The 57,671-nt window shown below is 70.7% G+C and carries 45 protein-coding genes and 1 pseudogene (1 of these 46 running past the window's edge); 28 read left to right on the top strand and 18 right to left on the bottom strand.

The window, feature by feature from the left end:
• From FE633_RS47360 to FE633_RS21445, 8 genes and pseudogenes are all read left to right on the top strand, one after another.
• Positions 1 to 1,495: pseudogene (locus FE633_RS47360) on the top strand (nitrate- and nitrite sensing domain-containing protein); the annotation flags it as partial.
• Between the two features lie 9 nt (positions 1,496 to 1,504).
• Positions 1,505 to 1,918, top strand: a complete 414-nt coding sequence (locus FE633_RS21415; RefSeq protein ID WP_055520031.1) for a roadblock/LC7 domain-containing protein — start codon at positions 1,505 to 1,507, stop codon at positions 1,916 to 1,918.
• Positions 1,919 to 2,020: 102 nt separating this feature from the next.
• A complete protein-coding gene (locus tag FE633_RS21420) occupies positions 2,021 to 2,419 on the top strand; it encodes a DUF742 domain-containing protein (RefSeq protein WP_119101065.1) in 399 nt (132 codons plus the stop codon).
• Entirely contained in the window at positions 2,400 to 2,975 is a 576-nt protein-coding gene (locus FE633_RS21425; RefSeq protein ID WP_046729249.1) for a GTP-binding protein, read from the top strand. The genes FE633_RS21420 and FE633_RS21425 overlap by 20 nt, the downstream gene beginning before the upstream one ends.
• 349 nt (positions 2,976 to 3,324) lie before the next feature.
• A complete protein-coding gene (locus FE633_RS21430; protein WP_138046776.1) occupies positions 3,325 to 6,579 on the top strand; it encodes a sensor histidine kinase in 3,255 nt (1,084 codons plus the stop codon).
• Between the two features lie 10 nt (positions 6,580 to 6,589).
• Entirely contained in the window at positions 6,590 to 7,003 is a 414-nt protein-coding gene (locus FE633_RS21435; protein WP_004983065.1) for a roadblock/LC7 domain-containing protein, read from the top strand.
• Between the two features lie 94 nt (positions 7,004 to 7,097).
• Entirely contained in the window at positions 7,098 to 7,697 is a 600-nt protein-coding gene (locus tag FE633_RS21440; RefSeq protein ID WP_138046777.1) for a DUF742 domain-containing protein, read from the top strand.
• Positions 7,678 to 8,259, top strand: a complete 582-nt coding sequence (locus FE633_RS21445; protein WP_026248371.1) for a GTP-binding protein — start codon at positions 7,678 to 7,680, stop codon at positions 8,257 to 8,259. The genes FE633_RS21440 and FE633_RS21445 overlap by 20 nt, the downstream gene beginning before the upstream one ends.
• Before the next feature lie 135 nt (positions 8,260 to 8,394).
• On the opposite strand, the gene FE633_RS21450 is transcribed toward FE633_RS21445, so the two are convergent.
• Entirely contained in the window at positions 8,395 to 8,583 is a 189-nt protein-coding gene (locus FE633_RS21450; RefSeq protein ID WP_138046778.1) for an acyl-CoA carboxylase subunit epsilon, read from the bottom strand.
• 57 nt (positions 8,584 to 8,640) lie between these two features.
• On the bottom strand, positions 8,641 to 10,236 hold the full coding sequence (locus tag FE633_RS21455; protein ID WP_138046779.1) for an acyl-CoA carboxylase subunit beta: 1,596 nt from the start codon (positions 10,234 to 10,236) through the stop codon (positions 8,641 to 8,643).
• 439 nt (positions 10,237 to 10,675) lie between these two features.
• Between FE633_RS21455 and FE633_RS21460 the strand changes: the two genes are divergently transcribed.
• The 6 genes from FE633_RS21460 to FE633_RS21490 all read left to right on the top strand — a co-directional run bounded on the left by FE633_RS21460 (position 10,676) and on the right by FE633_RS21490 (position 16,312).
• Positions 10,676 to 11,290 carry a YceI family protein gene (locus FE633_RS21460; RefSeq protein WP_138046780.1) on the top strand — a complete coding sequence of 205 codons (615 nt, stop codon included), beginning with the start codon at positions 10,676 to 10,678 and terminating at the stop codon, positions 11,288 to 11,290.
• Positions 11,291 to 11,485: 195 nt separating this feature from the next.
• Positions 11,486 to 12,181, top strand: coding sequence for a hypothetical protein (locus tag FE633_RS21465; protein WP_246113753.1), 696 nt, complete (start codon positions 11,486 to 11,488; stop codon positions 12,179 to 12,181).
• 130 nt (positions 12,182 to 12,311) lie between these two features.
• Positions 12,312 to 12,854 carry a hypothetical protein gene (locus tag FE633_RS21470; RefSeq protein WP_138046781.1) on the top strand — a complete coding sequence of 181 codons (543 nt, stop codon included), beginning with the start codon at positions 12,312 to 12,314 and terminating at the stop codon, positions 12,852 to 12,854.
• Between the two features lie 277 nt (positions 12,855 to 13,131).
• A complete protein-coding gene (locus FE633_RS21475) occupies positions 13,132 to 14,316 on the top strand; it encodes a Cmx/CmrA family chloramphenicol efflux MFS transporter (RefSeq protein ID WP_138046782.1) in 1,185 nt (394 codons plus the stop codon).
• Between the two features lie 443 nt (positions 14,317 to 14,759).
• The gene (locus FE633_RS21485) at positions 14,760 to 15,254 is read left to right on the top strand and encodes an N-acetyltransferase (RefSeq protein WP_138046783.1); all 495 of its coding nucleotides are present in this window, start codon (positions 14,760 to 14,762) and stop codon (positions 15,252 to 15,254) included.
• 275 nt (positions 15,255 to 15,529) lie between these two features.
• Positions 15,530 to 16,312, top strand: a complete 783-nt coding sequence (locus FE633_RS21490; protein ID WP_138046874.1) for a S1 family peptidase — start codon at positions 15,530 to 15,532, stop codon at positions 16,310 to 16,312.
• A gap of 67 nt (positions 16,313 to 16,379) precedes the next feature.
• On the opposite strand, the gene FE633_RS21495 is transcribed toward FE633_RS21490, so the two are convergent.
• Entirely contained in the window at positions 16,380 to 17,717 is a 1,338-nt protein-coding gene (locus FE633_RS21495) for a hypothetical protein (protein WP_138046784.1), read from the bottom strand.
• A 457-nt stretch (positions 17,718 to 18,174) separates the two neighbouring features.
• On the opposite strand from FE633_RS21495, the gene FE633_RS21500 reads away from it, so the two are divergent.
• The 4 genes from FE633_RS21500 to FE633_RS21515 all read left to right on the top strand — a co-directional run bounded on the left by FE633_RS21500 (position 18,175) and on the right by FE633_RS21515 (position 24,044).
• Positions 18,175 to 19,386 (top strand): hypothetical protein, encoded by a 1,212-nt coding sequence (locus FE633_RS21500; RefSeq protein WP_138046785.1) that lies wholly within the window; start codon positions 18,175 to 18,177, stop codon positions 19,384 to 19,386.
• A gap of 138 nt (positions 19,387 to 19,524) precedes the next feature.
• Entirely contained in the window at positions 19,525 to 20,502 is a 978-nt protein-coding gene (locus FE633_RS21505) for a hypothetical protein (RefSeq protein ID WP_138046786.1), read from the top strand.
• Positions 20,499 to 21,656, top strand: coding sequence for a hypothetical protein (locus tag FE633_RS21510; RefSeq protein ID WP_138046787.1), 1,158 nt, complete (start codon positions 20,499 to 20,501; stop codon positions 21,654 to 21,656). Before FE633_RS21505 ends, FE633_RS21510 begins: the two co-directional genes overlap by 4 nt.
• 108 nt (positions 21,657 to 21,764) lie before the next feature.
• The gene (locus FE633_RS21515; RefSeq protein ID WP_138046788.1) at positions 21,765 to 24,044 is read left to right on the top strand and encodes a hypothetical protein; all 2,280 of its coding nucleotides are present in this window, start codon (positions 21,765 to 21,767) and stop codon (positions 24,042 to 24,044) included.
• On the opposite strand, the gene FE633_RS21520 is transcribed toward FE633_RS21515, so the two are convergent.
• The 3 genes from FE633_RS21520 to fxsA form a co-directional block, all read right to left on the bottom strand.
• Positions 24,022 to 25,038 (bottom strand): hypothetical protein, encoded by a 1,017-nt coding sequence (locus FE633_RS21520; protein WP_138046789.1) that lies wholly within the window; start codon positions 25,036 to 25,038, stop codon positions 24,022 to 24,024. The two genes, FE633_RS21515 and FE633_RS21520, sit on opposite strands and share 23 nt — an antisense overlap.
• A 64-nt stretch (positions 25,039 to 25,102) precedes the next feature.
• Positions 25,103 to 28,795: an FxSxx-COOH system tetratricopeptide repeat protein gene (gene fxsT / locus FE633_RS21525; RefSeq protein WP_138046790.1), complete on the bottom strand. Its 3,693-nt coding sequence runs from the start codon at positions 28,793 to 28,795 to the stop codon at positions 25,103 to 25,105.
• Between the two features lie 166 nt (positions 28,796 to 28,961).
• Positions 28,962 to 29,180, bottom strand: a complete 219-nt coding sequence (gene fxsA / locus FE633_RS21530; protein ID WP_171060060.1) for an FxSxx-COOH cyclophane-containing RiPP peptide — start codon at positions 29,178 to 29,180, stop codon at positions 28,962 to 28,964.
• A 287-nt stretch (positions 29,181 to 29,467) separates the two neighbouring features.
• Between fxsA and FE633_RS21535 the strand changes: the two genes are divergently transcribed.
• Both FE633_RS21535 and FE633_RS21540 read left to right on the top strand, forming a co-directional pair.
• On the top strand, positions 29,468 to 30,736 hold the full coding sequence (locus tag FE633_RS21535; RefSeq protein WP_138046792.1) for an FxsB family cyclophane-forming radical SAM/SPASM peptide maturase: 1,269 nt from the start codon (positions 29,468 to 29,470) through the stop codon (positions 30,734 to 30,736).
• Positions 30,737 to 30,765: 29 nt separating this feature from the next.
• Positions 30,766 to 32,112: an HEXXH motif domain-containing protein gene (locus FE633_RS21540; RefSeq protein WP_246113754.1), complete on the top strand. Its 1,347-nt coding sequence runs from the start codon at positions 30,766 to 30,768 to the stop codon at positions 32,110 to 32,112.
• A 69-nt stretch (positions 32,113 to 32,181) separates the two neighbouring features.
• Here the strand turns inward: FE633_RS21540 and cimA are convergent, their stop codons facing one another.
• The 4 genes from cimA to FE633_RS21560 all read right to left on the bottom strand — a co-directional run bounded on the left by cimA (position 32,182) and on the right by FE633_RS21560 (position 37,961).
• Positions 32,182 to 33,807: a citramalate synthase gene (cimA, locus tag FE633_RS21545; RefSeq protein WP_138046794.1), complete on the bottom strand. Its 1,626-nt coding sequence runs from the start codon at positions 33,805 to 33,807 to the stop codon at positions 32,182 to 32,184.
• Between the two features lie 303 nt (positions 33,808 to 34,110).
• Positions 34,111 to 35,376 (bottom strand): TolB family protein, encoded by a 1,266-nt coding sequence (locus FE633_RS21550; protein WP_138046795.1) that lies wholly within the window; start codon positions 35,374 to 35,376, stop codon positions 34,111 to 34,113.
• Between the two features lie 213 nt (positions 35,377 to 35,589).
• A complete protein-coding gene (locus tag FE633_RS21555) occupies positions 35,590 to 36,678 on the bottom strand; it encodes a branched-chain amino acid aminotransferase (protein WP_138046796.1) in 1,089 nt (362 codons plus the stop codon).
• 242 nt (positions 36,679 to 36,920) lie between these two features.
• On the bottom strand, positions 36,921 to 37,961 hold the full coding sequence (locus FE633_RS21560; RefSeq protein WP_138046797.1) for a 3-isopropylmalate dehydrogenase: 1,041 nt from the start codon (positions 37,959 to 37,961) through the stop codon (positions 36,921 to 36,923).
• A 143-nt stretch (positions 37,962 to 38,104) separates the two neighbouring features.
• On the opposite strand from FE633_RS21560, the gene FE633_RS21565 reads away from it, so the two are divergent.
• On the top strand, positions 38,105 to 39,673 hold the full coding sequence (locus tag FE633_RS21565) for a purple acid phosphatase family protein (protein ID WP_138046798.1): 1,569 nt from the start codon (positions 38,105 to 38,107) through the stop codon (positions 39,671 to 39,673).
• A gap of 51 nt (positions 39,674 to 39,724) precedes the next feature.
• On the opposite strand, the gene FE633_RS49265 is transcribed toward FE633_RS21565, so the two are convergent.
• Positions 39,725 to 39,853, bottom strand: coding sequence for a hypothetical protein (locus FE633_RS49265; protein ID WP_119101091.1), 129 nt, complete (start codon positions 39,851 to 39,853; stop codon positions 39,725 to 39,727).
• Positions 39,854 to 40,110: 257 nt separating this feature from the next.
• Complete coding sequence (locus tag FE633_RS21575) at positions 40,111 to 40,650, bottom strand: GNAT family N-acetyltransferase (protein ID WP_138046799.1); 540 nt, start codon at positions 40,648 to 40,650, stop codon at positions 40,111 to 40,113.
• Between the two features lie 226 nt (positions 40,651 to 40,876).
• On the opposite strand from FE633_RS21575, the gene FE633_RS21580 reads away from it, so the two are divergent.
• Positions 40,877 to 42,790 carry a glycoside hydrolase family 97 catalytic domain-containing protein gene (locus FE633_RS21580; protein WP_138046800.1) on the top strand — a complete coding sequence of 638 codons (1,914 nt, stop codon included), beginning with the start codon at positions 40,877 to 40,879 and terminating at the stop codon, positions 42,788 to 42,790.
• Positions 42,791 to 42,872: 82 nt separating this feature from the next.
• On the opposite strand, the gene pruA is transcribed toward FE633_RS21580, so the two are convergent.
• On the bottom strand, positions 42,873 to 44,504 hold the full coding sequence (gene pruA, locus FE633_RS21585; protein ID WP_138046801.1) for an L-glutamate gamma-semialdehyde dehydrogenase: 1,632 nt from the start codon (positions 44,502 to 44,504) through the stop codon (positions 42,873 to 42,875).
• Between the two features lie 57 nt (positions 44,505 to 44,561).
• A complete protein-coding gene (locus FE633_RS21590) occupies positions 44,562 to 45,488 on the bottom strand; it encodes a proline dehydrogenase family protein (protein ID WP_138046802.1) in 927 nt (308 codons plus the stop codon).
• Positions 45,489 to 45,666: 178 nt separating this feature from the next.
• Here FE633_RS21590 and FE633_RS21595 point away from each other — a divergent pair, with 178 nt between their 5' ends.
• The 5 genes from FE633_RS21595 (at position 45,667) to FE633_RS21615 (ending at position 52,038) form a co-directional block, all read left to right on the top strand.
• A complete protein-coding gene (locus FE633_RS21595) occupies positions 45,667 to 46,863 on the top strand; it encodes a PucR family transcriptional regulator (protein ID WP_138046803.1) in 1,197 nt (398 codons plus the stop codon).
• A 102-nt stretch (positions 46,864 to 46,965) separates the two neighbouring features.
• On the top strand, positions 46,966 to 48,456 hold the full coding sequence (locus FE633_RS21600) for an ABC transporter substrate-binding protein (protein WP_138046804.1): 1,491 nt from the start codon (positions 46,966 to 46,968) through the stop codon (positions 48,454 to 48,456).
• A 5-nt stretch (positions 48,457 to 48,461) separates the two neighbouring features.
• The gene (locus tag FE633_RS21605) at positions 48,462 to 50,264 is read left to right on the top strand and encodes an ABC transporter permease subunit (protein ID WP_425473203.1); all 1,803 of its coding nucleotides are present in this window, start codon (positions 48,462 to 48,464) and stop codon (positions 50,262 to 50,264) included.
• Positions 50,261 to 51,334: an ABC transporter ATP-binding protein gene (locus FE633_RS21610; RefSeq protein WP_138046805.1), complete on the top strand. Its 1,074-nt coding sequence runs from the start codon at positions 50,261 to 50,263 to the stop codon at positions 51,332 to 51,334. Before FE633_RS21605 ends, FE633_RS21610 begins: the two co-directional genes overlap by 4 nt.
• On the top strand, positions 51,331 to 52,038 hold the full coding sequence (locus FE633_RS21615; protein ID WP_171060062.1) for an ATP-binding cassette domain-containing protein: 708 nt from the start codon (positions 51,331 to 51,333) through the stop codon (positions 52,036 to 52,038). Before FE633_RS21610 ends, FE633_RS21615 begins: the two co-directional genes overlap by 4 nt.
• On the opposite strand, the gene FE633_RS21620 is transcribed toward FE633_RS21615, so the two are convergent.
• Entirely contained in the window at positions 51,998 to 52,597 is a 600-nt protein-coding gene (locus FE633_RS21620) for a TetR/AcrR family transcriptional regulator (RefSeq protein ID WP_138046806.1), read from the bottom strand. The two genes, FE633_RS21615 and FE633_RS21620, sit on opposite strands and share 41 nt — an antisense overlap.
• Before the next feature lie 109 nt (positions 52,598 to 52,706).
• On the opposite strand from FE633_RS21620, the gene FE633_RS21625 reads away from it, so the two are divergent.
• Positions 52,707 to 54,257: an MFS transporter gene (locus tag FE633_RS21625; RefSeq protein ID WP_138046807.1), complete on the top strand. Its 1,551-nt coding sequence runs from the start codon at positions 52,707 to 52,709 to the stop codon at positions 54,255 to 54,257.
• 118 nt (positions 54,258 to 54,375) lie between these two features.
• Here the strand turns inward: FE633_RS21625 and serA are convergent, their stop codons facing one another.
• The 3 genes from serA to ilvN all read right to left on the bottom strand — a co-directional run.
• A complete protein-coding gene (gene serA, locus FE633_RS21630; protein WP_138046808.1) occupies positions 54,376 to 55,965 on the bottom strand; it encodes a phosphoglycerate dehydrogenase in 1,590 nt (529 codons plus the stop codon).
• Positions 55,966 to 56,237: 272 nt separating this feature from the next.
• Positions 56,238 to 57,239 carry a ketol-acid reductoisomerase gene (gene ilvC, locus FE633_RS21635; RefSeq protein ID WP_138046809.1) on the bottom strand — a complete coding sequence of 334 codons (1,002 nt, stop codon included), beginning with the start codon at positions 57,237 to 57,239 and terminating at the stop codon, positions 56,238 to 56,240.
• A gap of 118 nt (positions 57,240 to 57,357) precedes the next feature.
• Positions 57,358 to 57,671: the 3' portion of an acetolactate synthase small subunit gene (gene ilvN / locus FE633_RS21640; protein WP_138046810.1), read on the bottom strand. It continues 211 nt past the right edge of the window; the window shows 314 of its 525 coding nt (coding positions 212–525); its start codon lies beyond the right edge, outside the window — the gene reads right to left on this strand; it ends in the stop codon at positions 57,358 to 57,360.

Genomic DNA, 57,671 nt, shown 5'->3' on the forward strand with positions numbered 1-57,671 from the left:
CGCCGGACCGCAGCGCGGTCAGGTCGGTGCGGGCCCGAGTCCTCGCGCCCTGCCCGGGCGTGACTCGGACGGCCGTCCGGCCGGGCCGGGCGGAGCCCGTGGGCCGCAGTCGCCCCAGCAGCCGGCGCAGTCCCCGCAGGGCAGGCCGGCCCCGGCCGGTGCCGCACCGGGTGCCCCGCAGGGCCTCCAGGCCGCGGGTACGGGTGCGCCGCAGGGCTTCGACGACAGCGGCCGTCAGGACATGTTCAGCGGCGGCTTCAACGAGAGCGGCCGTCAGGACACCTTCGGCGGCCGTGGCCCCGTACCGCCGCAGCAGCGCCCCGGCGGCAACGCCGAGCAGGGCCGTCCCCCGCGCAAGCCGCAACTGCCGCCGCCCGGTGGTCCGCGTGCCGAGCTGCCCGGGGGCAACCCGCAGCCGCGTGTCCCCAGTTGGAGCGACGACAACGCGCAGCCGCCGGTGCCGCGCTCCTCGCAGGACGGCCCGCGCGGTCACGAGGAGCCGGAGGTCACCTCCTCGACGTCTCGTATGCCGCGGGGCGACGACCGCCAGGGGCCGGGCTCGACCGAGGAGTTCCCGCGGATCGACGACCGCCAGGGTCCTGCCTCCACCAGCGAGTTCGCCCGGCCGGACTACGACGCTCCGCGTCCCGGGGCGGGCGCCCAGCAGGGCACCGGGCAGTTCGTGCGGCCGGACGTGTTCGGTCCGCCGAATCCTTCCGCCCGGCAGAACCCTTCCAGCGGCCAGTTCGCCATGCCGCCCGGCCCCGACAACCGGCAGGACTCGTCCTCGACCGGCCAGTTCCAGGTACCGGGCTCCGGCTACAACGGTTCCCCCGCCGGCCGCGACGGCCGTCAGGACACCGGTGAGTTCCCGGCGCCGGACCAGGGCGAGCGCCAGGGTGGCAACGACACCGGCCAGTTCGAGCGCCCGGGAGCCAACGGCGCCCGGCCGCCACTGCAGCGTCCGCAGCCGCGTCGGCGTCCCACGCTTCCCCCGCAGCCGCAGCACGAGCCCGAGGCCCTGCCGCCGGCGACGGGTCCCGGCGACGGGCGTACGCCGCTGTACGACACCCTCGAGACCAACTGGTTCCACCACGCTCAGGACAACGACGCCCAGAGCGAGTCCACCGCGCCGCAGGACCCGCCTCCGGCTCCCGCGGCCCCGCCGCGCCCGGCGTCGGCACCGGCCCCCACAGCCACGTCGTCCTGGCGCGCCACTCCCAACGACGAACTCGGCCGCCAGGCCGAGCGGGTACGCCAGCCCAGCGCGGGTGGCGTCACCGTCTCCGGCCTGCCGCGCCGAGTGCCCCGCGCCAACCTGGTCGCGGGCACGGCTCAGCAGCAACAGCACCAAAGCGGTCCGCAGGTCTCGCGTGCGCCCGATGACGTACGCGGCCGGCTGACCAATCTCCGACGGGGCATCCAGCAGGGTCGCCAGGCCGGTACCGGCCAGACCGGCAGCTTCCCCAGCCCCACTCACCAGCAGGAGCGTTAGTTGAGCCAGATGAGCCAAGCGGCACAGAACCTCAACTGGTTGATCACCAACTTCGTTGACAACACCCCCGGGGTGTCCCACACCGTCGTCGTCTCCGCCGACGGTCTCCTTCTGGCGATGTCCGAGGGTTTCCCGCGCGACCGCGCCGACCAGCTGGCGGCAGTCGCCTCCGGACTGACCTCTCTCACGGCCGGTGCCTCCCGGATCTTCGAGGGCGGCACCGTGGCCCAGACGGTGGTCGAGATGGAGCGTGGCTTCCTCTTCCTGATGTCCATCTCGGACGGATCGTCCCTCGCCGTCCTCTCCCACCCGGACTGCGACATCGGCCTCGTCGGCTACGAGATGGCACTGCTCGTCGACCGTGCGGGCGCCGTACTCACACCCGACCTGCGCGCAGAACTGCAGGGCAGCCTGCTGCACTAGATCCCGGCACCACCGAACGCAAGACACCGTCCGGCCGCCACACTCCCCACCGGCCCTCATCAGACGGCACATGACCGACTTGCTGTCCCGCCCGGAGGATTCATGACCCCGCCCACCGCCTCTCACGATCCGTACGCAGAGCCGTACGGGGACGAGGGCGACCAGCCGCTGGTACGTCCGTATGCGATGACCGGCGGCCGGACCCGGCCGCGCTACCAGCTCGCGATCGAGGCGTTGATCAGCACCACGGCCGACCCCACCCAGCTCATGGGGCTGCTCCCCGAGCACCAGCGGATCTGCCACCTCTGCCGTGAGGTGAAGTCGGTCGCCGAGGTGTCGGCACTCCTGTCCATGCCACTGGGCGTGGCTCGCATTCTCGTCGCGGACCTCGCGGAAGCCGGTCTCGTCGCCATCCACCAGCCTGGTGGCGACGAGAGCAACGGCGGCGCTCCGGACGTGACACTGCTCGAAAGGGTGCTCAGTGGACTTCGCAAGCTCTGACGGAGGGCGGGCGACCACCTCCGCGAAGATTGTGGTGGCGGGTGGCTTCGGCGTGGGCAAGACCACGTTCGTCGGGGCCGTCTCGGAGATCAACCCGCTGCGTACCGAGGCCGTGATGACGTCCGCGTCCGCGGGCATCGACGACCTCACCCACACCGGAGACAAGACGACGACCACCGTCGCCATGGACTTCGGCCGCATCACCCTGGACCAGGACCTGATCCTCTACCTGTTCGGCACACCCGGCCAGGACCGCTTCTGGTTCATGTGGGACGACCTGGTACGCGGCGCCATCGGCGCCGTGGTCCTGGTGGACACCCGCCGTCTCGCCGACTGCTTCCCCGCCGTCGACTACTTCGAGAACAGCGGCCTGCCCTTCGTCATCGCCCTCAACGGCTTCGACGGGCACCAGCCCTACACGCCCGAAGAGGTCCGCGAGGCGTTGCAGATCGGCCCGGACGCACCCATCATCACGACGGACGCCCGGCACCGGGCGGATGCCAAGAGCGCGCTGATCACGCTGGTCGAGCACGCGCTCATGGCACGGCTGCGGTAACGCGCAAGTCGGCCATGATATACGGCAGTTGTCGTAGAAGCACCGGAGCCGGCTGTGCGCTTTGACACGGTCGGCCAGGGTGTTCATAACGTTTCGACAGAGATATTCGGTGGTACCGACACGCGTCGCGGTCGTCTGGTGCCGCTGTGCTCACAAAGGCCCCGTCTTTTGACGGGGCTCGCTCTTTATGCCCGTTTTATCTGGGGCTTACACAGCTCGGAATCCTTGGTTCCGAGTGTTTGGACCAGCACAGGCTGACGTGCTGGAATGCCTGAACTGCCCGGTAGTCAAGGGCCGGAAGACACACGCGGCACAACGTAGGTGCCGACGCCGAGAGGTTGTTGGTCGAGTGAGGCGAAGCAAGAACGGTCCCGAGCCGTCGGCGCGGGGCAACTTCACCCCGCCGCCGCGCGGAGCAGCACCCACAAACGTGCCCGGCTCGGAGCCGGCGGCACCACCTGCGTCCAGCGGCGGCCGATTCTCTCCGCGTAACTGGCGCGTACCGACCAGACTGAATGCCATCCTGCTCATACCCGTGCTGGTCGGTCTGGTCATGGGTGGCTTCCAGGTGAAGGGCTCCATCGACACCTGGAACGAGGCGAAGGACGCCGAGAAGATCGCGGGGATCGTGGCCTCCGCCTCGGAGTACGCCGCCGCCCTGCTCAATGAGCGTGACATGTCCGCCCAGCCGCTCCTGGACGGCAAGCAGAACGACGACGACAAGGTTGTCGAGCGGGTCCGCGCCACGACCGACGAGAAGGCCGCCGCCTTCCACGCGTCCGTCGAGGGCATGCCCTCCGGCTACGGCCTGGAGCGCCGGCTCGCCCTCGTGGAGAAGGCCGAGCCGCAGCTCACGAACCTGCGCAAGGCGGCGTACACCACGGCGATGGACCCGGTGAAGACCGAAGAGGGCTACGTCGCCGTCGAGCACTATCTGCTGGAGTTCTCCAACGAGCTCGGCCTGGGCACCGGCAACATCACCAGCTACGGCCGCACCGTGTACGCCGTCGCCCTGGCCAAGGGCGCCGCCTCGCTGCAGCGGTCGATCGGTATGCACCTGCTCGTCAAGCCCAGCGACAACGAGACGATCTACAACCAGCAGCGCGTCGCGTTCACCTCGTACGCCTACCTGGAGAACATCGCCATCCAGGAGTACGTCTCCGGCGGTACCCAGCAGGACTCCGACCGGCTCAAGGCCGTCATGGCGCAGAAGACCAAGGAAGGCGAGCAGCGGGTCGCCGAGGCCAAGCGCCAGGCCGAGGCGGCGGGCAAGGACTTCGTGGCCCCGCCCTCCATGAAGAAGATGGTCCAGGGCGTCGCCGCCGAGCAGCCCGCGGCGCTGGCCGAGAAGGGCATCACCCCGGCGACCTGGATGGCCGCGTCCACCGCCAAGTTCGACGGCTACGACGAAATCGAGTCCGACCTCATCGGCCGGGCCGTCGCCGACGCGGGCCAGATCGCCTCCGACGCCCAGCGGGACGCCATCGTCAACGGCGCCATCGTCATCGTCGCCCTGCTCGCCGCGTTCATCATCGCCAGTCTCATGGCCCGCCAGATGAGCCGCTCCATGCGCCAGCTGCGCAACGCCGCCTTCGGTATCGCCGAGCAGCGCCTGCCGATGCTGGTCGACCAGCTCTCGCGCACCGACCCCGGCCGGGTCGACACCCGGGTCGCGCCCATCCCGATCTCCTCCACGGACGAGATCGGCGAGGTCGCCCGCGCCTTCGACCAGGTCCACCGCGAGGCCGTACGACTGGCCGCCGAGCAGGCCCTGCTGCGAGGCAACATCAACGCGATCTTCACCAACCTCTCGCGCCGCAACCAGTCACTGATCGAGGGCCAGCTGACCCTGATCACCGACCTGGAGAACAACGAGGCCGACCCGGACCAGCTGGAGAACCTCTTCAGGCTGGACCACCTGGCCACCCGTATGCGCCGCAACGGCGAGAACCTCCTCGTCCTCGCCGGCGAGGAGCCCGGCCGCCGCTGGGACCAGCCGGTGCCGCTCGTGGACGTGCTGCGTGCCGCCTCCTCCGAGGTGGAGCAGTACGAGCGCATCGAGCTCTCCGGCGTCCCGGAGGCCGAGATCCACGGCCGCGCCGTGACCGACCTCGTGCACCTGCTCGCCGAGCTCCTGGAGAACGCCACCACGTTCTCCTCGCCGCAGACCAAGGTCCGCGTCACCGCGACCCGTCTCCCCGACGGCCGTGTGATGGTCGAGATCCACGACAAGGGCATCGGCCTCACCGCCGAGGACTTCGCGGACATCAACCACAAGCTGGCCAACCCGCCGACCGTCGATGCCGCGATCTCGCAGCGCATGGGCCTGTTCGTGGTCGGCCGGCTGTCCGACCGGCACGGCATCCGCGTGCAGCTGCGTCCCTCCGGCGAGCAGGCCGGTACGACCTCGCTCGTCATGCTTCCCGACATCATCACCCACGGTGGCGGCGGCGAGCAGCAGTCCCAGGGCGACGAGTTCACGGTCTCGCAGATCATCCCGGAGCAGCAGCCCTTCCAGGGCGAGAACTTCCAGGGCCCGCCGCTGCGCACGGCCGCCGAGCTGGGGTTCGACGACAGCCGCTACGCCGACGTCCCGGACGACATACGGGAGCTGGACCCCGTCGGCCGCTCGCTGATGCGTGAGGAGCGCCGCGCCGCCCTGGAGTCCCAGTCACAGGACACCCCGGAGCTCGAGGCCCCGTCCTACCGCGACGAGTTCGACCAGCAGCGCGGCTACGACGACGGGCAGTCCGGCTACGACGACGGGCAGTCCGGCTACGACGGCCGGTCCGGCTACGACACCGAGCGGCCCGCCTACGACGACGGCCGGCCCTACGAGAACGCCTCCGGCGCCTACCCCGACCAGCCTGCGTACGACCACCAGCAGACGGCGTACGGGGAGCAGCAGCAGACGGCGTACGACGAGACGTACTTCCCGTCGAACGGCGGTTATCCGGAACCCACCTATGCGGAGCCGGTCCAGGAGGACCAGCCGACGGCCCACGGATCCCCTCAGGAAAGGTTCTCGGCGTTCGAAGACCAGTCCTACCAGGACGACTGGCCGCAGCAGGACGAGTACCGGAACGGGTATCGATCCGAGTACGCTCCGGAAACGGAATCCGCGCAGGCCGCTGACGTGGCGGACCAGGACCGCGTAGGCTTCGACCGTCCGGGACCGGCCCCCTCCGCCGCTCACGAGCTCACCGACGCCGGGCTTCCGCGCCGCGGTTCCCCCGCGAGCGGCGCGGCCGGCCGGTCGACCGTGAGCCAGGATGCGCCGGCCACCGCGGACAGCAACGGCAATGGCGCCGGTGACTGGCGGTCGGCCAACGACCAGCGGTGGCAGCGCGCCGAGCAGCTGAAGAAGCCCAAGGCGGGCGGGGTCACCTCCTCCGGCCTGCCGCGGCGGGTACCCAAGGCCAATCTGGTCGAGGGCACCGCGGAGTCGACCTCACAGGGCGGCCCGCAGGTCTCCCGCGCCCCGGAGGACGTCCGGGGCAGGCTGAGCAACCTGCGCCGGGGCGTCCAGCGGGGACGCAACGCAGGAAGTGACACGAACGGCCAGGGCTTCGGTCCTGACAGCACCTACAACCAGGAGCGTTAGTGTGAGCCCGATGAGCCAGGCGGCGCAGAACCTGAACTGGTTGATCACCAACTTCGTGGACAACACCCCCGGGGTGTCTCACACGGTGGTGGTCTCCGCCGACGGACTCCTTCTGGCGATGTCCGAAGGTTTCCCGCGCGACCGCGCCGACCAGCTGGCGGCCGTCGCGTCGGGTCTTACCTCGCTGACCGCGGGCGCGTCCCGGATCTTCGAGGGTGGCAGCGTGAACCAGACGGTTGTGGAGATGGAGCGAGGATTCCTCTTCATCATGTCCATTTCCGATGGTTCGTCGCTTGCGGTTCTCGCGCATCCGGAAGCGGACATCGGTCTCATCGGGTACGAGATGGCGCTTTTGGTGGACCGTGCCGGTACGGTCCTGACGCCGGATCTGCGTGCGGAGCTCCAGGGGAGCCTTCTCAACTAGCAGACAGCAGTGCTTTTTGGCGTCCCGTGGCCGTAAGGTTTCGGGACGCGGCTTCCACAGCGATGGGTGCCCGGCAATGTCGGAGGAGGAGAAAGTGGCAACACCCCCAGGCAGTTCGTCTTCGGGCAACTGGTCTTACGGTCCTGGCCATGGCCAGGGCCAGGGTGACGGTTCGCAGAACCCGAACCGGTACAACTTCCCCTCCGCACCGAGCCACCGGCGGCAGCAGCCGTACGCGCCCCAAGGCCCCCAGGGCCCCGGTCCGTCGCCGTACGACCAGCCGTCGGCGCCGCGCATCCAGCCCATGCAGCCGCAGCGCCGCTCCCCTGAGCCGTCGCCCGCCGGCGGGGCATCGAACCCCCTGGTGCGCCCGTACGCCATGACGGGCGGCCGCACCAGGCCCCGCTACCAGCTCGCCATCGAGGCGCTGGTGCACACCACCGCGCAGCCGCACCAGATGCAGGGCCAGCTGCCCGAGCATCAGCGGATCTGCAACCTCTGCCGGGAGATCAAGTCGGTGGCCGAGATCTCGGCCCTGCTCACCATCCCTCTCGGCGTGGCCAGGATTCTCGTCGCCGACTTGGCGGAGGCGGGCCTGGTCGCCATCCATCAGCCCGGCGGCGACGAGAACGCCGGCGGCCAGCCAGACGTGACACTGCTCGAAAGGGTGCTCAGTGGACTTCGCAAGCTCTAGCGGCGGTCCTTCCCGCTCCACCACCTCGGCGAAGATCGTGGTGGCGGGTGGCTTCGGCGTGGGCAAGACCACGTTCGTCGGGGCCGTCTCGGAGATCAACCCGCTGCGTACCGAGGCCGTGATGACGTCCGCGTCCGCGGGCATCGACGACCTCACCCACACCGGAGACAAGACGACGACCACCGTCGCCATGGACTTCGGCCGCATCACCCTGGACCAGGACCTGATCCTCTACCTGTTCGGCACACCCGGCCAGGACCGCTTCTGGTTCATGTGGGACGACCTCGTGCGCGGCGCCATCGGCGCGATCGTGCTGGTGGACACCCGCCGTCTCGCCGACTGCTTCCCCGCCGTCGACTACTTCGAGAACAGCGGCCTGCCCTTCGTCATCGCCCTCAACGGCTTCGACGGAAACCAGCCGTACAACCCGGACGAGGTCCGCGAAGCGCTCCAGATCGGCCCGGACACCCCGATCATCACGACGGACGCCCGGCACCGCGCGGACGCCAAGTCGGCGCTCATCACGCTCGTGGAGCACGCCCTGATGGCCCGCCTTCGGTAGGGCACGCATCGCTGGCAAAGGGCGGGTCTCTCCCCTCGGGAGAGACCCGCCCTTTGTTTCCGCCGCGACGGTCGCGAACCCACCGAGGCATGCGAAGGGCCCCCTCCGGGCGGAGGGGGCCCTTCGACGCTCGGCTCAGCGCCAGCTGTGGGGCGCCCGGAAGCCGGGCTCGCGCTCCAGGCGGCGCCAGCCGGCCTTGGAGCGGCCCCGGTGGGCCGGAGACTCGGGGGTGGCCGCGGCACGGGCCAGGAGGATGGCCGTGATGGCGGCGACTTCCTCGGGCTCGGCGTGGCCCTTCTCGACGCGAATGTCAGGCGTGGTCATAGGTGTCAGTCTCCGTGAGAGAGAGGTCCGCGGGGTTGCCGCGATGGGTCCGCCGGGTTACTGCGGCGGGTTGCCGTGCTTACGGGAGGGCAGGTCCGCGTGCTTGGTGCGGAGCATCGCGAGGGAGCGGATGAGCACCTCGCGGGTCTCTGCCGGGTCGATCACGTCATCCACCAGGCCGCGCTCGGCCGCGTAGTACGGGTGCATCAGCTCGGACTTGTACTCCTTGACCATGCGCGCGCGCATCGCCTCGGGGTCCTCGGCCTCGGCGATCTGCCGCCGGAAGATGACGTTGGCGGCACCTTCGGCGCCCATCACGGCGATCTCGTTCGTCGGCCACGCGTACGTGAGGTCCGCCCCGATGGACTGGCTGTCCATGACGATGTAGGCACCTCCGTACGCCTTCCGAAGGATCAGCGAGATCCTGGGCACGGTCGCGTTGCAGTACGCGTACAGCAGCTTCGCGCCGTGGCGGATGATCCCACCGTGCTCCTGGTCGACGCCGGGCAGAAAGCCGGGGACGTCCAGAAGAGTGACGATCGGAATGTTGAACGCGTCGCACATCTGCACGAACCGCGCGGCTTTTTCGCTGGCCTCGATGTCCAGGACACCCGCCAGGGACTGCGGCTGGTTGGCGATGATGCCGACCACCTGGCCGTCGAGACGGGCCAGGGCGCAGATGATGTTGCGGGCCCAGCGCTCGTGGACCTCCAGGTAGTCGCCGTCGTCGACGAGTTCCTCGATGACCTTGGCCATGTCGTACGGCCGGTTGCCGTCCGCGGGGACGAGGTCCAGGAGTACGTCGGAGCGCCGGTCGGCGGGGTCCTCGGAGTCCGCGTGGGGCGGGTTCTCGCGGTTGTTGGACGGCAGCATCGACAGGAGGTAGCGGACCTCCGCGATGCAGGTCTCCTCGTCGTCGTACGCGAAGTGCGCGACGCCCGAGGTCTCGGCGTGCACGTCCGCGCCGCCGAGGCCGTTCTGGGTGATCTCCTCACCGGTGACCGCCTTCACGACGTCCGGGCCGGTGATGAACATCTGCGAGGTGTCACGGACCATGAAGACGAAGTCCGTGAGCGCCGGCGAGTACGCCGCACCGCCCGCGCACGGGCCGAGCATGACGCTGATCTGCGGGATGACCCCGGACGCCTTCGTGTTGCGCTGGAAGATGCCGCCGTAACCCGCGAGGGCGGAGACGCCCTCCTGGATCCGCGCGCCCGCACCGTCGTTGAGCGACACGAGCGGCGCCCCGGCCGCGATGGCCATGTCCATGATCTTGTGGATCTTCGTGGCGTGGGCCTCGCCCAGCGCGCCGCCGAAGATCCGGAAGTCGTGGGCGTAGACGAAGACCGTCCGGCCCTCCACCGTTCCCCACCCGGTGATCACACCGTCGGTGTGCGGCTTCTTGGCCTCCAGGCCGAAGCCGGTGGCCCGGTGCCGGCGCAGTTGCTCGACCTCGTTGAACGAGCCCTCGTCGAGCAGGAGCTCGATGCGCTCCCGGGCGGTCAGCTTGCCCTTGGCGTGCTGCGCCTCGGTCGCCTTGTCGCTGGGTCCGCGCAGCGCCTCCGCACGGATCGCGTGGAGTTCGGCCACCCGCCCGCGCGCGTCGGTGGGTTCGCCGGCCGAGGATTCGGCGGTCTCGTCCAAAACGGTCATGTAGCGACCATACGAAGTCCACCAAGAAAAGCGAGCCGTCGACTCCTCACAGTCTCCGACCCGTTTTCCTGGTACCACTGAACAGAACCCCTACCTTATGCAGGCGTTCCAACTGCTCAGAGGGCTCTCGGCTTGTAGGGGTCACACAAACACATCAGTCGAGAGACACCTCACATTCGTGGGTCGCACATGCCGCCCCCGGAGTGACACGCGGCCGCAGTCGGCGTCCGGTGGCGAGCACCTCGACGGACGGATCGGCGCGCACGACACCCGGACGGCCTGGCGTCCGGAGTCGTTGGCGAGGACGGAGAGCCAGGTGGGCGTGAGTGCCTGGCTCACGACAACTGTTGAAAGTTGAACGGAATAGGTCTACGGTCGGGGTCGTTGAAGATTAAACAGCCTCGGTGCAAGGCCGGGGCTCATCCCCAAGGAGCCAGTCATGAGTCTCTTCGGCCGCAAGAACACGACCGACACCGCCACCGCCACGGCGCCCGTCGCCGTGAACCCCGATCTGGCCGCCCTCACCGGCGACTACACCATCGACCCGTCCCACACGACGATCGGCTTCGTCGCCCGGCACGCCATGGTCACCAACGTCAAGGGCGGCTTCCTCGACTTCTCCGGGAGCCTGCACCTGGACGGCACGGACCCGTCCCGGTCCACCGCGTCCATCGACGTCAAGATGGACAGCATCGACACCGGTTCCGCCGACCGTGACGGCCATCTCAAGAGCGCGGACTTCTTCAAGACCGACGAGTTCCCGGCGATGACGTTCCACTCCACCAAGGCGGAGGCCCTGGGCGGCGACGACTACCGCATCACCGGCGACCTGACGATCCTCGGCACCACCAAGCCGCTCTCCATCGACCTGGAGTTCAACGGCTCCGCGAAGGACCCCTTCGGCAACGAGCGTGTCGGCTTCGAGGGCAAGGCAGAGATCCTGCGCTCCGAGTGGGGCCTCACCTGGAATGCGGCGCTCGAGACCGGTGGCGTCCTCGTCTCCGACAAGATCAAGCTGAACTTCGACATCTCGGCGATCAAGAACGCCGGTTGATCCTGCGGCGCCGGACATTCCCCGACGTCCGCCACGTTCCGCCGTTCCATCGTTCCGCTGTTCCGCCTCCCGGAACTACTGCGTTCATTCCGTGCGCGTACTGTGCAACAGCCGTACCAAATACGGCTGTTGACGCACGATGAGCGTGTGCCCCTGCCGACCGGCCAGGGGGATTCCAGTTCCAGGAGAAGCGCAGTGAGCACGAAGACGGGACCCCAGCGCTATCCCGGCGCGAGCCGGACGCACTGGTACCAGGAGGAGTACGGCGGCGACGCGATGGAGGTCAACTGCGTCGTCCTGCACACCACCGAGGGCCGCACCCTGCCGGGCTACGGCGGCGGAGCCTCGGCCCCGAACCTCACGGCGGTGCCCGACCTCGCCGCCGAGAAGCTGGAGTGGTACCAGCACTTCGACATCGAGACCTCGTCCCGCGCCCTGGTCAACGAGGCCGGCGGCGTCGAGACGAACGCGCTCAACGTCTGCCAGGTCGAGCTTGTCGGCACCTGCGACCCGAAGACCCACGCCGAGTGGGAGGAGGCGGGGCAGTCGCACATCTACTGGCCGAAGGCACCCTCCTGGGCCCTGCGCGAAGTCGCCCGCTTCCTCGCGTGGATGCACATCGAGCACGACGTACCGCTGTCCGGACCGAAGGCGTGGCCCGCGTACCCGCAGTCGTACGGGAACGGTGAGGGACAGCGGATGAGCGGCTCGGAGTGGGACGACTTCAACGGGGTCTGCGGGCACATGCATGTCCCCGAAAACGACCACGGGGATCCCGGGGCGGTCGACTTCTCCCAGCTCATCAAGTACGCGAAGGAGGCGCAGGACCAAGGCTGGTCGGCGCGCTTGACCAGGGCTTTTCGGCGTTGGACCGGGTCCGGTAGGCCTTAGCCCGGCTCCGGCCGCCCTGGGCCCTGGGCCCTGGGTGATTCCGGATCGGCGATCGCCTCGGCCGCCGCCACCTCCGCGAGCCCCGTCGGCTGCCTATGTGCGTCGGGCGCGGGGAGATAACGTTGCGCCGATGTCCGCGTTCATGCAGCAACTCCCCGCGCTCATAGGCGTGATCATCGGCGCCCTCGGCTCGTATCTGGCCATCGTCCGCGGGGACCGGGCCCGTTTCCAACGCGAGCAGGCAGTTCGCCGGGAGGAACGGCGGCTGGCGGTGTACTCCGACTACGCCCGGGTGCTGAAGAAAACCGTGACCCTGACGTACCGGATCGCGGCCCACCTCGGCAACGACCCCCATCCTCACCCCTTGGCCCCCGAGGACGCGGACCCCCAGCTGGCCGAGGCCCTCGACGCCCGCGACCCGGTCGGCGAGGCCCTGCTGATGTTCGGGGCACCGGAGGTGGTGGAGCGGGCACGCGAGTGGGTCGTCGTGGTCATCGAGATGGAGCGGTTCCTCGGCGAGCAAACCCGTGATCCCGAAGCCTGGTCGGCCCTGCTGGCCCGCCAGCGCACCGCCCGCGAGCGGTATTACGCGGCGGTACGCAGTGACCTCGCACTGCCGCCGGGACATCCGGGACAATGGATCCTCGACCCGTCGGCTCCGAGGTCTCAGTGAACCAACGGTTCGCTGTCGGGGCCCGCTCGACGCTGCGGACCCCGCCCCAGTAATTCGATGGACTTCGTGCGGCGGGCGTGGCTAGTCTCGCCGTCGTGTCCAGTCCCGAGGCGTCAAGACTCCGGCCACCGGTTCTCCGGTGGCTGTTTGGGATGTCGGACTGAGTCTCCACCAAAGTGGCAGCTCCACGATCAATTGCGATCGGAATCACCCCTTCACCGCCGCCGGAACGCCGTGCCGTGGGCCGTGTTCGTTTTCGGGTGTGCGGAGTCTTGTCATGCCGTTCGGGCTTTATCTGTTGGGGCTTGCTGTCTTTGCTCAGGGGACTTCTGAGTTCATGCTGTCCGGTCTTGTGCCGGACATCGCGCGGGATCTGCGGGTTTCCGTACCGGCAGCCGGGGCACTGACCTCGGCGTTCGCCGTGGGAATGGTGGTCGGGGCGCCTCTGATGGCTGCCATGAGCCGCCGGTGGTCCCGGCGTGGGGCCTTGCTGGGGTTCCTCGGGACCTTTCTGGCCGTCCATGTGGTGGGGGCGCTCACCAGCAGCTTCGGGGTGTTGGTCGCCACGCGGGTCGTGGGGGCACTGGCCAACGCCGGGTTTCTGGCCGTCGCCGTCGTGACGGCCGTCGGGATGGTCGAGGCGAACGCCAAGGGGCGGGCCACGTCTGTGCTCCTTGGCGGGGTCACCGTCGCGTGTGTCGCCGGGGTTCCCGGTGGGGCCTTGTTGGGGCAGGTGTGGGGGTGGCGGTCGGCCTTCTGGGCGGTGGTGGTGCTGTCCGTACCGGCCTTGTTCGCGATTCTGCGGTCCGTGCCGGGCGGGGTCGCCGACGCGGCCCGCGTGAGTGTGCGCGGAGAGGTTCGGGCCCTGGGCTCGCCTCGGCTTCACATCGCCCTGCTGCTCGGTGCGTTGGTGAACGGGGCGACCTTCTGCACGTTCACCTATCTCGCGCCGGTGGCCATCTCGGTCTCCGGCCTCGGGGCCTCGTGGGTGCCCGCCGTGCTGGCACTCTTCGGACTGGGGTCCTTCGTCGGGGTCACCGTGGCCGGGCGGATCGCCGATGCCCGGCCCGTACCGGTCCTGGTGATCGGTGGGGTGGCGCTGCCGGCCGGGTGGGTCGTGTTCGCGCTGTCCGCCGGGAATCCGGTGGCGGTGGTCGTCCTGGCCTTCGTCCAGGGCACGCTCTCGTTCGGCGTCGGATCCACGCTGATCACCCAGGCGCTGTACGCGGCGGCCGACGCCCCCACCCTGGCGGGCGGCTTCGCCACGGCCGCGTTCAATGTCGGTGCCGCGGTCGGGCCGTGGGTCGGCGGGGTCGTGATCGGGGCCGGGCTCGGGTATCGCGCGCCGATGTGGGTGAGTGCCGGGCTGGTGGGTGTCGCCCTCGTGCTGGGAGCGGCAAGTCGCTTCAGCCGTACGGTCCGTACCGACCGCGATGCCCGTACGGCATCATCGTCCGCATGAACGTCGACGTCGAATGGGTCACCGTCGCCTCGTACGAGAACGTGCGCGGGCGTCCGCTCCCCCTGGCCGCCGTCCGCGCTTGACTGCGCGAGCGCGGGATCGACTGGATGCCGTTCCTCATGGATGAACTCCGGTGGGATCTGCCGTGTGGGCGCGGGCCCGATGGCCACTGGCGCGGTGGGATCACTATCCAGGTGGCGGCGGGGGCCCTTCGGCGGCTCGGGCTGCATCCAAGTCAGCCGGCGGCGGAGGTCAACGGGCCTTCGCCGCCTGGCTGGTGGCATGCGGCGGGTGAGCGCTACGGGCGACGCGGACCGGTGTCCCCGGCTGCTGGCCGTCCCGCGGCGGACCGATGTCCCCCGGGCCCCGAGCCCGGCCACGGCCACGGCCACGGCCATCAATAATCCGGTGCGCGACCCGTCGTTCGCCGTTAGCCTCCGGCCATGACCTGGCTGCCCCCGGACTTCGTCCATCCCGTACGTGCCGAGCTGCCCGGCGGGCCGTACCTGCGTCCGATCACCGGCGCCGACGCCGCGATCGACTACCCGACCGTGATGGGGTCACGGGAGCGGTTGTGGGAGATCTTCGGGGAGGCCTGGGGGTGGCCCGCGGCCACCATCACGTACGAGGCGAACAAGGCGGACCTGGAGCGGCACGAGGCCGAGATCGCCGCCCATGAGTCCTTCAACTACGTGCTGCTCGACGCCGCCGGCACGACCGAGTACGGGTGTGTCTACATCGATCCGCCGGCGAAGGCGGGCGCCGACGCCGAGGTCTCGTGGTGGGTCGTGGACGAACAGGTCGGGAGCGATCTGGAGCGGGCGCTCGACGCGTTCGTGCCCCGGTGGATCGCGGAGGCGTGGCCGTTCGAGCGGCCGCGGTTCATCGGGCGGGATCTGTCGTGGAAGGAATGGCTGGCCCTGCCGGACGCCGGCTGAGTCCTGCCCCCGCCTCGCCTCTGCGCCTCGCCACTGCCAACTCACCGGCGGCGCCTCACCGGTGCCGCCCCGCCGCTCCGCTCACCCCGCATGGCCGGATTTCGCGCCTTGTGGGGGCGCACACCGCGTTCTCATAATCCTCCAACGGAAAATCACCGCTCCTGCCGACGACGTCGCGACTTCTTGTCGTCTCCCTTCTTGGCATGAGCCTGACATTTCAGCGCGGCTTCGGTTCGACGCGTTCGTATGTCCAACCCCCCACGGAAGGCATCACGTTGAAGAAGCTCCTCAAAGCGCTCCAGAGATGCGCGGTCCTCGGCGCCGCCGCCCTCGCGATCGTCAGCCTTCAGCCCGTCAACGCTTCTGCGGCTCCCGCACCCGTCGTCGGCGGAACCCGCGCCGCGCAGGGCGAGTTCCCGTTCATGGTCCGGCTCTCCATGGGCTGTGGCGGCGCGCTCTACACCCAGCAGATCGTGCTCACCGCCGCGCACTGCGTGAACCGCTCCGGCAACAACACCAGCATCACGGCCACCGCCGGAGTCGTGGACCTCCAGTCCACCAGCGGACGCGTCCAGGTCCGCTCCACCAAGGTCCTCCAGGCGCCGGGTTACAACGGCACCGGCAAGGACTGGGCGCTCATCAAGCTCGCCCAGCCCATCAACCAGCCGACCCTGAAGCTCGCCACCACCAGCCAGTACAACACCGGTGACTTCACCATCGCCGGCTGGGGCGACACCCGCGAGAACGGCAGCGGCTCTCGCTACCTCCTCAAGGCGACCGTTCCGTTCGTCAACGACGCCACCTGCAAGGGGTACGGCGGCCTCTACAGCGGCCTCGTCCCGAACGAGGAGATCTGTGCGGGCTTCGAACAGGGCGGCGTCGACACCTGCCAGGGCGACTCCGGCGGCCCCATGTTCCGCAAGGACAACGCCGGTGCCTGGATCCAGGTCGGCATAGTCAGCTGGGGCGACGGCTGCGCCCGGCCCGAGGCCCCCGGCGTCTACACCGAGGTCTCCACCTTCGCCTCCGCCATCGCCTCGGCGGCGGCTTCGCTCTGACGTCATGCACGAGCCCGGCGTCCCCTGGCGCCGGGCCCGTTTGCTGGTACCCCTTGTCGGCCGCCCGTCAGAAGCCGCCGCCGAAGTCGCCTCCGCCTCCGAAGTCACCCCCTCCGAAGCCGCCACCGAAGTCACCGGAGTCGAAGTCCGCACCGGATACGTCGCCGCCCTCGTAGCCGGCGCCCCCGAAGTCTCCGTATCCGGAGCCGTAGGTGGCCCCGTACGACGGACCGGCCATCATCGAGCCGAGCAGTGTGCCGACGAGGAGGCCGGGGAGGATCCCGCCGCCGAAGTAGCCGCCGGCCCAGGGGCCGTAAGCGGGGCCCGCCTCCCAGTAGGGGCGGCGGCCGGAATCGGTGTCGACCTCGCGGGCGGCGGGGTCGAGTCCGTCGGACAGCCGGGCCCGGTCGGCGGCGCAGACCGGCACCTCGCGGGATTCCCCGCCCGCGGGCGTCCAGGTCTCGTCGGCGACAGACGGACCGTGGCGCGGGTCGAAGAAGCAGGGAGCGCGGCGCTCGGGCAGCGGGCTCCCCTCGCGGCGCGCGGCGAGGAGGGCCAGCGAGAAGCGCCCCTCCTCCAGGGCCTGGGTGACGGCACGCACATCCTCCGGGCGCTGCGCCGCGGCCATGGCCGACTTCGCCGTGTCGTATCCGTCCAGGGCGCGCTCGTAGTCGGCGCGCATCGCGTCGTCCGCGCCCTTCTCGGCGGGGTGGAAGTCGAGCCGGTCGAGCTCCTCGCCGAAGGCGGTGATGTCCTCGTCGACGACCACGCGGAGCTTCTCGAGCGCGGCCCGCTGCTCCTCTTCCCTCCTGCGGCGGTTACGGCGTACGAGTGTGTACGCTCCCGCGCCACCGGCCACGATGACCGCGCCGGCCCCGATCAGCGCGCCGGTCGGGACGGTGTCGCCGCCACCGCTCCAGCCACTGGGTGCGGAGCCGCCGATGTTGACCAGGGCGCGGTCCGTGAAGTCGTTGAGCTGGCTCTGGGTGTCCTCGCCCTGAACGCTGGAGACGAGGTTCCGCACGGCGTCGTTCGACAGGACGGAGGAGTCGGCCTTCGCGTCGAACTGGTCACCGAGCCGGATCGCGTAGAGGCCCGTGATCCCGGTCGCCGTACGGAGGTCGCGGAAGAGATCCTCCTTCGGGAAGTCGCCCGGAAGCACCGCGACGAAGACCGGCTTGTCGGCGTTCTCGATCTTGTCGGCCAGGGCGTCGGCCTCGTCGCCCGGCAGCTGTTCGGACACGGACGGGTCGACGTACACGGGGTTCTCGCGCAGGGCCTCCGCGATCGTCGAGACATCCGTGGCGGCATGGGCGCGCGGGGCCCCGACGGACAGTACCGCCAAGGCCGCGAACGCGATCAGGAGTATGGGGAGGGAGAGCCCCCGGATCATTGCGCCCTTCATACTCTCGAAGCTACTCCAAAATGCGCAAAATGGAGCATCGGTCCTGGTGAGGATCGTCCACCCACAGGAGTGGCCGGTGGACACGGTGGCCGTTGATCTTCGTCCGGGGGAGAACCCGTCGAGGCGGTGGCGGTCGCCCGTCCGAGGGGCGTTCTTGGCCATCGGTCCCACGAGAGTGGCCGGTTGACGCCGACCTGGGTTCGGCGGTGCCCCGAGCCGGGCATCGTGAAGGCAGGACGGTGCCGCGACGGCACCGTCCGACGTGACGGTACGGGCCTGAGGGGGTCGTCAACTGCCGTACATAAGGCTGGTGTCCTGCTGTCGGTGGGGCATTCGGCCCCCTACGATTCACCTCTGCCCCATGGCGAGGGACGTGCGGCGGTCATGAACCCGTGCGTGGAACGTCTCCGGCCCTGCCGGACACCGTGCGGGCGCGGAACGGAGGGGGGACGAGGCCATGGCGACATCCGCGCGCGCCCGCCTGCGGCGGCTGCCGGAGACGGTTCCCCGCATCGTGCTCGGCGCGGCGGGCGCGCTGGTCCTCGGCGTGGCGTGCGGCCTGGTGGTGGACCTCTCGGCGGTGGTGGGCTCCCCCGGCTATCTGTTCGGGGCGGGGCTGCTGCTCGGCGTCGGTCTGTACGGCAGCACGTACGCGATCGACCTCAGGGCGCTGCGCGCCGATCTGACCGGTGTGGTGGCGGCGGTCACCCTGGGTGTGGTCCTGAAGGCCGCACTGATCGCCGGGACGATGGTGCTGGTCTTCGACCGGCCGGAGTACCTGGTGCTCGGCATCGCGGTGGCTCAGATCGACCCGCTGTCCGTCGCCGCTCTCGACAGAAGCGGACGGATGTCGCAGCGTGCCCGGTCGCTGCTGAAGGCATGGGCGTCGTTCGACGACCCGATGACGGTACTGCTGACGTTGTACCTGGCGGGATACGCCTATGCGGCCGCCGGGCACAAGGGCACACCCGAGCTCACGGCCGGGGGCGCGGGCGGCTACGCGGCCGGGCTCGTCCTCAACGCCGGGCTCCTCGCGGGGGTGCTGCTGCTGTGGTGGGTGGGGCGGCGGGTGTCGTCGCGGGTGCCCGACACGCCACCGTCACGGCGGGTCAAGGACACGGCCACGGTGCTGCTCGTGGTGGCGATGCTGGTCCTCGCCGCGTTTCAGCAACTGATGCTCGCGGTGGCGCTGGCCGGTCTGGTGGTGCGCGCCAAGGTCCTCGACAAGGTGCTCGGCCGTGCGGTCGGCGGCGCGTTCCTGGCCGCGTTCCTGGCGCTGGGGCTGCTGCTGGCGCACGGGGTGGAGTTGTGGCGGGGGTTCGTCCTGGGCGTGGCGGCGTTCGGCGCGCAGGCGGTGGTGGCCCTGTGCCTCATGCCGCTGTTCGTACGGGGACTGTGGCGCGGCGACCGGATCGCGCTCGGCCTCGGCCAGCAGAACGGCATCACGGCCGTGCTCATCGCGCTGACGCTGGAGCGTGACTTCCCCGGCACCGCCGCCACCGTCGGCCCCGCGGTGATCACCGTCAACGTTTTGCACGGCACGTCGCAGGTGCTGCTGGCCCATCCGCCACGCCTGCGGTGGCCGTGCTCCCGGGGGGAACTCACCGCCGGTGGCGAGCGTCATCCCCCGTATGACCGGCAGACGAAGGACGAACGGTCGGTCGCGTAGCCGCGAGGGGGGCGGATGGGGGCGGGCGACGGGAAGGGGTCCCGGCGTCCGCGGAGTCGCACAAGGCGTACAAGGCGTACAAGGCGTACAAGGCATACGAAACACCGGCACAGCGCCGTGCCGGACGGGGAGAGGCGTATGAGGCAGGGGATGAGGCAGGGCCGGCACGGGACACCGCACGGCGGCCGTCCGCCGGGTGTCCGGCCCGTGGAGCGCACCGCCGCGCCCCCGGCCCTGCGGCCGGGCCAGCGCTTATGCCTCCGTGGGCGTTCGGCGCACGCGGTCACCGGGACGACACTCCTGCTGCTGGCCGTCGGTGCCGCGCCGGCGTTCGCCGCGCCGGCCGCGTCCGACGAGCGGGACGTCCAGCTGGTGTACTGCCTCGACCGCGACCATCGCCCGGACCTCGTCGACGCCGCCGTGCGCCTGCGGGTGCTCCGGCCCGACAGCGTGGCGGGGCTGGACAGGGTGAGGCCCGCGGGGGCCGGCGGGCGCATGACGCTGGAGCGGTGGGCCGAGCGCCGCGAGAAGGACTTCGAGCGGGCCTGTTCCGCGCTGATGGCCGCCGCGTCCGAAGCCCCGGTCGCGGCCGCGAAGGACAGCGGCGAGGAGAGCTGGTTCACGACGTTCCTGAAAGGGCTGCCCCTGCTGGCCGCCGGCGCGCTGCTCACTCTCGGGGGCCAGTTCTCCGAACGCCACTCGGCCGAACGGCGGCTTCTCAAACAGCAGTTGGGCGCGGACGAGAGCGCGTACCGGACGGCGGTGCGGGAGTATCTGGCCGGTTACGAGCACGATCCGCGGACGGACCACTCGGCGGTGCGCGCCACGCGCGAGGCGCTGGCCGGCACGCTTTCCCGGGTGCCGGGCCCGTCGACCCGGCGTGAGGCGGCGAGGCTGGTGGCCGATGGGCTGCCCCTGGCCCAGCCGCTGCCGGACGCACGCGACGGCTATCTCCTCGACACGGACGCCCGCACCGAGGACGCGGAGCGGGAGCGGGTGTCCGTGGAGCGCCACCTTCGCTCCATATCCGAGCTCAACCGCACCTCCCTGCATTGGAGTTGGCTCACCTTGCGCACCCGGATCGCCCGCCGTACCGCGCCGGGAGCGGCCGTATGATCGAGCCGACCGGGGACAACCCGCCCGAGGACGACCCGCCCGAGGACAACCCGTACGGCGTGTACGTGCCGGGCAGCAAGGACCACATCCAGTGGATGCCGGTCACTCCGAAGGACGACCACCCGCTCGTGCCCTGGGCGGAGGAGAGCCACGCTCATCAGTGGGTGGACGTAGACCACACCTGGGACCAGCTGACCGAGTTCGAGCGGTGCCTGACGCAGTTGCCCGAGCTGATCCTGCCGGACGTGGACCGGGGGCATCTCGTCGTGGTGACCGGACCCGTCGGTATGGGCAAGACCACCCTCATCCACCGGTGCATCCACCGGGCGCACGAGTACCTCGAGGCTCTCGCGCGGCATTCCGCGCAGCAGCGCTCCCCCCGCCGTCCGCCGCGCCCGATCGTGGCGATGACCGGCGGATACGTCAATCACGGGGGCGAGGTCAGCTGGGACGACGAGGGCGACTTCGCCGAGACCCCGGGCATCAACGCCGCCATCCGGGACAAGATCGTCGACACCCTGCGCCGGCAGTTCCCCCAGGTGCCGCTCGACCCGGACCTCACCGGTGACAACATCCCCAGAGCGTTCAACGGGATCAGCACGCTGCTCAAAGAGCAGAACAGCCTGCTGTTCGTCATCGTCCCGCACATCGACTGGCGAAACCCCGGTGGCGATGTGCGCTCAAAGTTCCTGAAGACGTGTCTGAAACATGCGCAGAGCCGGATCGTACTGTTCGTCGAAATCAGTCACCAGAATCCGCGGACGGCAGGAGAGGTGGTCAAGGACCTCCTTCCGCACCCGGCGGTCACCCATCTCACGCTCAGCCCGCTCGCCCTGGAGGACACCGTGAAGTTCACCGACGCCGCTCACCCCGGCAGCCCCGGCGGCCCCGGCCCCGCCGCTCCACCGCCCGCCCCACTGCGGCAGGTCCCTCGGGATCCGGGGCAGGACCAGGATCCCTGGAGCCGCTTCGACGTACGGCAGCTGCGCAAGGAGTGCTTCGCGATCGCCGAGCGGCAAAGACGAGCAGGACGCCCCGTGCGGGTCACCGCCGCCGAGCTCGTCGCGCCCACCCTGAACCCGGCGAACCTGGGGCGCACCACCTCCACCTCCGGCCGGCCGCGCCGCGGGTCCTCTCCCCCGCAGGGTTCCTAGCCAGGTCCCGCGCCTGTACGCACGTATCGTCCCCGTGCCTCGACGCACACATCTCCGCACCCGCCCGCCGCTCGGAAGCCGACAACCGGACACACGAGGAGTGCCATCATGGCCCCAGACCGTGGTGACATCTGGCACGAGAACCCCTTCCCGCTGAGCCCGGTCGTGCGCCTCGGCCCGTCCTCCGATCTCGGGGACCCGACGGTCCAGGGGGCCGACTCGGGCAACGCCCATATCCGCACGCCGCTGGTCGCGGATCTCGAGGCCCTGGTCACCGACTACTTCGATCCGCCCGCGGCGGGAGGCCGGCGCGGCCGGGCCATCGCCCTGGTGGGCGAGTTCGGCCTCGGCAAGAGCCACGCCCTGCGCAGGACGTACCAGACGGTGCACGCCGAGCACACCGACGCGGCGGTGTGGATCGTGGACGAACCGGCGCAGGACATGGGGCGGCTCTACCGCGACCGCCTGCGCGGTCCCGGCGACACCCCTCAGGGGCGTCAGGCCTTCGAAGAGCTGGTCAGGGACTACTACGCGTACGTGACGGCCGGCTGGGTCGGTGCCCAGGACGACGACCCGCGCCGGAGCACGCTCCAGGAGATCGCGGCCGGCCTGCGCGACCGCACCCTCGACCCGGACAAAGTGGTGTCGGCGCTGCGCTACGACCCCGAGGTGATCCACGCCGATCTGCGCGGCACGCTGGGCGAGGTCACCGAGCACCGCAGGTTCTCCACCGCGCTCGCGCTGCTGCTGGAACCGCCGTTCAAACGGATGGTGTGGAAGTGGCTGAGCGGCGAGGAACCCGCGGAGCCGCTGCGCGAGCGCGGCATCACCGAGGCGATCGGCCCGTCCGGCGGCCCCCAGGACACCGCCGCCGGCATCGACCGGGTCTTCGACGCCCTGGCGGTGCAGGGCTTCCTGCACGGCCGGGTCGGCAACCCGTACGTCCTGCTCCTCGACTCCCTGGAGAAGGTGCTCGACTGGCCGGAGGAGAACCGCGGCACCTTCATGGACGCCTTCGAACGCCTCGTCAACATCTATACGAGCCACGGTGGCCTGCTGGTTTTCTGTGTGTCGCCCGACGGACTGCGGGCGCTGCGGACGAGCGTGCACGAACGGCTGGTGCAGCTGTGGGCCACGGGTCTCGACGAGGATCGCACCGAGGCGCTGGTGGCCCGGTACCTCGCCCCCGGCGGCGAGGCGGCCGACCCGGCGCGGCCGACGGCCCCGTTCGACGAGGACGCGCTGCGGCTGCTGCACGAACTCACCGAGGGCGTGCCCCGCGTGGTGCTCAAGACCTGCCGGCATGCCTGGCAGCTCAGCGAGGACCACGCGGGCCGGGTGAGCCGGGTGCCCGGCGCGACGGTACTGACGGCGGTTCGGGAACTGCACGAGCGGGTGTCGTACCAGAAGGTCCGGGGCGACGTGCACGAGGCGCTGGATCTGGGGCAGTGGCGCATCGCCTCGCGCGATCCGGTGCAGGCCCGGATGTCGCGCTCGCCGGGCGGCAAGGAGGAGGTCGTGTACTGGCTCTCGCCCGCGCCGAACGCGTACCTCGCGGTGATCTACGCCCGTTCCGTCCTCCTGGCCGACGACGCCGAGCGGATCGCCGCCTATGTGCAGGGGCTGCGCGCCGCGTTGCCCCCGGGACGGTTCGAGGCGCTGCTGGTGGTCAACGGGCTGGTGTCGCACGCGATGCAGGACCGGCTGGGGCGGTCCATCGGCTCACGGCCGCTGGTGTACCGGCAGGGCGACTTCGCGCAGAGCGTGCACGCGGCGCTGCTGCAGCTGGAGCGGCGCCTCGTGGACGGGCAGCGGCAAGAAGGCCTCGCGGAGCTGGGCGAGCGGATGCGCCGCGACCTGGAGCAGCAGACGGTCCACCTCGACGAGGTGCGCCGGACCCTCGCGGCGCTGACGGTCGAGCCGGGCACGGCGCCGCCGACCCCCACGGTACGGACCACTGTCCCGGCCGCCGAACCGGATCCGGACGCGGAGGAGCTGCCCGGCGCGGTGCGGCGCCGGTTCCGCGACGCCCTGGCGATGCTGGAGACGGTGACCCGGCGGGTGGCCGGCCGTACCACGGCCGGGCGCGCCGTGGCGACGTCGGCGGACCTCAGCGTCCTCGGCTGCGCCACGCTGGTGCGGGCACTGACGGAGGAGTTCCGGGGTTCCGTCGCGGCCTGGGCCAGTACCGCTGTGCCCGGGCGGCCGACCGAGCACCAGCTGGGCGAACTGCGCCGGATCTGCCGGGACTACGAGTGCTCGGTGGAGGTGCTGCCGGTGCACCTGCTCGGCAGTGCCGGCCACCGGCACCCGTTGACGCCGGCGCGCACGGTGGAGGTCCTCGCGGAGGAGGTGTGGGAAACGCTCAGCGCGGCGGCGGTACCGTGACGCCGGCCACGGCCTGCCCGAGGCCCTGCAGCCGCCGCTCGGCGTTGTCGACCTGGCGCTGGTCGAGGGTGACGCCGAGGAGGAACGCACGGGGCGAGGTCCACAGCACGTACACGGCACCCTCCTGCACGTCGAGGACAAGCCGGTCGACGGGGGCGTGCCCGGCGTCGGCCGGGGCGACGAGGCCCAGCGCGTCGGTGAGACGGACCAGGTGTCCGCGCAGGCTGCGGGAGAGGTCGCGGTAGGCGGTCCGCCGGGTGCGCACACTGACGTCGATGAACCGCGGGCCGAGCTCGTGGGCGTCGAAGACGTCGCCGACGCAGACCAGGGTCCAGTCGCGGTAGTAGCCGGCGTACTGCAGGTCCGTGGTGTTGACGTGGGTCCGCCACAGGTCCCGCAGCCGTTGCTCGTACAAGGTGTCCGGTACGGCCGCCGTACCGAAGTCGACCTGCGGGCCCTCGCTTGTGGTCGCGCCCGTCTGGAGATAGGGCTTCACCCCGGGGTCGCCGCCGGGCTTCTCGTCGGGCAGCGAGTGCACCTCGGCGCGGACCCGGGTGACGAGGCGGTTCATGGCGGCGTCCATCGCGGGCACGCCGTCGGGGACGTCGGTCACCGCGGCCAGGAACTCGCCGGGCCGGGCACGTCCGCCCCACAGACCGCCGCGCGGGTTGGCGAGGACCGTGCGCATCAGCTCGCCGGTTCCCAGCGGACGCAGGACCGCGCCGAGGTCCTGCGCGCACAGCAGCAGCCGGCTGCCGGGCAGCGACTCGTTCTGGACCTCGTCGCCGACCTCGGTGACGAGGCTGCTGAGCGGGGCCCGGGAGGGACGGAAGACGGCGAAGTCGAGGATGCCGTTGCTGTAGTGGGCCAGGGAGCGTATGGCGGGTGTCTCGGCGACGGCTTCCTCGCACAGCGCGGTTATCAGGCCGTGCCGCTTGGCGGTCCAGTGGGACTCTTTCAGCGTGTCGGTGAGATGAGGTACGGGGGCTGCCACGTGTGCTCGCCTTTCAGTGAGTGACTGCGGGGCTGCGGTGCGGTCGGCCGATGCCGCGGGCGCTCTACAACTCGGGCAGCTCCAGGTCGATGTCGTAGCCCGAGGGCGGTGTGGGGCGGGAGGTGTCGGTGCCGGTGAGCCGCTCGTGGTGGGCGTCGACCCGGCGTCCGTCCGGCCGGTGCCCGACGCCCAGGTCCCGCAGCCGGGTCAGGGCGGTGTGGGCGAGTTCGGCCGCCTCGTCGGTACGGCCCGCCTCGGCGACGGTCGCGGCGAGGGAGTTCTCCGCGGCGGCGACCCAGGGGTGGGCGTGGCCCAGCTTGTGGGTCAGGAGGTTGGCCGCGCTGCGGCCAACCTCTTCCGCCAGCCGTACCTCGCCCGTCGCCCGCAGATAGACCCCGTGCCGCACCTGGCACACACCGGTGTACGGATGCCCCGCGCCGAGCCGCCGTGCGAGGGTGTCCCCGCACTGCCGCGCCTGCTGTTCGGCCTCGTCGGCCTTGCCGAGGGCATGCAGGTCGGCGGCGTAACTGAGCTGGCAGCGCAGGGTGTCGAAGCGGTCGGGGCCGAAGCGGCTCACGTACATGCTCAGCGCTCGCCGGTCGCGCTCATGGGCGAGTTCGTAGCCGTACCGGGGGTCCTTGACGGCGGGGAAACCGTCGGCGAGGCGGCGTTCGCTGACAGCGAGGCCGACCTCCGTCTTCAGACGGGCGACGTCCCAGGTTTCGCCGTACCGGCGCAGCCGCTGGCGCAGCAGGTCGCGGGCCTCGCCGTCGCGTCCGGCGGCACGGTAGAGGTAGGCGAGCAGGTCGGCGGCGTTCCAGGCCACCACGTCGTCCGTGCCGCCGACGGCCTGCCGGTAGCGGAAGCGCTCCTGAAGCCGGGTCAGGGCGCCGCCGACGCGGCCGGTCAGGGCCTCGGTGAGGGCGAGGTTGTGCTCGACCTGGATCGTGGCCGGGTGTTTCCAGCCGAGCAGCAGCGTGAGTTGCTCCAGCGCGGGCCGGAGCTCCAGCAGGGCGTCCTCGAACCGGCCGAGCGTGCGCAGGGTGGCGGCGTAGGAGTCGGCGGACAGCAGAGTGCGCGGGTGCGTGATGCCGAGCAGCCTGCGATGGCCGCGCAGCGCGTCCTGGGCGAGCCGGCGTGAGCGGTCGTAGTCGCCGCGCAGACGGTGGGCGCGGGCCGTGAGGTTGAGCAGGCGCAGATACTCGGGAGACTGCTCGTCGCCGTCGACCCGCCACTCCTGTTCGGCCCGGCCGGCGATGTCGAGGAGGCGGTCGAGGTCGGCGGCCTCGGCACGCTGGCTGAGCGCGTTGAGATGCCGCAGCAGAGAGCGGCGGACCCGGGGGCGGGTGTCCTCCCACAGGCGCAGCGAGTACACCTCGCGGGCCCAGTCGGCGGGCAGGTCCTGGTGTTCCTGCGGGGCGTACTCGGCGAGGATTCCCCGCAGCACCGACTCGATGTGCCGCCGCTCGTCGGGCTCCAGGCCGGCCCGGATCAGGTCGCGCAGTCCGTGGTGCTGGGCGAGCGGCTGTTCCTTGCGGTCGAAGTCGACGTCGAGGAGGCCGACCCGGGCGAGGGCCCACAGGGCGACGCTGACCATGTGCTCGTCGGGCAGCTGGACGTCGTCGGGGTGGCGTTGGGCATCGCCGGGCGGCTGGTCGGCCGCGTCGTCGTCGCGGGCCAGCTCCGACAGGATGCGGCGCGAGCGCAGCAGTTCCAGGCCCATGCCCCGGCCGGTCAGCAGGGACGCGGCGCCCAGCAGCCAGCCGAGCGCGTCGTGTTCGGGGCTCTCCGCACGCCATGCGGCAGCGCCCGGGGTGGCCTGCACGACACGCCTGGCGACCTGGACCATCACGGCGACGGGCGACACCGCCTCGGTGTGGCGCAGGAGTTCGGTCTTGCCGCCGCGGTACTCGGCGAGCAGGTCCCCCACGGCGGCGCGGAGGGCGGCGTCCGGGTTGAGGTGGTCGTCGCGGCGGTGGACGGCGGTCCGCTCGGCGAGGCAGTGGGCGGCGATGTGCAGGGCGTGCGGGACGAAGTCGACGACGTTGCCGATCTGCCCGGCCTGCAGTTCGGTGATCTCCGGGGCCCATTCGTCGAGCAGTGCGCGGCCCTCCTCGGGGGTCATCGGAGGGATCGCGAGGGGCGTCAGCTGCGGCGACCGTGCCCCGGGGACGGCAGGGGGCCCCGCCGAAGTCTCCTCGTGCGGAGGGACACGGCTGGTGATCAGGACGTGCCCGTGCTCGTGGGGCACGGGCAGCAGGCCGCGCAGTTCGGCCGGATCCGGTACGCCGTCGTAGACGATCAGCCAGCTGCCCGTGTCGTCGTCGGGGCGCGACAGGCGGGTCAGCAGGCGGGAGAGTCCGTCGTCGTCGGGGGTGCCGAGGCGTTCCTCCGGGATGCCGAGACGCCCGGCGAGCCGGGCGAGTCCTCGCTCGACCCGCTCGCGCTCCCAGGCCCGCACCCACCACACGACGTCGTATCCGGCTCCGTAGCGGTGGCACAGCTCGTGAGCGGCCTCGCTCTTGCCCCAGCCGCTGGGGCCGTGCAGCACCAGGCAGGCGCCGTCGCGCCCGGCAGCGAGCAGTTGCTCGTCGAGCGTGGCGAGGAGCGCGTCGCGGTCGATGAAATCGCTGTTGCGCGAGGCGACGTTGGTGGTCTCGGGCAGGCGCGGGAACCGGGCTCCCGCGCCCGCGTCGCCGGGCTCCACGGCGCCGAGGCCCAGGCCCGTGTACAGCAGCCGCAGCGCCTCGTCCTCGGTGGTGCCGCGCAGGTCGATCCGCTCATGGTGCGCGGCCTCGGTGTGCGGGAACGGCTCGTCGACCAGGACGATGCGCACGTCGGTGTGGGAGAGCGCGCCGATCTGGGTGAGCAGGGTGTCGTCGGCGTCGTCGGGCGACAGGAAGAGCAACGCCGCGCCGCGGCCGGGGCGTTCGCCCGCGTACATGTCCGCTCTGCGCAGTTCGGTGCGGACGCTTTTCGCGGCCAGCCGGTCGCGCAGCCAGGCGGCCCAGGGGGCGTGACGCATGGAGTGGACGACGGTGACATCGGTAAGACGTGCCGTGCGGCGGGTGCGCAGCCAGTCGGCGAGCCGCTCGTAGTAGGGGCGCAGACCGGTCACGGTTCCGGCGTCCTCGGCCTCGACGGCGAGGCTGCGGCTGTCCTGGTACATGGGGTTGTACGGAATCTCGAGCAGGGGGATGTCGGATCCGCCGAGCGTCTGGGCGAGCGGAGCGAACTTGCGGCGCACCCGTTCGCGCGCCTGGCGCAGCCGGTCGTGGACGCCGATGTCGCTCTTGAGGCCGAGGGTGAGCAGCCGTACGGGCCGGCCCGTGCGGCTCAGCGTCATGTCCTCCGCGAGGGCGGCGGCCCCGTCGATGGACCAGGCGGTCATCGCGAAGGTGATGACGAGCGCGTCGGCGTACGCGGCCGTCGAGACCTGTTCCGCCGTCTCGGGGCCGTCCGGTACCGGGGCCTCGATCAGGACGTGGTCGTACGCCGCGGCGACGGGGTCGGCGGCGAGCGCGGCCAGCGCCTGCACGTCGGGGGCGGCCGCGGTGCGCACCTGGCCGGGTTCGGGCCGGGGCGGTGCGCTCGCGCCGTGAGCGCCGGAGCGGCCGTCCACGAGGAGGACGCTGCGGTTGGCCTCGGCGAGGATGTCCGCGACATTACGCAGAGTGGTGCTCAGGCCGAGGTTCTCCGAGGTCGCGAGGAAGAAGACGAACGGGCCTGGGGCATCAAGTGGGTTGGCGTCTGGCATGACCTCTCCGCTCGGCGCGGCACAGCAGGGAAGGACGGGACGACGGGTAACGACAGGGACGAAGGGAGCCACCCGAGCCGCCACATAGATGGGCAAAACGGGCATCGAGGGGGCCAGTATAGGGCGCGGCCTGCGGCATCACGGCAGCTCGTACGTGTCCTGCGCTTCATGCGCTCTCTTGGTGCCCGGTGACGAACAGGTCACCTTCGGCGCAGCCGTCGTGCACCCGGCGCAGCAGCGCGCCGAGCACGGAGTCGGGCAGGGCGGCGACCTGTTCGGGTGACAGGGCCGCGATGTCGAGGACGACGGATTCGACATCGGGCGACGGGCCATCACCCCCTCCCCCGCGCTCCTCGTCAAGGACGGCGTCCTCGGCAACTGCCATGGTGTCCACTCCAAGGGGTCTCGGCGTCTCATGGACCGCCGTGCGGTTCCGTGCGGCGGCATCCCGGGAAGACACAACGGACATGCCTCCTGAGCGTAGCGCCGCCATACCCCCATAGGGCAGTCGTCGGCGGATGTCCCTTGGTGTCCAACTGCCGTTCGAATGCCCTTCGTTGTCTCATTCGTGATGTTGACGCTGGACTTATGGCGAACAAATACTGGTCGAACAGAGTGCGCCACCGGCCCCGCAGGGCGAGGTCCCTGGCGTACGCCTTCGGGGGGAAGTGGATGAGTCGACCGCCACTGCGCCATGCCGAGCCGCCCTGGCCGAGGGCCTCCGACGTGCGGGCACGACAGGCAGCGGGCTGGGTGCCGTACCCGTTCCACTCCTTCGTCCTGAAAGTCCACAGCCGCTGCGACCTGGCCTGCGACTACTGCTACATGTACCGCTCGCACGACCAGAGTTGGCGCGCCCAGCCGCGCACGATGGCCCCTGAGACACTGGAGCGCACCGCCGGGCGGATCGCCGAACACCTGGCCGCACACGGGGTGGACGAGGCGGGCGTGGTCCTGCACGGGGGCGAGCCCCTGCTCATCGGCGACAGCGCACTCGCACGGACGGTCCGGGTGCTGCGCGCGGCCGTCGGCAGCGGAGTACGGCTGCATCTGGCCCTGCAGACCAACGGAACGCGTCTCACCGAGGAACGGCTCGACCTGTTGGGTGAGTTGGGCCTGCGCCTCGGAGTGAGCACCGATGGCGGGCGCGCCGCCCACGACCGGCACCGGCGCGGCGCGGACGGGCGCGGCAGTCACGCCCGGGTGGACGCGGCGCTGCGCCTCCTCGCGAGCGAGCGCTACCGCCATCTGTTAGGCACGCTGCTGTGCACGGTCGACCTGCGCAACGACCCGGTGCGCACCTACGAGGAACTCCTCGCCCACCACCCGTCGGCCATCGACTTCCTTCTCCCGCTGGGCAATTGGCACACCCCGCCGCCGGGCCTGGACCCGGGCGGGCGGCGCACCCCGTACGCCGACTGGCTGTGGGCGGTCTTCGAGCGCTGGTACGGGGCGCGGACCAGGGAGACCAGCGTGCGGCTCCTCGACAACCTGATGGTGCTTCTGCTCGGTGCCCGCCCGCAGACGGAGACGCTGGGCCTGGCCCCCGTGCGGTACGCGGTGGTGGAGACGGACGGTTCTCTCACCCAGGACGACACGCTGCGCACCGCGTACGACGGTGCCGCCGGCACCGGGCTCGACGTGTGGCGGCACTCCTTCGACGCGCTGCTGCGCCACCCCGGTGTCGCGGCGCGTCAGTGGGGCGCCGACGGGCTGTGCGCGCGGTGCAGGGCCTGCCCGTTGCACCAGGTGTGCGGCGGGGGCCACTACGCCACCCGCTACCGGCGCGACACCGGCTTCGCCAACCCGAGTGTGTACTGCGCCGATCTGACGGAGCTGATCGGACGCGTACGGCGACGGCTGAGCGCGGACCTGGCGCCCCCGGGCCGGAAGCCCGACCGGTGGCAGGACAACCGACCGACGCCTTCGGAGGTGGTATGACGCCGTTGCCGCATCGTATGCCGGGGGCGATGTTCGACGCGGTCGCAGCGGGATCGGGTGGGGCGCAGGCCCTGCGGCTGCTGGCCCGCTCCGAGCACAGCAGACGTCTGGCCGGCGCGTACGCCGTGACGGCCGCCGCGCGGGAGGCCGGGGGCACGGTGGCCGAGGAGGCCGAGAACGCATGGCGGCTGTTCACCGCCGCGGCGCGGGCGGCTCCCGGGGAGGCGGCGGCCGTCCTGACCCATCCGTCGGCGGGGCCGGCCCTGGTCGGTCTGCTCGCCCGCCTGACGCAGAGGGAGCCACAAGAGCCGCCGCCCGTGCGCTGGTTCACGGCGCTGGCCGCGGCGGCGGTCGTCCGCGCGGGCCTGCCGGAACGGGTGGAGTGGCCGGTGGACGGGCCGTCGGTGGCTCTGCCTTCGCTCGGCCGGGCCCGTTTCCCCGGCGCCGTTCCCGGTGACCGGGCCGAGGTGTGCGTCGAAGCAGCCGGCCGGGCCCGGATCACGGTGCCCGGAGCGTCCCCCGCCGACGGCCCTGTGACGGTGCCCGGACAGCCGTACCACAGCGAGGGCCGCTGGCAGGGCGCGCATCTGCTGACCACCCTGGCCGACGACGCCCCGCTCCTGCTGGACGTCCTGGACCAGCCGTGCTTTCCGAAAGCCTCGCGGTACCGCGCGGGCCTCGGCGCCGATGAGGTGAGCCGGTGGACCGCGGTGGCGCGCGAGGCCTGCCGGCTGCTGCGCGCGGACCACGAGGACCAGTACGCGGAGCTGGCGGCGGGACCGCGGCTGCTGGTACCGCTGACGAGTCCCGGCCGGGGGAACGTGAGCGGAAGCAGCGCGGAGACGTTCGGATGCATGGCGCTGTCCCTGCCGAGGTCGGCGACCGGGTTCGCGGTGACGATGGCGCACGAGATCCAGCACAACAAGTTCGCTGCGCTGCTGCACCTCTTCGACCTGTTCGAACCGGGCGGACGGGAGCGGTTCTACGCACCCTGGCGCCCCGACCCCCGGCCGCTGCTCGGGCTCTTCCACGGGGCATACGCGCACCTGGGCGTGGCCCGTTTCTGGGATCGCCGCCGCGAGACGGAGCCGGACCCGACGCTGCGTCACATCGCGCAGGTCCAGTTCGCCCGCTGGCGCCTGGGCGCCCGGGAGGCGACGCACGTGGTGCTGGCCTCCGGCCGCCTCACTCCCCTGGGCCACCGCTTCGCGGAGCGCATGCTGAACAGCCTGGACGCCCTGTGCCGCCTGCCGGTCCCCGCGAGGGCCGTGCACCGCGCCGAATCGACGGCCCGCGCACACCGCGCCGCGTGGCGGGACCGCAACGGCCGGGTCATGGGCGCCGGAGAGGCCGAACTCCAGCCTCTCCGGCGTTGACTCTCCAGCCTCTCCAGCCTCTCCGCCGTTGGCTCTCCGGCGTGGAAGGAGCGGGCGCGCCGCCGGGGGTTACTGGGCGGGTTCCACCCCGGCCCGCAGCAGACCGTACGTGTACGCGTCCTCCAGGGCCTGCCAGGACGCCGCGATCACGTTCTCCGCGACTCCCACCGTCGACCACTCCCCCGCCCCGTCGGACGTGGAGATGAGGACGCGGGTGGTGGACTGGGTGCCGTGTTTGCCCTCGAGGATGCGGACCTTGTAGTCGACGAGGTCCAGCTTGGCGAGCTGGGGGTAGATCTTCTCGAGGGCCACCCGCAGCGCGCGGTCCAGCGCGTTGACGGGACCGTTGCCCTCCGCCGTGGCGACGATGCGCTCGCCCTTGGCGAAGAGCTTGACCGTGGCCTCGTTGGCGTGGCTGCCGTCGGGGCGGTCCTCGACGATCGCCCGCCAGGACTCCACCTCGAAGTACTTGCGGACCCTGCCCTCCACCTCGGCCCGCAGCAGCAGCTCGAAGGACGCGTCCGCCGCCTCGTACGTGTAGCCCTTGAGCTCTCGCTCCTTCACTCGCTCCACGACCCGGCCGACCAGCTCGCGGTCGTCGCCGAGGTCGATGCCGAGTTCCTTGCCCTTCAGCTCGATCGACGCCCGGCCCGCCATGTCGGAGACGAGCATCCGCATGGTGTTGCCGACCTGCTCGGGGTCGATGTGCTGGTACAGGTCCGGGTCGACCTTGATCGCGGAGGCGTGCAGGCCCGCCTTGTGGGCGAAGGCGGAGACACCGACGTACGGCTCGTGGGTGGAGGGCGTGAGGTTCACGACCTCGGCGATCGCGTGCGAGATGCGCGTCATCTCGCTCAGCGCGCCCTCGGGGAGAACCTTCTTGCCGTACTTCAGCTCCAGGGCCGCCACGACCGGGAAGAGGTTCGAGTTGCCGACGCGCTCGCCGTAGCCGTTCGCCGTGCACTGGACGTGCGTCGCGCCCGCGTCCACCGCGGCCAGCGTGTTGGCGACCGCGCAGCCGGTGTCGTCCTGTGCGTGGATGCCGAGTCGGGCGCCCGTGTCGGCCAGGACCGTGGCGACGACCGCCTGGACCTGCGCCGGCAGCATGCCGCCGTTGGTGTCGCAGAGCACGACCACGTCGGCCCCCGCCTCCCAGGCGGCCCGCACGACCGACTTCGCGTACTGCGGGTTCGCCCGGTAGCCGTCGAAGAAGTGCTCGCAGTCGACGAACACCCGGCGGCCCTGGGAGCGGAGGTAGGAGACCGTGTCGCGGACCATCTCCAGGTTCTCGTCGAGCGTCGTACGCAGAGCCAGCTCGACATGCCGGTCGTGCGACTTCGCGACCAGGGTGATCACCGGAGCACCCGCGTCCAGGAGCGCCTTGACCTGCGGGTCCTCGGACGCCTTGGCGCCGGCCCGGCGGGTGGCACCGAAGGCCACCAGCTGCGCGTGCTTGAAGGCGATCTCCTGCTGGGCACGGGCGAAGAACTCGGTGTCCCGCGGGTTGGCGCCGGGCCAGCCGCCCTCGATGAAACCGACGCCGAAGTCGTCCAGGTGCCGTGCGATGGCCAGCTTGTCCGCGACAGTGAGGTTGATGCCCTCGCGCTGCGCACCGTCGCGCAGCGTCGTGTCGAAGACGTGGAAGGCGTCGTCGACGTGAGAAGGGCGGTGATTCTCGTCGGTTGCGTCTGTCATCTCTTGTGGCTCCTGTATCGGATTCGGTCTACCGGAAGGACCGGCTCCACCGTCCCCATGGTCCCTCGCGCTCCGGTCCCGGCTGTGGGTGGGCCAGGAAACAGAAAAACCCCTCGCGGGTGCGAGAGGTCTGCGCGCGGGTCGAGGACGACGGTGTCCGCCCGTACGTGGTCGTACGTGGCGGTCACTGCGGACCGGCGCGCCTGCTGCCAATAATCATGGCGAACGAGAGCACGGGGGCAGTCTGGCACAGACCGCCCCCGCGCTCACGGGTGTCTCAGGATGCGAGCACCTGACCGGTGGTCAGCGCAGGCGGCGCACGAAGATGTCGCGGGTGTCGTTGGTGTCGTCCGGCACCAGGTTGGTGGCCCACGACTCGAACGCCACGACCCGTCCGTCACGGTTCACCGCGGCGGTCGAGAAGCCCCGGTAGTCGCTCTCGCCGCCGTCCTTGGCGACGCTCACCCGCTGGTTGACGCCGGTGCGCAGGTCTCGGATGAAGAGCGGGCCACGGGCCGTGTCGCCCTTCACGAGGTCGGTCGCCTGGGAGTAGAAGACGACATGACGGCCGTCCTCGCTGATCACCGGATAGCCGGAGTCGGTGTCCGTCTGTTCGCCGCTTGCGTTGAGGGAGACCCGCTTGACGGTGCCCTTCCGCAGGTCGCGTACGAAGATGTCCGCCTTTTCGTTGGTGTCCCCGGGCACGAGATCGCTCGCGCGCGAGGTGAAGGCCGCGTACCGGCCATTGCCGCTGAACGTCGGCAGGCCGGCACCCTGGTTCGACTGGTCGAACCGTTCCGTGCGGCCGCTGCGGGTGTCGTGGATGAAGACGGCGGACTTCAGGCCCGGCTTGACCTGGGTCAGGTAGTACGCGATGCGGCTGCCGTCGGCACTCATGGTGTAGCCGCCGATGCTCCAGGAGATCCCGTCGTCGGAGGGCGGCTCCGTGACGCTGACCAGGCGGGTGGTGCCGTTCTCGCGGTCGCGCAGGTAGATGCCGGCCCACATGCCGTTGCCCGTGTCGCCGTTGTCCTCGAGGGAGGCGACGAACGCCACGTACCGGCCGTCGCGGCTGACCAGCGGGTCACCGTAGGCACCGGCGACGGGCTTGTCGTCGTCGGAGAGGCTCACCACCTCCGTGCGGTCCTTCACCCGGTCCCAGAGGAAGGCGCCGGAGTAGAAGGTGTGGTCCTCGAACGTGCCCGTGTCCGCCTTGAAGGTCACGTACCTGCCGTCGGCGCTGATGCGCGGAGCGTACGCGAGGAAGGTGTACTCACTGCCGTCGTCGCGCACACTGACCCGCTCGATGGTGTCGCGCCGCAGGTCGCGCAGGAAGACGTCGACACGTCCGTTGGTGTCCCCCGGCACCAGGTTGTCCGCGTCCGATTCGAACACGACGAAGCGGCCGTCGCCGCTGACCGACCCGCCGCGCGACTCCGCGGACGCCTGCGCACCGCTCGCGGAGACGCTGACCCGCTGGGTGTCCCCCTTCGGCGGCGCGGCAGCCGCCGACATCGCCGCCGATGCGACCATCGCCCCCGCGATCACCGCGACGGACGCCCCCCGCATGGTTCTTAACATGCTTTGCTTCCCCCTGTTTTCCCCGTGAATGCCTGTCCCCCGGCCCTGCGCCGAGAGCCCACATGATGCAAACGCACCACTGAGCACGGGTCAATCGGTCGAATTACGTACAACCTGGGCGAGGGTTCAAGTGTCCGGCCGGAACTCCACGACAGCGGAACTCCACGACAGCGGCGCTGTCGCGGAGTTCCGGGCACGGCGTCAGCCGAGGTTGTGCATCCAGCCGTGCTTGTCCTCGCTCACGCCGCGCTGGATGTCGAGGAGCGCCTCGCGCAGCTTCACGGTGACCTCGCCGGGCTCACCGCCACTCTGCTGCCACTCGCCCGCGTTGCACTTGACCGTGCCGACGGGTGTGATGACGGCGGCGGTGCCGCAGGCGAAGACCTCGGTGAGGGTGCCGTTCGCGGAGTCGGCCTGCCACTGGTCGATGGAGACGCGGGCCTCCTCGGACTCGTAGCCGAGGTCACGGGCGACCGAGAGGAGCGAGTCGCGGGTGATGCCCGCGAGCAGGGAGCCGGTGAGAGTGGGGGTGACGATCTTGTCGCCGTACACGAAGTACAGGTTCATGCCGCCCAGTTCCTCGACCCACTTGTGCTCGACGGCGTCGAGGTAGCAGACCTGGTCGCAGCCCTTCGCGGCGGCCTCGGCCTGCGCGAGCAGGGACGCGGCGTAGTTGCCGCCGGTCTTGGCGTCGCCCATACCGCCGGGGACCGCGCGAACGCGGTCCTCGGAGAGCCAGATGGAGACGGGCTTCACGCCGCCCGGGAAGTACGCGCCGGCCGGGGAGGCGATGACCATGAACAGGTACTCGTTCGCGGGCTTCACTCCCAGACCGACCTCGGTCGCGATCATGAACGGGCGCAGATAGAGGGACTCCTCACCGCCGTGCGCCGGCACCCACGCCTTGTCCTGCTGGACCAGCACGTCGCACGCCTCGATGAACGTCTCGACGGGCAGCTCCGGCATGGCGAGCCGGCGGGAGGACGCCTGGAAGCGGCGGGCGTTGGCGTCGGGGCGGAACGTGGCGACCGAGCCGTCCGGCTGACGGTACGCCTTGAGGCCCTCGAAGATCTCCTGCGCGTAGTGCAGGACGTTGGTCGCCGGGTCGAGGGAGAGCGGCCCGTACGGCACGAGCTGGCCGTCGTGCCAGCCGCGGCCCTCGGTCCACCGGATCGTCACCATGTGGTCGGTGAAGTGGCGGCCGAACCCGGGATTGGCGAGGATCGCCTCCCGCTCCGCGTCGGAGAGCGGATGTGCCGAGGGCTTGAGCTCGATCGTGGGCGTCGTCATGAGTGGTTGTCCTTCACCGTGTGTATGTGACGGGCCGCGCTCACGCCGGCACTGCGAGTGGCCAGTGCTAGGACGTCCGAGCATTCCCTCATTCGGCGGCTCCGCGTTCGATTATCGCCCGAGCGGAGCACGGCAGAAAACGGTGTGAATGCGGCCCAGGGCTTGATGGTGACACCCGGCGACGCACAGGAAAAGCCGCCGGGTGCGGAAGCGACCCGGCGGCTTGAGTGAAAACCGGCGGGTCAGCCGGATACTCGGGCGGCGAGCGCGTCGCCGATTTCGTCAGTCGTACGGGGCGTGGCGCCGCGCTCCGCGAGGTCGGCGGAGACGGCGTCCTCGATGCGGCCGGCCTCGGAGTCGTAGCCGAGGTGACGCAGCAGGAGGGCGACGGACAGGACGGTGGCGGAGGGGTCGGCCTTGCCCTGGCCCGCGATGTCGGGCGCCGAGCCGTGCACCGGCTCGAACATCGACGGGAACTCGCCGCTCGGGTTGATGTTGCCGGAGGCGGCGACGCCGATGCCGCCGGAGACGGCCGCGGCGAGGTCGGTGATGATGTCGCCGAAGAGGTTGTCGGTGACGATCACGTCGAAGCGCTCGGGCTGCGTGACGAGGTAGATCGTCGCCGCGTCCACGTGCATGTACTCGGTGGTGACCTCGGGGAACTCCGCGGCCACCTTGTTGAAGATGTTCGTCCACAGGTGACCCGCGAAGGTCAGCACGTTGTTCTTGTGGATCAGCGCCAGCTTCTTGCGCGGGCGGGCCTGGGCGCGGGCGAACGCGTCCCGGACGACCCGCTCGACACCGAACGCCGTGTTGACGGACACCTCGGTGGCGACCTCGTGGGGGGTGCCCTTGCGGATCGTTCCGCCGTTGCCGGTGTAGGGGCCCTCGGTGCCCTCACGGACCACGACGAAGTCGATCTCGGGCTGTCCCGCGAGCGGAGTGGCGACACCCGGAAGGAGCTTCGACGGACGCAGGTTGACGTGGTGGTCGAAGGCGAAGCGGAGCTTCAGCAGGAAGCCGCGCTCCAGGACGCCGGACGGGACCGAGGGGTCGCCGATCGCGCCGAGCAGGATCGCGTCGTGCTTCTTGAGGGCGTCCAGGTCGGCGTCGGTGAGCGTCTCACCGGTGGCGTGGTAACGCCTGGCGCCGAAGTCGAACTCCTTGGTCTCCAGCTTCACATCCTGCGGAAGGACGGCGGAGAGCACCTTCAGCCCCTGGGCCACGACCTCCTGGCCGATGCCGTCACCGGGGATCACTGCGAGATTGATGCTGCGAGACATGTCGGCACCCTACTCCCCGTCCCAGGGGATGACACGGTCCGTCCGCGATGTGGACGCCACGTTGCCGCTGCGGCGCAAATCCGTTGGCCTGTGTTCACCCTTACGACTGGCGGCTGTTGAGGTTCACTGGGAACTTCATCGACATGGAGACACCCGACTTCGGCATCCCCGAGCAGCTCGCGCGCCGTATGACCATGGCGGAACAGCACGAATACCTGCGCACGAAGCTGTCCCGGCGCCGGACACTGGTGACCGCGGGCGCGGTGGCCGGCGGGCTGCTGACCGGCTGCTCGGGGTCGGGCACGGCGACTGACAGGCGGTCGTCCGCACCCGCCACGACGGCCACCGATCGGGTGAACGGTTCGGTCGTCGCCCCCTTCGGCCGCCATCTCGCCTTCGGCGCCGACCCGAAGACGCAGATGCGGATTTCCTGGCAGGTGCCGCTCGCGGTCAAGAAGCCGTACGCCCGGGTGGGGCTGCGGCCCGAGGACCTGAGCCGGAAGGTCGATGCCGAGATCCGTGACCTCCACACCCCGTCGCTCCAAGGGATCCGGCCGGCCTTCGAGCAGTACTACGTGCACGCGGCGCTGGACGGCCTGAAGCCCGACACGACGTACTACTACGGCGTCGGCCACGACGACTTCGATCCGGCCTCGCCGCGGCACCGGTCCACCATCGGCTCCTTCCGTACCGCACCCGCGAACCCGGAGCGGTTCGTGTTCACCGCCTTCGGCGACCAGGGTGTCGGCAAGGACGCGCTCACCAACGACCATGTGCTGCTGCGTCAGAATCCCGCCTTCCACCTCCACGCGGGCGACATCTGCTACGCGGAGACGACCGGCCACGGCGAGAAGTCGGACTCCTACGACCCCGGGTTCTGGGACCTGTTCCTCAAGCAGAACGAGGTGGTCGCGAAGTCGGTGCCGTGGATGGTGACCACCGGGAACCACGACATGGAGGCGTGGTACTCGCCGGACGGGTACGGCGGCCAGGTGGCCCGCTGGTCCCTCCCGGACAGCGGCTTCGACCCGCACAAGGCACCGGGCGTCTATTCGTTCACGTATGGCAATGTCGGCATCGTGGCGCTGGACGCGAACGACGTTTCGTACGAGATCCCAGCCAACTTGGGCTATACGGACGGGAAGCAGACGAAATGGCTGGAGAAGCGGCTCGGTGAGCTGCGGGCGGAGAAGTCTGTGGACTTCATCGTTGTCTTCTTCCACCACTGCGCGTACTCGACATCGCGCCACGCGTCCGACGGCGGTGTCCGCGCCGAGTGGCTGCCGCTGTTCGCCAAACACCAGGTGGATCTGGTGATCAACGGGCACAACCACGCGTACGAGCGGACCGACGCCATCAAGAACGGCCAGGTCGGCAAGCCGGTACCGATCGGCGCGTCGACGAATCCCACGCGGGACGGGATCGTGTACGTCACCGCCGGCGGGGGCGGCAAGGAGCTCTACTCCTTCCCCGCGAGCGTCAAGGACAGCTACGAGGGGCACGTCGACGACCGCGACTCTGTCGAGTCCTTCCACTGGACCAAGTCGAAGAACCAGCGGGAGGAGACGGTGGAGTGGTCACGGGTGCGGTACACCGGCTTCTCGTTCCTCTCGGTGGAGGCGGTAGGCGGTGCGGCTCCGCGACTGAAGGTGTCGGCGCTCGCACAGAACGGCAAGCGCATCGACCACTTCGAGGTGCGGCGCGGCCGATGAGCGGCCGCGCCCGGCTCGGCGGGTGCAGGAGGGGGGCGGGCGGGCCCGGGCTCAGTGGCCCGTCGCGCCGCCGTTGTCCCTGCGGTCGAGGGCGCGCTGCAGGGCAGCGGCGGCGTTCTTGCGGTCGGACTCGCTCGTACGGGACACGCGACGGACTCGGCGGACGGTCGTCTCGGCCATGGGGGATCGACTCCTTCTTCACAGCAGGGAGTGCGGACGGGTTACGAGACGCCGGATGGGGCGGGGAGCGGCGCCGCAGGGGTTGCCTGCCTAGGGCTCCGGCTCACGACCGCCATTCGCTTGGTCGAGCGAGACGTTCGGCTCCTACAAAGCTAAGCGAGGACGGGGCGCCTGTCTCCACAATTACTTGGGCTTCCTACTATCTGAGACGGTGCACCAGGTCACACCGCTCTGACCTGCGGTAATAGCCTGCGCGCTCAGAGCACGTCGCCGTCGCGCCAGTCGAAAATCAGGTCATAAAGGGGGTCCAGAGTGCCTGTTGAGGCTGGGCGGACGAAAGTGGCGCCTTCCTCTTCCGGGAGGCGCACGATCCCGTCGGGACCGAGGACGTGGACCCGGCCCGGCCAGCGCTGCCAGCCGCGCGCCGCATAAAGGCCCCCGCCCTCGTCCGTTGCGGAGAGCGCGCCGAGTGCGTACGCCCCGTCGATCACCCGTTCAAGAGCGGCCATCACCCGGCCGCCGAGTCCCCGGCGCCGGCTGTCGGCGCGGACGGCGACGCCCTCGACGTAACCGGTGCGCAGGGAACGGCCGTGATGCAGAACGCGGCGCTGGATCACCGCGCCGTGCGCGACGAGACCGGTGTCGTCGTGGACGAGGGCATGGATGCCGCCGAGGGTGTGGTCCCAGTCCTGGTCGCTGAAGTCCCCCTCGAACGCATCGTCCAAGAGGCCGCGGACGGCGCGGAGTTCGGCGGGAGCGAGATCCGCCGTATGGGCGGTGCGCAGACGGATGGACATCGGCCCAGTATTCCCCGCGGCCTTCCCCGGGGCATGCGCCGCTGCCGGGGTGGCAGGGAATCCGGGCCCGCCGAACTCCCCACTCCCCACCTACTCGGCAGCCGCTGAACACTTACTGAACCGTTCATCAGCAATCCGATGTCTGATGCTGCCAGACTTCTTGACACCCCTCAAGAGCCCCTCCACCCTCACAGTCATCGGATGTCTGCGACAGGAGGGGTTCCACATGGCGGTCCAACCCCGGGCCCGCACCATCGTGTCAATGCTCTGCTCGGCACTTCTCGCCACCACCGCGGCGACGCTTCCCGCCCACGCCGAGTCACCCGCGGCCCCCGCATCCTGGGAGGTACGCGGCCCGAACGGCTCCCCCACAGCCGTGGTCGCCCTCGACCCGGCCGACGGCACCCCGACCCTCGCCGTCAGACGCGGCGACCGCACGGTCCTGGAACCGTCACCACTCGGCCTCGTCACCGAACAGGCCGACTTCTCCAAGGACTTGACCTTCACCGGCCGCACCGACCGCGCGATCAGCGAGCGCTACACCGTTCCCACCGGCAAGTCCCACGAGCGGCTGGTCCGGATGACCGAGTCGCGCTTCCGCTTCCGTACGGCCGACGGCGACCGGCTCGACCTGCTGACCCGCGTCGCCCCGGACGGCGTCGCGTATCGCTACGTCCTGCCGGACGATCACGGCGACGTCGTACGCGAGGCCTCCGCCTTCACCCTTCCCACCACCGCCGAGCCCGTCATCAGCGCCTACCGCAAGGACAACGAACTCCCCTTCGTCCGCTACCAGTCGGCGGCCGCGGTACCGGCCGGCACATACTCGATGCAGGCCCTCTTCAAGACGGACGGCGGCTACGCCCTGGTCGCCGAGTCGGACCTGAACGGCAGCTACGCCGGCTCCCACCTCACGCACGCGGCCGACTCGCCGACGTTCGGCGTGAGTCCGTGGAACGACGAGCCGATCCAGGTGTCCGGTTCCCTCAGCACCCCCTGGCGCGCGGTGATCACCGGTGATCTGGCGACCGTCACCGAGTCGACGTTCACCGACGACCTCGCCCCCAAGTCCCGTGTCCGCGACACCTCCTGGGTCAAGCCGGGCCCGGCGCTGTGGACCTGGCTCGCGGGCGGCAAGGAGGCGGGGCAGAGCCTTCAGGCCCAGAAGAAGTACGTCGACTACGCGGCGGACCGCGGCTGGCCGTACGAAGTCGTCGACGCGGGCTGGTACTACAAGCCCGGCGAGTGGGACGTCATCGACCCCGACTGGCAGACGAACAGCTGGATGCCCGAGCTCGTGCGCTACGGCAAGGAACGCGGCGTCGACATCCAGGTCTGGCTCCACTACACCCTGCTCACCGACCCCGTCGAACGCGAGAAGTGGCTGTCCACACTGGAGCGTTGGGGCGTCAAGGGCGTCAAGATCGACTTCATGGACTCGGAGTCGCAGGAGCGGATGCGCTGGTACGACGACGCACTGGAGGACACCGCCAAGCACCACCTCATGGTCAACTTCCATGGCTCGACGATCCCCAAGGGCATCCAGCGGACCTGGCCGCATGTCATGACGATGGAGGGCGTCGGCGGCGAGGAGAAGCGGAACAACACGGCGGTGCAGCTGGCCGCGCTGCCCTTCACCCGCAACGTCATCGGCTCCATGGACTTCACCCCGGGCGCCTTCCACCGCCCGTACCGCCCCAACGTCCAGTCGGACGCGGGTGAGTTGGGCCTGACCGTCCTCTACGAGTCCGGCATCCAGAACCTCGCCGGCACTCCGGAGTCGTACGACGCCCGCCCCGAGGCCCGCCGCTACCTGGAGCAACTCCCCACCGGCTGGGAGGAGACCCGCCTGCTCACCGGCGACCCGGGCCGCTCCGCGGTGCTCGCCCGCAAAGCGCCCGACGGCCGCTGGTTCATCGGCGGCACGTTCGCCGGGGCGGCCCAGGACGTGGACGTACCGATGCGTCTCGGCGCGGGCAAGTGGCTCGTCGAGACCGTGACCGACGGCCCGTCGGGCCTGGTCCGCGCGCCGCACGTGGTCCGCGGCGGCGACACCCTCACCGTGCCGGTGGTGGCGGACGGCGGCTTCGCCGCGCTCGCCTGCCGCTGGTACGCGGGCCGCACGAGCTGCGACCGCTGAACAAGAGCAACGCGGCAGCCCCCGCTCCGGGATTCCGGAGCGGGGGCTGCTGTTCGGCCGGGGGGAGGGTGACCGACGGACGTCAGCCCATGTGCGGGTACGGGTAGTCGGTCGGCGGGACCAGGGTCTCCTTGATCGCGCGGGTCAGGGTCCAGCGCTGCAGGTTCTGGGGCGCGCCGGCCTTGTCGCAGGTGCCGGAGTTGCGGCCGCCGCCGAAGGGCTGCTGGCCGACGACGGCGCCGGTGGACTTGTCGTTGATGTAGAAGTTGCCCGCGGCGTAGCGCAGTTTCTCCGCCGTGTACGCGGCGGCCGCGCGGTCGTTCGCGATGACCGCGCCCGTCAGCGCGTAGTCGGACACCGACTCCATCTGGGTCAGCGTCTCCTCGTACTTCTCGTCGTCGTAGACGTGCACGGCGAGGAACGGGCCGAAGTACTCCGTCGTGAAGACCTCGTTGGCCGGGTCGGAGCACTCGACGACGGTCGGGCGGACGAAGTAGCCCACGGAGTCGTCGTACGTGCCGCCCGCGACGATCGTGCAGCTCGGGTCCCCGGCGGCACGGTCGATCGCCGCCTTGTTCTTCGCGAAGGCGCGCTCGTCGATCACGGCGCCGACGAAGTTCGACAGATCCGTGACGTCACCCATGGCGAGGCCCTCGACCTCGGCCGCGAACTCGTCCTTGAAGCCGGAGTTCCAGATGGACGCCGGGATGTACGCGCGGGAGGTCGCGGAGCACTTCTGGCCCTGGTACTCGAAGGCACCCCGGGTCAGCGCGGTCTTGAGGACCGCGCGGTCGGCGCTCGGGTGCGCGACGAGGAAGTCCTTGCCGCCGGTCTCACCGACCAGGCGCGGGTAGGTGCGGTACTTCTCGATGTTCTGGCCGACCGTCTTCCACAGGTGCTGGAAGGTCTTGGTGGAGCCGGTGAAGTGGATGCCCGCGAGGTCACGGTGGTTCAGGGCGACCTCGGAGACGGCCAGACCGTCGCCCGTCACCAGGTTGATGACGCCCTTGGGCAGGCCCGCCTCCTCCAGCAGCCGCATGAGCAGCACGGCGGCGTGGGTCTGCGTCGGGGACGGCTTCCACACCACGACGTTGCCCATGAGGGCGGGTGCGGTCGGCAGGTTGCCGGCGATCGCCGAGAAGTTGAACGGGGTGATCGCGTAGACGAAGCCCTCGAGCGGGCGGTGGTCGAGGCGGTTCCAGACGCCGGTGGAGTTGGCCGGCGGCTGCTCGGCGAGCAGGTCACGGGCGTACTTGACGTTGAAGCGCCAGAAGTCGATCAGCTCGCAGGGAGTGTCGATCTCGGCCTGCTGGGCGGTCTTCGACTGGCCGAGCATGGTGGAGGCGGCCAGCGTCTCGCGCCACGTCGTGGACAGCAGCTCGGCGGCGCGCAGGATGATCGCGGCACGGTCGTCGAAGGACATCGCACGCCAGGCCGGGGCGGCGGCGAGCGCGGCGTCGATCGCGTCCTGCGCGTCCTGCTCCGTGGCGTTCCCGTACGTACCGAGGCGGGCCTTGTGGTTGTGCGGCTGGACCACGTCGAAGCGGTCGCCGCCCCCCATGCGGTGCTCGCCGCCGATGGTACAAGGCAGGTCGATGGGGTTCTCGGACAGCTCCTTGAGCTTCGCCTCGAGGCGGGCGCGCTCGGGCGAGCCGGGGGCGTAGCCGTGCACCGGCTCGTTGACCGGGGCGGGGACCTGGGTCACAGCGTCCATGGGTCTCGGAACTCCTTCGTGGGCGAGAGGGCTCGGCCCTGGGTCGGTTCTTGGTGATCAGTTCTTGGTGATCAGCGAGCGGGCGAAGAACAGCAGGTTGGCGGGCTTTTCTGCCAGACGCCGCATGAAATAGCCGTACCAGTCGGTGCCGTACGCGGTGTAGACGCGCACGCGGTGACCCTCGGCGGCGAGCCGGGCCTGCTCCTCGCCGCGGATGCCGTACAGCATCTGGAACTCGTACTCGTGCAGCTTGCGTCCCGCGCGCCGGGCCAGCTCCTGGGTGATGGCGATGAGCCGCGGGTCGTGGGACCCGATCATCGGGTACCCCTCACCCTCCATGAGGATCTTGAGGATGCGGACGTACGCCTTGTCGGTCTCGGCCTTGTCCTGGTACGCGACCGACGCGGGCTCCTTGTACGCCCCTTTCACGATACGCACGCGGCTGCCGGCCGCGGCAAGGCGTCGGGCGTCGTCCTCGGTGCGGAAGAGGTAGGCCTGGATCACACAGCCGGTCTCCGGGAAGTCCTTCCGCAGCTCCTCGTGGATGGCGAACATCGAGTCGAGGGTGGTGTGGTCCTCCGCGTCCAGCGTGACGGTGGTGCCGATGCGGGCGGCGGCCTCGACGACCGGACGGACGTTGGCGAGCGCCAGTTCGTGGCCGCCGGGGAGGGCCTGGCCGAACAGCGACAGTTTGACCGACATCTCGGCCCGCTCGCCCAGGCCCAGGCCTTCGAGGCGCTCGATCAGCTCCAGGTACGCGTCACGCGCCGCGGTGGACCGTTCGGGGGTGGTGATGTCCTCGCCGACCACGTCCAGGCTGACCTCGAGGCCGCCGTCGGTGAGGTGCTTGACGACCGGTACGACCTCGTCGACCGTCTCGCCGGCGATGAACCGTTCGACGACCGGCTTGGTCACGGGGGCTGCCGACACCAGGCGGCGCATCGCGTCGCTGCGCGACGCGGCGAGAATCACGGGACCCAGCACGGGGCAACCTCCACAGACGAGGAGCAGGGGAGCCGAAACCGAACGATTCGGGGTGATCGATCCGGTGACGGCGCGGAGAACCACCGTGAAACTTAAGGATCCATCTGATCGTCGGCCATCGACAGCTGTCACGCATCCGTGCACTGGATCTCAGACATCTGTATGAAGGCCACGGAAAATGCGCGAGAATGCCCGAGTGGAAGGCGATTACCAGGAACTGGTCGACGAGATCTCGCAGCTGCTCGGCGCTCCCGCGACGCTGGAGAACCGGGACTTCGAGCTGATCGCCTTCGGCGCGTACGACAGCGACAGCGAGATCGACGAGTCCGCCCTCGACCCCGTACGCACCCGCTCGATCCTCACGCGCCGCTCCACGGCCGCGGTCCGCACCTGGTTCGAGAGCTTCGGCATCACCCGCGCCACCGGCCCGGTCCGTATCCCGCCCACCCCCGAGGCCGGTGTCTACCGGGGACGCATCTGCCTTCCGGTACGCCATCGGGGACTCGTCCTCGGTTACGTGTGGCTCCTCGCCGACGACCCGGGGCCCGGCGAGCCCCAGCTCGCCGCCGCCATGGAGGTCACCTCCCGCATCGGCGACCTCCTCGCGGACGAGGCACAGGCGGGCGCGGACCTGACGCGCGAACTGCGTGCCGTGCTGACCGCCGAGCGCGGCTGGCAACGCGACATGGCGGTGGCCGAATTCCGTACGGCACTCGGCGTACGCGGCGAAGGCCTCCACACGGTGGTCTGCGTGACCCCCTGGCCCTCCGCCGATCCGGACGACGCCCCTTCGGTCCGTGCGCTCCCGGGAGCGACGGCCCTGTGCACGGTTCCGTGGCGCACCGAGGGCCAGAGCCTGGCCCTGCTGGTACGGCTGCGTGCGTCGACCGTGCTGGCACCGGCGACGTCGGCGGCTTCGCGGCTGCTGAAGGAGGCGGAGGGCGGTGCGCGGCCGGCCGGAGTCGGGCACGCCGCGGGGATCGCCGCGCCGCGCAGCGGTCTCGGCGAGCTGGGTACCGCCTGGCAGGAGGCGTCGGCCGCCGCCCGTGCGGCCCTGGCCGACTCCCGGTTCGGGCCGGTGGCCGAGTGGTCGTCCATCGGTCCGTTCCGCCTGCTGACGGCGCTCCCCGCCGAGTCCGCCCACGACTCCGCCGTGGTCCCCCTGCTGGCCCCCGCCCACCGCGAACTGGCCCGCACCGCCGAGACCTTCCTCGACTGCGCGGGCCAGGCGGGCCGCACGGCGGCCCATCTGGGCATCCACCGGCAGACGCTCTACTACCGCCTGTCCCGCGTGGAGCGGCTCACCGGGCTGGACCTGGACGACGGCGAGGACCGCCTGCTCCTGCACATGGCCCTGAAGGCGCACCGCCTCTGAGGATTCGGCGCACGTTACTGAGAACGCATTACTGAAAACGATTGTCATCATGCTACGGTCTGGCACGCATCCTTTTGACCACCCCTTTACCCGGAGGGTCCCGTGCGTCTGCCCGCCCGCCTCGTCCCCCTCTCCGCGGTCGCCGCGGCCTCCGCCCTGCTCACCGGCTGCTTCTCGGGAGCCGCTTCGGACGGCTCCTCGGAGGGCGGCGAGAAGCGCATCCGTGTCGCGATGATGAATCCGCCGCGCTCCGGACTCTCACCGCTGTCCGACGACGCGTTCAAACTGTCCCGCTGGTCGACCGCCGAGACGCTCGTCAGACTCGACGCGGACGGCGACGCCGAACCGGCCCTCGCCACCAAGTGGCAGCAGAGCGGCCGGACCTGGACCTTCGAGATACGGGACGGCGTCACCTTCCACGACGGTACGAAGCTCACCGCCGAAACCGTCGTGCGATCGCTCACCGAGGCCGCCACCGCCGCCCCCAAGCCCCGCATCCTCGACGGCGTGGACCTGACAGTGCGGGCCGAGGGCGACTCGGTCGCCGTCACCACCGCCACCGAGGACCCGCTCGTCCCGCAGCGACTGAGCTCGCCGCAGCTGTCGATCCTGGCGGCCAAGGCGTACGCGGGAAAGACGGTCAGCCCCGTCGGCACCGGAACCGGCCCCTTCGAGCTGACGAAGGTGAACGGCACGGCTTCCGCGTCGCTCGACCGCTACGACGAGTACTGGGGCGGCAAGGCCAAGTCCCCCGGTGTCGACGTGAAGTTCGTGCCGGACGGCACCGCCCGCGCGGCCGCCCTGCGCAGCGGCGAGGCCGACATCGTCGAGGCCGTGCCGGTCTCGCAGGCCGCGCTGCTCGACGAGGACCAGATCACCGAGGTCCCGATGCCACGCACCAACACCCTCTACCTGAACACGGAGAACGGGCCCTTCAAGGACGCCTCACTGCGCGCCGCGGCCCGTGAGGCCATCGACGCCGAGTCGATCGTCAAGGGCGTGTACGAGGGCCGTGCCGATGTCGCCGCAGGGCTGCTCGGGCCCGCGCTGCCCTGGGCCGCCGACCTGCGCTCGCCCGTACGGCGCGCCAAGGCCGGCGCTCCGGACGGGCAGACCATCACCATCGGTACGTTCACAGACCGCGCCGAGCTGCCCGAGGTGGCCCAGACGCTGCAACAGCGGCTCCAGAAGGCCGGGTTCAAGGTGAAGCTGGACGTGCGCGAGTACGCGAACATCGAATCCGACGCGCTGGCGGGCGAGTTCGACGCGTTCATCCTGTCCCGGGCGACCGTCCTCGACTCCGGCGACCCCGCCGCCTACCTCTACAGCGACTTCGGGTCCAAGGGCTCCTTCAACATCTCCCAGCTGTCCGACGACACCGTCGACGCGGCCCTGGAGAAGGCCGCCGCGACGAAGACCGGTGAGGCACGCCGGAAGGCCGTGATCGACGCGGAGGCCGCGGTGCTGGCCACCGACGCCGCCGTGCCGATGCTGCACGAGCGGGTCATCCAGGGCGACGCGGCCGGCGTGGCGGACGTGGCGCACGACCCGCGCGAGCGTGAGCTGATCACGACGGACACCTACGTCAAGTGACGTTCGTGGCACGCCTGTTGACACCGGTGCGGACACCGGGCGGCCGGGCCGGTCTCACCCGGATCGGCTGCCTGGCCGCCGTACTCAGCACCGTCGGGCTGCTCCCCTGGCTCTCCGGCCGCGACCCCGCGCTCACCGTGCTGCGCGCCCGGTCGGCCGAGCAGGAGGCGACGGCGGAGGCGCTGGCCTCGATCCGCGCGGACCTCGGCCTGGACGCGGGCCCCCTGTCCCTGCTGGGGAGCTGGGCCTCCGGGCTGCTCCGCGGCGACCTCGGCATCTCCTGGGTGTCGGGAACCGACGTGCTGCCGTCGGTCGTCGCCGGGCTCCAGGTGTCCCTGTCCCTGATGGGCGCGGCTCTCGGCGTGGCGCTGCTGGTGACCAGCGCCCTGGTGGCCCCCGTGCTGGTCCGCGGCCGGGGGTCGGGCGGCGCGTTCGCCGCCATGCTCGCGGCGGTCCCCGAATTCCTGCTCGCCACGGTCGCGCTGCTGGTGTGCGGGGTCTGGCTCGGCTGGCTGCCGACGGCCGGCTGGCAGGGCCCCGCGTACCTGGTGCTGCCCGCGCTGGCCCTCGGCGTGCCCGCGGGAGGACTGCTCGGCCGCCTGGTCGCCGACGCGCTGCCCGCCGTCCTCGAGGAGCGCTGGGTGGAGCTGTGGCGCGGCGCCGGGGTGCACGAGGCACGCATCTCGGCGGCCGCCCTCCGTCGCGTACTGCCGCCGCTGGTACCGCAGTTCGGCATGGTCGCCGTCGGTCTGACGGGCGGCGCGGTCGCCGTGGAGACGGTGTTCGCGGTGCCCGGCATCGGGCGTGCGGCGTTGGGGGCGGCCAAGTCGCAGGACCTGCCGCTGCTCCAGGGGGCCGTTCTCGCGCTGCTCATGCTGGGACTGCTCACGGGTGCGCTGGCGGCGCTCGTACGGCGCCGTCTGCTGGGCCCGGCGCTGCGGGACGCGGGTCTGACGCTGCCCGCGGCCCGCCCGGTCCGCGCGCATCCGGCCGTTCCCGTGGTGCTCGGGGCGGTCCTGCTGACCTGTATCGGCTGGGGGCTGCTGCGCGACCCGTACACCGTCGACACGACCGCCCGCCTCCGGGCACCGTCCTGGGCGTACCCGCTCGGCACCGACGGGCTCGGCCGTGACGTGCTGGCCCGGCTGGGGCACGGCGCGGCGTCGACGGTCGGCACCGCCGCCGCGGTCTGCCTGATCGGCCTGGTCCTGGCGCTCGCGCTGGGATTCCTGCCGTCCGTGGCGGCCGGGGCCTCGGACATCGCCAATGCCCTGCCGCCGGTCATCGTCGGCATCCTGGTCGCTGCGGTCGTGGGGCCCGGCACGGGCGGCGCGGCGCTCGCGGTGGCCGTGATCTCCTGGCCGGCGCTGTCGGCCCACGCGGCGGCGCTCGTCCAGGAGGTGCGCGCCTCGACGTTCCTGACCGCCCAACGCGCCATCGGCGCCACCCCGTGGTGGATCCTCACCCGGCACGTTCTGCCCTCCGTGGCGGCCCCGGTCACCCGTCACGCCCTTCTGCGCCTCCCGGGCATCGCCCTGGCCCTCGCCTCCCTCGGCTTTCTCGGCCTCGGCGCCCAGCCGCCCGCCCCGGAGTGGGGTCTCCTGCTGGACGAGTCCCGCGCGTACGTGGAGCGCGCCCCGTGGGCGGCCCTGGCTCCGGCGGTCGCGCTGGCGCTGCTGGCGGGGCTCGCGGTGTCAGCGGGGGCGTACGCGGAGGGCGGCGCCACCCGGGCCGCTTCGGTGCGTGGCCGGTTCACCTTCGCCTTCGCTTTTGCCGCGCGTCGTTCCCGCAAGGAGGCACTCCATTGAGCAGCGAACTCCCGCGCACCGATCCTCTCCTCTCCGTACGGGACCTGCGCATCTCGTTCGGCGCCGTCGAAGCGGTACGGGGCCTCTCCTTCGACGTGCACGAGGGTGAGGTCCTCGCCGTGGCCGGCGAGTCGGGCGCCGGAAAGTCACTGACGGCGCGGGCACTTCTGGGCATGCCGCCGCGCGGGGCCACGGTCACGGGGAGCGTACGGCTCGGCTCGGACGAACTCGTCGGCGCCCCGCGCTCCGTACGCACCGCCCTGTGGGGCCGCCGCGTCGCCCTCGTCCCCCAGGACGCCCTCTCGGCGCTCTCCCCCGTACACCGCGTCGCCGACCAACTCGCCGCCGCCGTACGGTCCGTGGACCGGACGTCCCGAAAGGAGGCGCGGGCGAGGGCGGTGGCGGCGCTGGAGGAGGTCGGCATCCCGGCGGACCGGGCACGCGCCCATCCGCACGAGTTCTCCGGCGGCATGCGGCAACGAGCCGTGATCGCCATGGCGATGCTCCACCAGCCGGACCTCGTCGTCGCCGACGAGCCCACCACCGCGCAGGATCCGGAGACGCGGCGGCAGGTGCTCGACCTACTGGCCCGCCGAACGGAGGCCGCGGGAACCGCCCTCGTCCTGGTCACACACGACCTCGCCACGGTCCGCGAACACGCCGACCGGATGCTGGTCATGTACGCGGGCCGGCTGGTCGAGGCGGGCCCTGTGGAGGAGGTGTTCGCGCGACCTCGGGCGCCGTACACAGCAGGGCTGCTGGCATCCGTGCCCCGTCAGGGGCGCGGGGAACGGCGCGACCAGCCACAGACGGCCCGCAGTTTTCTTACCGCGCTTCCCGCGGAGCGCTTCCCGCGGAGCGCCCGGCTGCCGGCCATCGCAGGCGCACCCCCCGCCCCCACCAACCTCCCACCCGGCTGCGCCTTCGCCCCCCGCTGCCCCTTGGCGGACGCCACCCGCTGTCGTACGGAGCAGCCCGAACCGCAGACCCACGACGGCCGCACCGTCGCCTGCCACCGCTGGCGCGAACTGCCCGACGACCCCGCCGAGTTGTTCCTGGAGTCCCTGTGAGCCCCCTCCTGGAGGTACGCGAACTCGTCGTACGCCACGGCCTGCGCACCGCCGTGGACCACGTCTCCTTCACCATCGACCCCGGCGAGACGCTCGGGCTCATCGGGCCCTCGGGCTGCGGCAAGTCCTCCACCGCCATGGCCGTACTGCAGCTGCGCCGCCCCGACGCCGGTGAAGTGTGGTTCGAGGGACAGGAGTTGACCGCACTGGACGAGCGTCGGCTGCGGCCGCTCAGGCCCGCCCTCCAACCCGTCTTCCAGGACCCCTACGGATCGCTCAGCCCCCGACACAAGATCAGCGACGCCATCGCGGAACCCCTGCGCGTACAGGGGAGTTGGGACCGAACGACCGGCCCCGCCCGGGTGGCGGAGCTGCTGGAGCGGGTCGGCCTGGACCCGTCCCACGGCGACCGTCGCCCGCACGAGCTCTCCGGCGGGCAGTGCCAACGTGCCGGTATCGCCCGCGCGTTGGCCTGCGAGCCGAAGCTCCTGGTCCTCGACGAACCGGTCTCCGCGCTCGATCCGTCCCTGCGCGCGGGCATCCTCAACCTCCTGGCCGAGCTGCAGGAGCGCCTCGGCCTCGGCTACCTGTTCATCTGCCATGACATGGGGCTCGTACGCCACTCCTGCGACCGTGTCGCGGAGATGCGCGAGGGCAGGATCGTCAGGACGGCTCCTGTGGCGTTGCCGTCCCCGCCGCGATGACCCGCCGCAGGCCATCGGTGAGTTCGTCGGCACTGGTCGCGGTCTCGGGGTCGAAGGTCCACTGGGCGATGAGCCCGTTCATCAGGGTCAGATAGAACTTGCCCAGGGTGTCGACCTCCTCCTCGGAGACGTCCTCCTCCCGGCCTCCCATGAGCAGCGGGATGATGCCGCGCGCCGCTTCGCGCTGCGCCACGGCCAGATGATCGCGCACCCCGGGCAGCTTGTCGCCCATGGCCAGGACCTCCATGCTGAGGTGCCACGGCGAGCCGGGCTTCCGCATGGTGCCGATGATGTTCGACCACACCTCGTGGAACCGCTCCAGTGAGCCCGGCTCCGTGCTGGTGACGGCCTGCCCGCCGGCGTCGAAGTCGTCGGAGAGGTCCTCGACGAGCGAGACATACGCCTCCGCGAGCAGCGCGTCCTTCGACCCGTAGTGGTAGCCGATCGACGCCAGGTTGGTGCCCGACTCCTTGACGATGTCGCGCGCCGTCGTGCGTACGAAGCCCTTCTCCAGCAGGCAGCGCTTGGCGCCTTCGAGCAGATCCTCACGGTGTCCCATGCGGGCAGCGTACCTCCGCGACAGACAACCGTCCTAGACGTACGTATTGAACGCACGTCTTAAACGCTCGTACTAGACAAGCGTCCTAGACGTGCGTACATTCCTCGGCATGACGAATCCGAAGGGCGCGACCACAGCCCCCGCACCCCGTGCCGGACGCCGCGAATGGACCGCGCTCGGCGTCCTGATGCTGCCGCTGCTCCTGGTCTCCATGGACGTCTCCGTCCTCTACTTCGCGATCCCGGCGATCAGTGCGGACCTGGAGCCGAGCGGTACGCAGCAGCTGTGGATCTTCGACATCTACGCGTTCGTACTCGCCGGACTGCTGATGACGATGGGCTCGCTCGGCGACCGCATCGGGCGCCGCAGGCTGCTCCTGATCGGCGCCGCGGCGTTCGGCGCCGCCTCACTGGTGGCGGCGTACGCGAACAGCGCCGAAACGCTGATAGCGGCCCGCGCGGTGCTCGGCATCGGCGGTGCGACGCTGATGCCGTCGACGCTGGCGATCGTGCGCACGCTGTTCAACGACCCGGCGCAGCGAACCAAGGCGGTCGGGATGTGGTCGGGCGTGATGACGGCCGGCATCGCCCTCGGCTCGGTGATGAGCGGCGTCCTCGTCGAGCACTTCTGGTGGGGCTCGGTCTTCCTGGTCAACCTGCCCGCGATGGTGCTCCTGCTGGCCCTCGGCCCGGTCCTGCTCCCGGAGTCCAGGAACCCGGCGCCCGGCCGCTTCGACCTGCTGAGCGTGCCGCTGTCCATGGCCGCGGTGCTGCCGGTGATCTACGGCATCAAGGAGATCCCGTCCGAGGGCTGGAACGTGCGGTACGTGACGTCGGTGACCGTCGGCCTGTTCTTCGCCGTGCTCTTCGTCCACCGCCAGCGCACCGTCGCGTCACCGATGATCCCGCCCGCGCTCTTCCGCGGCCGCGGCTTCGCGCCCGCCGTCTCGCTGAACCTGCTCGCGTCGTTCGCGATGATGGGCTCGGCGTACTTCACCACGCAGTACCTCCAGTCCGTGCTCGGCAAGAGCTCCATGGAGGCCGCGCTGTGGGGCCTGCTGCCCACCGTGCTCGTCGGGGTCGCCGCGCCGGTCGCCGCGCTGCTGGTGCAGCGGGGCGTGAACCGGGCGTACGTCGTCGCCGGGGGCTTCGTGATCGCGGCCTGCGGTTACGGGATGCTGACCGCCGCCGGCACGGACTCGCTGTGGCTGGTGCTCGCCGGCGCGGGCGTCATCGCCGCCGGGATCGTCACCGTGATGTCCCAGATGATGGACCTGGCACTGGGCACCGTACCGGTCGAGAAGGCCGGCACCGCCTCCTCGGTCCTGGAGACCGGTGCGGAGTTCGGCGGTGCGCTGGGCATGGCGATCCTCGGCTCCATCGGCACGGCCGTGTACCGCCACGAGATCCCAGCCTCGGCACCCGCCCCGGCCCACGAGACACTCGGCGCCGCGCTCGATGTGGCCCGGCACCTGCCGGGCCGCACGGGCGACGCCCTCGTGACGACGGCCCGCGAGGCCTTCACCAGCGGAATGCAGGCGACCGCGGTCGCCGGGGCGGTGCTCCTGCTGGGCGCGGCGGTCCTGGCGTCGGTGACACTGCGCCGGGTGCGGGTCCGTGCGCGGGCCGCGGAGTGCGAGCCCGAGAAGGCCCTCGTCTGAGCGCGGCGCACAAAAAACGCCGGACGGGCTGGAAGATCCAGCCCGTCCGGCGTTTGAGGACGAGGCCGCTAGGCAGACACGGGGGTCTGGGGGCGGAGCCCCCAGGGGCCGGGCAGCCTCAGACCAGGTTGACCGAGCGTGCCGACGTCGCGCCGATCTCCTCGGCCAGCTCGGTCAGGACGGGCTGCGGAACCGTGTCGTCCACCGTCAGGACCGCCAGTGCCTCGCCGCCCAGGTCCGTACGGGCGACCTGCATACCGGCGATGTTGATGCCTGCCTCGCCGAGGATGCGGCCGAGCGTGCCGACGACGCCCGGGCGGTCGACGTACTTGAAGACGACCATGTGGTCGGCGAGCGCCAGGTCCACGTCGTACTCGCCCACCGCGACGATCTTCTGGTGGTGCTTCGGGCCAGCGAGCGTACCGGAGACCGAGACCTCCTGGCCGTCGCCGAGGGTGCCGCGCACCGTGACGACGTTGCGGTGGTCCGGGGACTCCGAGCTCGTGGTCAGACGGACCTCCACGCCGCGCTCCTGCGCGAACAGCGGAGCGTTCACGTACGACACCGTCTCGTCGACGACGTCCTCGAACACGCCCTTGAGCGCGGAGAGCTCGAGCACCTTGACGTCGTGCTGGGTGATCTCGCCGTACACCTCGACATCGAGGCGGACGGCGACCTCGCCCGCGAGCGCGGTGAAGATACGGCCGAGGTTCTCGGCGAGCGGCAGACCCGGCTTGACGTCCTCGGCGATGACACCGCCCTGGACGTTCACGGCGTCCGGGACGAGCTCACCGGCGAGCGCGAGGCGCACCGACCTGGCGACGGCGATACCGGCCTTCTCCTGCGCCTCGTCCGTCGAGGCACCGAGGTGCGGGGTGCAGACGACCTCGTCGAGCTCGAAGAGCGGGGAGTCCGTGCAGGGCTCCTTCGCGTACACGTCGAGGCCCGCGCCGGCGACGCGGCCCTCCTTGAGCGCCGAGTACAGCGCCGCCTCGTCGACGATCCCGCCGCGCGCGGCGTTCACGATCCGCACCGACGGCTTGACCTTGTGCAGCGCCTCGGCACCGATGAGCCCCACGGTCTCCGGGGTCTTGGGCAGGTGCACGGTGATGAAGTCCGACACCTCGAGCAGCTCGTCGAGGGACACGACCTTCACGCCCATCTGCGCGGCCCGCGCGGGCTGCACATAGGGGTCGTACGCGACGACCCTCATGCCGAAGGCGGACATGCGCTGCGCGACGAGCGCACCGATGCGGCCAAGCCCCACGACACCGAGGGTCTTCTCGGCCAGCTCGACGCCCGTGTACTTCGAGCGCTTCCACTCGCCGTTCTTGAGCGCGGAGTTGGCCTGCGGGATGTTGCGCGCGGTGGCCACGAGCAGGCCGCAGGCGAGCTCGGCGGCCGTGACGATGTTCGAGGTCGGCGCGTTGACGACCATCACGCCGGCCTTGGTGGCGGCGGAGACGTCGACGTTGTCCAGGCCGACACCGGCCCGTGCGACGACCTTGAGCTTGCCCGCGGCGGCGACGGCCTCGGCGTCCACCTTCGTCGCGGAGCGGATCAGGATGGCGTCGACGTCGGCGATGGCGGGGAGCAGCTCGGCTCGGTCCGCTCCGTTGCAGTGCCTGATCTCGAAGTCCGGGCCCAGGGCGTCGACCGTGGCGGGCGACAGCTCTTCAGCGATGAGTACGACAGGTTTCGAGCTCACGTGAGTCCTCACATGTCCAATGCGGACGGCCGTCCCGACGGCCGCATGCGGTGGAGGGGTAGGGAGTGGCCTCCGGACACTCCGGAGCCGCGTGGAAGACGCACGACGCTGTGGGCCTGACGCGTATCTAATGCAGAGTGTAGTGGCGTCGCGGGGGGCGTCCTGCGCCTCCGCGGAAGGATCACTCGTCCGTGGCCGGCGCCGTGGACAAGCGGTTACCGGAGGTTCGGCAAAGGGGCCGCAGCGGTTCACTGCGGCCCCGTGCCTACGGCTTACGCCTCGTCGTCATTGACCCAGCTCATGAGCTTGCGCAGCTCCTTGCCCGTGGTCTCCAGGAGGTGGTTCTCGTCCTGGGTCTTGTACTCGTTGTACTTCTTCAGGCCGCCGTGGTACTCGTCCATCCACTGCTGGGCGAACGTGCCGTCCTGGATCTCGGCGAGGACCTTCTTCATCTCGGCCTTGGTGGCGTCCGTGATGATCCGCGGGCCGGTGACGTAGTCGCCCCACTCGGCGGTCTCGGAGACCGACCAGCGCATCTTCTCCAGGCCGCCCTCGTACATGAGGTCCACAATCAGCTTCAGCTCGTGCAGGCACTCGAAGTACGCGATCTCGGGCTGGTAGCCCGCCTCGGTCAGCGTCTCGAAACCGGCCTTGACCAGCGCGGCCGTACCACCGCAGAGAACGGCCTGCTCACCGAACAGGTCGGTCTCGGTCTCCTCGGTGAAGGTGGTCTTGATGACGCCGGCGCGGGTGCCGCCGATGCCCTTGGCGTACGAGAGCGCGAGCGCGAACGCGTTGCCGGAGGCGTCCTGCTCCACGGCCGCGATACACGGAACGCCACGGCCCTCCTCGTACTGGCGGCGCACCAGGTGGCCCGGGCCCTTGGGGGCGACCATGCAGACGTCCACGCCGGCCGGGGGCTTGATGAAGCCGTACCGGATGTTCAGGCCGTGGCCGAAGAACAGGGCGTCGCCGTCGCTGAGGTTGTCCTTGATGGACTCCTCGAAGACCTTCGCCTGGATCGGGTCCGGCACCAGGATCATGATGACGTCGGCCTCGGCGGCGGCCTCCGACGGCGTCACCACGCGCAGGCCCTGCTCCTCGGCCTTCGCCTTGGACTTGGAGCCCTCGTGCAGACCGACACGGACGTCGACACCCGAGTCACGCAGCGACAGCGCGTGGGCGTGGCCCTGGCTGCCGTAGCCGATGACCGCGACCTTGCGGCCCTGGATGATGGACAGGTCGGCGTCAGCGTCGTAGAACAGCTCGGCCACTTTGGGTTCTCTCCTTGTGTGCAGGTGTTGCGTCCCACCGTACGGCGGGAAAGGGCAGCAAAGTCCGGGGGTCTCGGAATACGGGCGGCTGAAGACCGTCGGCCGCCCGTTTCCCGAGTTATGCGGAGCGGTCCAGGGCGCGCAGCGACCGGTCGGTGATCGAACGGGCGCCCCGGCCGATCGCGATCGTGCCGGACTGGACGAGCTCCTTGATGCCGAACGGCTCCAGCATCTTGAGCATGGCCTCCAGCTTGTCGCTGCCGCCGGTGGCCTCGATGGTGACGGCCTCCGGGGAGACGTCCACGGTCTTGGCGCGGAACAGATGAACGATCTCGATGATCTGCGAGCGCGTCTCGTTGTCGGCGCGGACCTTCACCAGAACGAGTTCCCGCTGAATGGCCGAGCCCGGTTCGAGCTCGACGATCTTCAGGA

Origin of the sequence: Streptomyces montanus (assembly GCF_005786655.1) — a bacterium.
Classification (GTDB): Bacteria; Actinomycetota; Actinomycetes; order Streptomycetales; family Streptomycetaceae; genus Streptomyces; species Streptomyces sporangiiformans.

Coding starts and splice junctions, on each gene's coding strand:
- FE633_RS21415 (WP_055520031.1), top strand. CDS start 1,505: ATGAGCCAAGCGGCACAGAACCTCAACTGGTTGATCACCAACTTCGTT.
- FE633_RS21420 (WP_119101065.1), top strand. CDS start 2,021: ATGACCCCGCCCACCGCCTCTCACGATCCGTACGCAGAGCCGTACGGG.
- FE633_RS21435 (WP_004983065.1), top strand. CDS start 6,590: ATGAGCCAGGCGGCGCAGAACCTGAACTGGTTGATCACCAACTTCGTG.
- FE633_RS21450 (WP_138046778.1), bottom strand. CDS start 8,583: ATGACCACGCCTGACATTCGCGTCGAGAAGGGCCACGCCGAGCCCGAG.
- FE633_RS21455 (WP_138046779.1), bottom strand. CDS start 10,236: ATGACCGTTTTGGACGAGACCGCCGAATCCTCGGCCGGCGAACCCACC.
- FE633_RS21460 (WP_138046780.1), top strand. CDS start 10,676: ATGAGTCTCTTCGGCCGCAAGAACACGACCGACACCGCCACCGCCACG.
- FE633_RS21470 (WP_138046781.1), top strand. CDS start 12,312: ATGTCCGCGTTCATGCAGCAACTCCCCGCGCTCATAGGCGTGATCATC.
- FE633_RS21475 (WP_138046782.1), top strand. CDS start 13,132: ATGCCGTTCGGGCTTTATCTGTTGGGGCTTGCTGTCTTTGCTCAGGGG.
- FE633_RS21485 (WP_138046783.1), top strand. CDS start 14,760: ATGACCTGGCTGCCCCCGGACTTCGTCCATCCCGTACGTGCCGAGCTG.
- FE633_RS21495 (WP_138046784.1), bottom strand. CDS start 17,717: ATGAAGGGCGCAATGATCCGGGGGCTCTCCCTCCCCATACTCCTGATC.
- FE633_RS21500 (WP_138046785.1), top strand. CDS start 18,175: ATGGCGACATCCGCGCGCGCCCGCCTGCGGCGGCTGCCGGAGACGGTT.
- FE633_RS21505 (WP_138046786.1), top strand. CDS start 19,525: ATGAGGCAGGGGATGAGGCAGGGCCGGCACGGGACACCGCACGGCGGC.
- FE633_RS21510 (WP_138046787.1), top strand. CDS start 20,499: ATGATCGAGCCGACCGGGGACAACCCGCCCGAGGACGACCCGCCCGAG.
- FE633_RS21515 (WP_138046788.1), top strand. CDS start 21,765: ATGGCCCCAGACCGTGGTGACATCTGGCACGAGAACCCCTTCCCGCTG.
- fxsT (WP_138046790.1), bottom strand. CDS start 28,795: ATGCCAGACGCCAACCCACTTGATGCCCCAGGCCCGTTCGTCTTCTTC.
- fxsA (WP_171060060.1), bottom strand. CDS start 29,180: ATGGCAGTTGCCGAGGACGCCGTCCTTGACGAGGAGCGCGGGGGAGGG.
- FE633_RS21535 (WP_138046792.1), top strand. CDS start 29,468: ATGAGTCGACCGCCACTGCGCCATGCCGAGCCGCCCTGGCCGAGGGCC.
- FE633_RS21540 (WP_246113754.1), top strand. CDS start 30,766: ATGTTCGACGCGGTCGCAGCGGGATCGGGTGGGGCGCAGGCCCTGCGG.
- cimA (WP_138046794.1), bottom strand. CDS start 33,807: ATGACAGACGCAACCGACGAGAATCACCGCCCTTCTCACGTCGACGAC.
- FE633_RS21550 (WP_138046795.1), bottom strand. CDS start 35,376: ATGCGGGGGGCGTCCGTCGCGGTGATCGCGGGGGCGATGGTCGCATCG.
- FE633_RS21555 (WP_138046796.1), bottom strand. CDS start 36,678: ATGACGACGCCCACGATCGAGCTCAAGCCCTCGGCACATCCGCTCTCC.
- FE633_RS21560 (WP_138046797.1), bottom strand. CDS start 37,961: ATGTCTCGCAGCATCAATCTCGCAGTGATCCCCGGTGACGGCATCGGC.
- FE633_RS21565 (WP_138046798.1), top strand. CDS start 38,105: ATGGAGACACCCGACTTCGGCATCCCCGAGCAGCTCGCGCGCCGTATG.
- FE633_RS49265 (WP_119101091.1), bottom strand. CDS start 39,853: ATGGCCGAGACGACCGTCCGCCGAGTCCGTCGCGTGTCCCGTACGAGC.
- FE633_RS21575 (WP_138046799.1), bottom strand. CDS start 40,650: ATGTCCATCCGTCTGCGCACCGCCCATACGGCGGATCTCGCTCCCGCC.
- FE633_RS21580 (WP_138046800.1), top strand. CDS start 40,877: ATGGCGGTCCAACCCCGGGCCCGCACCATCGTGTCAATGCTCTGCTCG.
- pruA (WP_138046801.1), bottom strand. CDS start 44,504: ATGGACGCTGTGACCCAGGTCCCCGCCCCGGTCAACGAGCCGGTGCAC.
- FE633_RS21595 (WP_138046803.1), top strand. CDS start 45,667: ATGCGCGAGAATGCCCGAGTGGAAGGCGATTACCAGGAACTGGTCGAC.
- FE633_RS21620 (WP_138046806.1), bottom strand. CDS start 52,597: ATGGGACACCGTGAGGATCTGCTCGAAGGCGCCAAGCGCTGCCTGCTG.
- FE633_RS21625 (WP_138046807.1), top strand. CDS start 52,707: ATGACGAATCCGAAGGGCGCGACCACAGCCCCCGCACCCCGTGCCGGA.